At 62.2% G+C, this 57,671-nt stretch carries 48 protein-coding genes and 1 riboswitch (1 of these 49 running past the window's edge); of the genes, 26 read left to right on the top strand and 22 right to left on the bottom strand.

From position 1 onward, the window contains the following. The 3 genes from ubiB to rfaE2 form a co-directional block, all read left to right on the top strand. Positions 1-330, top strand: partial view of a ubiquinone biosynthesis regulatory protein kinase UbiB gene (gene ubiB, locus GOQ28_RS09710; protein WP_160356304.1) — the final stretch only. Its footprint begins 1,224 nt before the window's first position; only the last 330 of its 1,554 coding nucleotides appear in the window; the start codon falls outside the window, past its left edge; its stop codon occupies positions 328-330. Positions 331-493: 163 nt separating this feature from the next. Further along, positions 494-1,378 (top strand): ferritin-like domain-containing protein, encoded by an 885-nt coding sequence (locus GOQ28_RS09705; protein WP_160350870.1) that lies wholly within the window; start codon positions 494-496, stop codon positions 1,376-1,378. Between the two features lie 151 nt (positions 1,379-1,529). Beyond that, positions 1,530-2,021 (top strand): D-glycero-beta-D-manno-heptose 1-phosphate adenylyltransferase, encoded by a 492-nt coding sequence (gene rfaE2, locus GOQ28_RS09700; RefSeq protein WP_160350871.1) that lies wholly within the window; start codon positions 1,530-1,532, stop codon positions 2,019-2,021. A 28-nt stretch (positions 2,022-2,049) separates the two neighbouring features. Here rfaE2 and GOQ28_RS09695 read toward each other — a convergent pair whose 3' ends face one another. The 6 genes from GOQ28_RS09695 to GOQ28_RS09670 form a co-directional block, all read right to left on the bottom strand. After that, the gene (locus GOQ28_RS09695; protein ID WP_160350872.1) at positions 2,050-3,384 is read right to left on the bottom strand and encodes a TolC family outer membrane protein; all 1,335 of its coding nucleotides are present in this window, start codon (positions 3,382-3,384) and stop codon (positions 2,050-2,052) included. Positions 3,385-3,393: 9 nt separating this feature from the next. Then, entirely contained in the window at positions 3,394-4,074 is a 681-nt protein-coding gene (locus GOQ28_RS09690) for a protein-L-isoaspartate O-methyltransferase family protein (protein WP_160350873.1), read from the bottom strand. A gap of 102 nt (positions 4,075-4,176) precedes the next feature. After that, positions 4,177-5,022, bottom strand: coding sequence for a bifunctional hydroxymethylpyrimidine kinase/phosphomethylpyrimidine kinase (thiD, locus tag GOQ28_RS09685; RefSeq protein WP_160356303.1), 846 nt, complete (start codon positions 5,020-5,022; stop codon positions 4,177-4,179). After that, complete coding sequence (locus tag GOQ28_RS09680) at positions 5,019-5,828, bottom strand: thiazole synthase (protein WP_160350875.1); 810 nt, start codon at positions 5,826-5,828, stop codon at positions 5,019-5,021. Before GOQ28_RS09680 ends, thiD begins: the two co-directional genes overlap by 4 nt. 83 nt (positions 5,829-5,911) lie before the next feature. After that, on the bottom strand, positions 5,912-6,868 hold the full coding sequence (locus GOQ28_RS09675; protein ID WP_160350876.1) for a cobalamin-binding protein: 957 nt from the start codon (positions 6,866-6,868) through the stop codon (positions 5,912-5,914). Beyond that, positions 6,868-8,892, bottom strand: a complete 2,025-nt coding sequence (locus GOQ28_RS09670; RefSeq protein WP_160356302.1) for a TonB-dependent receptor — start codon at positions 8,890-8,892, stop codon at positions 6,868-6,870. The genes GOQ28_RS09675 and GOQ28_RS09670 overlap by 1 nt, the downstream gene beginning before the upstream one ends. A 63-nt stretch (positions 8,893-8,955) precedes the next feature. Next, positions 8,956-9,117: riboswitch (cobalamin riboswitch) on the bottom strand. Positions 9,118-9,209: 92 nt separating this feature from the next. On the opposite strand from GOQ28_RS09670, the gene metH reads away from it, so the two are divergent. Continuing rightward, positions 9,210-12,983 (top strand): methionine synthase, encoded by a 3,774-nt coding sequence (gene metH / locus GOQ28_RS09665; RefSeq protein WP_160356301.1) that lies wholly within the window; start codon positions 9,210-9,212, stop codon positions 12,981-12,983. A gap of 164 nt (positions 12,984-13,147) precedes the next feature. On the opposite strand, the gene GOQ28_RS09660 is transcribed toward metH, so the two are convergent. From GOQ28_RS09660 to GOQ28_RS09650, 3 genes are read right to left on the bottom strand one after another with little or no spacing between them, the layout of a single operon-like run. Beyond that, positions 13,148-14,674, bottom strand: a complete 1,527-nt coding sequence (locus GOQ28_RS09660; RefSeq protein ID WP_160356300.1) for a glucosyltransferase domain-containing protein — start codon at positions 14,672-14,674, stop codon at positions 13,148-13,150. Beyond that, positions 14,667-15,689 carry a glycosyltransferase family 2 protein gene (locus GOQ28_RS09655; protein ID WP_160356299.1) on the bottom strand — a complete coding sequence of 341 codons (1,023 nt, stop codon included), beginning with the start codon at positions 15,687-15,689 and terminating at the stop codon, positions 14,667-14,669. Before GOQ28_RS09655 ends, GOQ28_RS09660 begins: the two co-directional genes overlap by 8 nt. Positions 15,690-15,720: 31 nt before the next feature. Beyond that, on the bottom strand, positions 15,721-16,116 hold the full coding sequence (locus GOQ28_RS09650; RefSeq protein WP_160356298.1) for a GtrA family protein: 396 nt from the start codon (positions 16,114-16,116) through the stop codon (positions 15,721-15,723). Positions 16,117-16,294: 178 nt separating this feature from the next. On the opposite strand from GOQ28_RS09650, the gene GOQ28_RS09645 reads away from it, so the two are divergent. Continuing rightward, on the top strand, positions 16,295-17,116 hold the full coding sequence (locus GOQ28_RS09645; RefSeq protein WP_160350882.1) for a helix-turn-helix transcriptional regulator: 822 nt from the start codon (positions 16,295-16,297) through the stop codon (positions 17,114-17,116). 72 nt (positions 17,117-17,188) lie between these two features. On the opposite strand, the gene GOQ28_RS09640 is transcribed toward GOQ28_RS09645, so the two are convergent. The 4 genes from GOQ28_RS09640 to GOQ28_RS09625 form a co-directional block, all read right to left on the bottom strand. After that, complete coding sequence (locus tag GOQ28_RS09640) at positions 17,189-18,007, bottom strand: aldolase/citrate lyase family protein (protein WP_160356297.1); 819 nt, start codon at positions 18,005-18,007, stop codon at positions 17,189-17,191. Positions 18,008-18,053: 46 nt separating this feature from the next. Continuing rightward, positions 18,054-19,112: an A/G-specific adenine glycosylase gene (mutY, locus tag GOQ28_RS09635; protein WP_160356296.1), complete on the bottom strand. Its 1,059-nt coding sequence runs from the start codon at positions 19,110-19,112 to the stop codon at positions 18,054-18,056. A gap of 187 nt (positions 19,113-19,299) precedes the next feature. After that, the gene (locus tag GOQ28_RS09630) at positions 19,300-20,208 is read right to left on the bottom strand and encodes a cell division protein FtsX (protein ID WP_160356295.1); all 909 of its coding nucleotides are present in this window, start codon (positions 20,206-20,208) and stop codon (positions 19,300-19,302) included. After that, the gene (locus GOQ28_RS09625; protein WP_160350886.1) at positions 20,205-20,873 is read right to left on the bottom strand and encodes a cell division ATP-binding protein FtsE; all 669 of its coding nucleotides are present in this window, start codon (positions 20,871-20,873) and stop codon (positions 20,205-20,207) included. The genes GOQ28_RS09630 and GOQ28_RS09625 overlap by 4 nt, the downstream gene beginning before the upstream one ends. A 207-nt stretch (positions 20,874-21,080) precedes the next feature. On the opposite strand from GOQ28_RS09625, the gene GOQ28_RS09620 reads away from it, so the two are divergent. The 4 genes from GOQ28_RS09620 to GOQ28_RS09605 all read left to right on the top strand — a co-directional run bounded on the left by GOQ28_RS09620 (position 21,081) and on the right by GOQ28_RS09605 (position 25,322). Further along, positions 21,081-22,097, top strand: coding sequence for an amino acid ABC transporter substrate-binding protein (locus GOQ28_RS09620; protein WP_160356294.1), 1,017 nt, complete (start codon positions 21,081-21,083; stop codon positions 22,095-22,097). A gap of 131 nt (positions 22,098-22,228) precedes the next feature. Beyond that, positions 22,229-23,419 carry an amino acid ABC transporter permease gene (locus GOQ28_RS09615; RefSeq protein WP_160356293.1) on the top strand — a complete coding sequence of 397 codons (1,191 nt, stop codon included), beginning with the start codon at positions 22,229-22,231 and terminating at the stop codon, positions 23,417-23,419. A gap of 1 nt (position 23,420) precedes the next feature. Then, positions 23,421-24,521: an amino acid ABC transporter permease gene (locus GOQ28_RS09610; protein ID WP_160356292.1), complete on the top strand. Its 1,101-nt coding sequence runs from the start codon at positions 23,421-23,423 to the stop codon at positions 24,519-24,521. A 60-nt stretch (positions 24,522-24,581) separates the two neighbouring features. Further along, positions 24,582-25,322 carry an amino acid ABC transporter ATP-binding protein gene (locus tag GOQ28_RS09605; RefSeq protein WP_160350890.1) on the top strand — a complete coding sequence of 247 codons (741 nt, stop codon included), beginning with the start codon at positions 24,582-24,584 and terminating at the stop codon, positions 25,320-25,322. A 65-nt stretch (positions 25,323-25,387) separates the two neighbouring features. Here the strand turns inward: GOQ28_RS09605 and GOQ28_RS09600 are convergent, their stop codons facing one another. Beyond that, positions 25,388-27,445: a TonB-dependent copper receptor gene (locus GOQ28_RS09600; RefSeq protein ID WP_236844300.1), complete on the bottom strand. Its 2,058-nt coding sequence runs from the start codon at positions 27,443-27,445 to the stop codon at positions 25,388-25,390. Between the two features lie 292 nt (positions 27,446-27,737). On the opposite strand from GOQ28_RS09600, the gene GOQ28_RS09595 reads away from it, so the two are divergent. Next, complete coding sequence (locus GOQ28_RS09595; RefSeq protein ID WP_160350891.1) at positions 27,738-28,763, top strand: Bug family tripartite tricarboxylate transporter substrate binding protein; 1,026 nt, start codon at positions 27,738-27,740, stop codon at positions 28,761-28,763. A gap of 33 nt (positions 28,764-28,796) precedes the next feature. Here the strand turns inward: GOQ28_RS09595 and glpK are convergent, their stop codons facing one another. Together glpK and GOQ28_RS09585 are read right to left on the bottom strand one after the other, a co-directional pair. Then, on the bottom strand, positions 28,797-30,413 hold the full coding sequence (glpK, locus tag GOQ28_RS09590) for a glycerol kinase GlpK (RefSeq protein WP_160350892.1): 1,617 nt from the start codon (positions 30,411-30,413) through the stop codon (positions 28,797-28,799). Between the two features lie 30 nt (positions 30,414-30,443). Beyond that, a complete protein-coding gene (locus tag GOQ28_RS09585) occupies positions 30,444-31,877 on the bottom strand; it encodes a DHA2 family efflux MFS transporter permease subunit (RefSeq protein WP_160350893.1) in 1,434 nt (477 codons plus the stop codon). 95 nt (positions 31,878-31,972) lie between these two features. On the opposite strand from GOQ28_RS09585, the gene GOQ28_RS09580 reads away from it, so the two are divergent. From GOQ28_RS09580 to GOQ28_RS09565, 4 genes are all read left to right on the top strand, one after another. After that, entirely contained in the window at positions 31,973-32,161 is a 189-nt protein-coding gene (locus GOQ28_RS09580; RefSeq protein ID WP_160350894.1) for a DUF3460 family protein, read from the top strand. 32 nt (positions 32,162-32,193) lie between these two features. Continuing rightward, positions 32,194-33,078 (top strand): segregation and condensation protein A, encoded by an 885-nt coding sequence (locus tag GOQ28_RS09575; protein ID WP_160350895.1) that lies wholly within the window; start codon positions 32,194-32,196, stop codon positions 33,076-33,078. A 35-nt stretch (positions 33,079-33,113) separates the two neighbouring features. Continuing rightward, the gene (gene panC / locus GOQ28_RS09570) at positions 33,114-33,956 is read left to right on the top strand and encodes a pantoate--beta-alanine ligase (protein ID WP_160356291.1); all 843 of its coding nucleotides are present in this window, start codon (positions 33,114-33,116) and stop codon (positions 33,954-33,956) included. 177 nt (positions 33,957-34,133) lie between these two features. Further along, positions 34,134-34,376, top strand: coding sequence for a LuxR C-terminal-related transcriptional regulator (locus GOQ28_RS09565; protein WP_160350897.1), 243 nt, complete (start codon positions 34,134-34,136; stop codon positions 34,374-34,376). Between the two features lie 39 nt (positions 34,377-34,415). Here GOQ28_RS09565 and GOQ28_RS09560 read toward each other — a convergent pair whose 3' ends face one another. Together GOQ28_RS09560 and GOQ28_RS09555 are read right to left on the bottom strand one after the other, a co-directional pair. After that, positions 34,416-36,419 (bottom strand): PIG-L family deacetylase, encoded by a 2,004-nt coding sequence (locus GOQ28_RS09560; protein WP_160356462.1) that lies wholly within the window; start codon positions 36,417-36,419, stop codon positions 34,416-34,418. A 270-nt stretch (positions 36,420-36,689) separates the two neighbouring features. Further along, complete coding sequence (locus GOQ28_RS09555) at positions 36,690-37,427, bottom strand: copper resistance protein NlpE (protein ID WP_160350898.1); 738 nt, start codon at positions 37,425-37,427, stop codon at positions 36,690-36,692. A gap of 180 nt (positions 37,428-37,607) precedes the next feature. Between GOQ28_RS09555 and GOQ28_RS09550 the strand changes: the two genes are divergently transcribed. From GOQ28_RS09550 to GOQ28_RS09520, 7 genes are all read left to right on the top strand, one after another. Next, positions 37,608-38,462 (top strand): prepilin peptidase, encoded by an 855-nt coding sequence (locus GOQ28_RS09550; protein ID WP_160356461.1) that lies wholly within the window; start codon positions 37,608-37,610, stop codon positions 38,460-38,462. 133 nt (positions 38,463-38,595) lie between these two features. Continuing rightward, positions 38,596-39,240 (top strand): dephospho-CoA kinase, encoded by a 645-nt coding sequence (gene coaE, locus GOQ28_RS09545; protein WP_160356290.1) that lies wholly within the window; start codon positions 38,596-38,598, stop codon positions 39,238-39,240. A 41-nt stretch (positions 39,241-39,281) separates the two neighbouring features. Next, positions 39,282-40,034 (top strand): cell division protein ZapD, encoded by a 753-nt coding sequence (zapD, locus tag GOQ28_RS09540; protein ID WP_160350900.1) that lies wholly within the window; start codon positions 39,282-39,284, stop codon positions 40,032-40,034. 111 nt (positions 40,035-40,145) lie between these two features. Then, the gene (locus GOQ28_RS09535) at positions 40,146-41,453 is read left to right on the top strand and encodes an MdtA/MuxA family multidrug efflux RND transporter periplasmic adaptor subunit (RefSeq protein WP_160350901.1); all 1,308 of its coding nucleotides are present in this window, start codon (positions 40,146-40,148) and stop codon (positions 41,451-41,453) included. Beyond that, complete coding sequence (locus GOQ28_RS09530; protein ID WP_160356289.1) at positions 41,450-44,563, top strand: MdtB/MuxB family multidrug efflux RND transporter permease subunit; 3,114 nt, start codon at positions 41,450-41,452, stop codon at positions 44,561-44,563. The genes GOQ28_RS09535 and GOQ28_RS09530 overlap by 4 nt, the downstream gene beginning before the upstream one ends. After that, positions 44,560-47,688, top strand: coding sequence for a multidrug efflux RND transporter permease subunit (locus GOQ28_RS09525; RefSeq protein WP_160356288.1), 3,129 nt, complete (start codon positions 44,560-44,562; stop codon positions 47,686-47,688). Before GOQ28_RS09530 ends, GOQ28_RS09525 begins: the two co-directional genes overlap by 4 nt. Continuing rightward, positions 47,685-49,205 carry an efflux transporter outer membrane subunit gene (locus GOQ28_RS09520; protein ID WP_160350904.1) on the top strand — a complete coding sequence of 507 codons (1,521 nt, stop codon included), beginning with the start codon at positions 47,685-47,687 and terminating at the stop codon, positions 49,203-49,205. Before GOQ28_RS09525 ends, GOQ28_RS09520 begins: the two co-directional genes overlap by 4 nt. Positions 49,206-49,255: 50 nt before the next feature. Here the strand turns inward: GOQ28_RS09520 and GOQ28_RS09515 are convergent, their stop codons facing one another. The 4 genes from GOQ28_RS09515 to GOQ28_RS09500 all read right to left on the bottom strand — a co-directional run bounded on the left by GOQ28_RS09515 (position 49,256) and on the right by GOQ28_RS09500 (position 52,925). Further along, entirely contained in the window at positions 49,256-50,218 is a 963-nt protein-coding gene (locus GOQ28_RS09515) for a Nudix family hydrolase (protein WP_160356287.1), read from the bottom strand. Continuing rightward, positions 50,211-51,077, bottom strand: a complete 867-nt coding sequence (locus tag GOQ28_RS09510; protein ID WP_160350906.1) for a DUF815 domain-containing protein — start codon at positions 51,075-51,077, stop codon at positions 50,211-50,213. The genes GOQ28_RS09515 and GOQ28_RS09510 overlap by 8 nt, the downstream gene beginning before the upstream one ends. 50 nt (positions 51,078-51,127) lie before the next feature. After that, positions 51,128-52,354, bottom strand: coding sequence for a bifunctional glutamate N-acetyltransferase/amino-acid acetyltransferase ArgJ (gene argJ, locus GOQ28_RS09505; RefSeq protein WP_160350907.1), 1,227 nt, complete (start codon positions 52,352-52,354; stop codon positions 51,128-51,130). A 79-nt stretch (positions 52,355-52,433) separates the two neighbouring features. After that, on the bottom strand, positions 52,434-52,925 hold the full coding sequence (locus GOQ28_RS09500; protein ID WP_160350908.1) for a MarR family winged helix-turn-helix transcriptional regulator: 492 nt from the start codon (positions 52,923-52,925) through the stop codon (positions 52,434-52,436). 190 nt (positions 52,926-53,115) lie between these two features. On the opposite strand from GOQ28_RS09500, the gene GOQ28_RS09495 reads away from it, so the two are divergent. The 5 genes from GOQ28_RS09495 to GOQ28_RS09475 form a co-directional block, all read left to right on the top strand. Further along, positions 53,116-54,279, top strand: a complete 1,164-nt coding sequence (locus GOQ28_RS09495) for an ABC transporter substrate-binding protein (protein ID WP_160350909.1) — start codon at positions 53,116-53,118, stop codon at positions 54,277-54,279. Positions 54,280-54,333: 54 nt separating this feature from the next. Continuing rightward, entirely contained in the window at positions 54,334-55,248 is a 915-nt protein-coding gene (locus GOQ28_RS09490; RefSeq protein ID WP_160350910.1) for a branched-chain amino acid ABC transporter permease, read from the top strand. Positions 55,249-55,251: 3 nt separating this feature from the next. Next, positions 55,252-56,208, top strand: coding sequence for a branched-chain amino acid ABC transporter permease (locus GOQ28_RS09485; protein ID WP_160356286.1), 957 nt, complete (start codon positions 55,252-55,254; stop codon positions 56,206-56,208). Continuing rightward, positions 56,205-57,017: an ABC transporter ATP-binding protein gene (locus GOQ28_RS09480; RefSeq protein ID WP_160356285.1), complete on the top strand. Its 813-nt coding sequence runs from the start codon at positions 56,205-56,207 to the stop codon at positions 57,015-57,017. The genes GOQ28_RS09485 and GOQ28_RS09480 overlap by 4 nt, the downstream gene beginning before the upstream one ends. Continuing rightward, positions 57,011-57,671 (top strand): ABC transporter ATP-binding protein (locus GOQ28_RS09475; protein ID WP_160356284.1); only part of this gene is annotated, 661 nt, incomplete at its 3' end. The genes GOQ28_RS09480 and GOQ28_RS09475, both read left to right, overlap by 7 nt.

Here is a 57,671-nt window from a genome sequence, read left to right as displayed (position 1 = left end):
AACGTTGAAGGGCTGGGCCGGCAATTGGACCCGAACCTGGATCTCTGGAAAACGGCGAAACCTTATCTTGAAAACTGGATGCGGCGACGCATCGGTTTGGAAGGCTTGCGGCAAACCTTGACCAAGGAAGCAACCCAATGGTCACAGACGCTGCCGGCCTTGCCACGTTTGATGTACGAGCGCTTGAGTCGTCCTGACACATCGCCGTACCTGCTCGCGGAAATGACCCGGTTGCGCCAGGCGCAGGAGCAGAACAATCGCTTGTTGGTCGCCTTGACGGCGGTGCTGGCGGTTGCAGTGGGAGTGGCCCTTTGGGCGCTGACTCGCTGAGCAGTTGTTAGTGTGCGGTCATGACTCTGTCGTGCAGTGTCACGGCAGTTTCGCATGCGACAGCGATAAACACGCTTGCGTGATGTGCGCACAGCGACTGAGCCGTGATGACACGGCGTTTACCTACAGAGGCGCCCCGAGCGGGAATACATAGGGCCAAAACATGCTTTATCCTGAACTTTTCAAGACCATGGAAGCCGTGCGCTGGAACATGGCGAGCGATATCCCCTGGCACGAATTCGATCGCAGCAAGCTGTCGGACGAACAGGCGTACACCATCAAGATGAACGCCATCACCGAGTGGGCCGCGCTGCCCGCGACGGAGATGTTCTTGCGCGACAACCGCGAAGACAGCGATTTCTGCGCGTTTATGTCGGTCTGGTTTTTCGAAGAACAAAAGCACTCGTTGGTGTTGATGGAATACCTGCGCCGGTTCTGCCCGGAGCTGGTGCCCACCGAAGAGGAGCTGCACAAGATCCGTTTCGAGTTCGACCCGGCGCCCGAGCTCGATACGTTGATGCTGCATTTCTGCGGCGAGATTCGTCTGAACCACTGGTATCGTCGCGCCGCCGAATGGCACACCGAGCCTGTGATCCGCGAGATCTATCGCACGATCTCTCGCGACGAGGCGCGCCATGCTGGCGCGTATCTGCAGTACATGCGCCGCGCGCTGCATGACCGTGGCGAGCAGACCAGCGAGCAGGCGCGCTTGTCCTTCTCCAAGATCGGGGTCTTGATGGCCTCGGCGGGTCGGACATCGCAGGCCATGCACCCGACCAATCTGCACGTGAACAAGGACCTGTTCCCCAACGATACGGTGCAGTCGCGACTGCCCGAGCCGGGCTGGCTGGAAAACTGGCTGGACTCGCAGATCCGGTTCGACGATGTGTGGGAAGGCAAAGTCGCATCGCGCATTCTGCACATTCTGTCCAAGCTGCTGGGCAGGAGCTTTGACACGGTCAAGGATCTGAGCCGCTACCGTAAGGAGGTTTCGAATCTGATCTCCGCGCGCGAGCCGCGGCCGATTATCGTGCCGGTCGGGGCATAAGGAACGATTTGGTGCATCGGGGCCGGCTGGGATTGGCTATCAGGCAATCTGCGCATAGGCCGCCCCATAACGCCCGAATCGTCTACGGCGTACACGTGGGCTGCGGCAACCGGCCGTCTTGGTGAGCTGCGCCTCAGCGTACAATCGCGCCATGTCATCCGCCCGTTTCGAATCCAAAATCCTCACCCGCGAGGCCTGCGCTGCGGCCGTGGCTCGCGGCGACTTGCCACGTCCCTTAGTTTTTACCAATGGGGTCTTCGATATTCTGCATCGAGGGCATGCGACTTACCTGGATCAGGCCGCTCAGTTGGGCGCGACGCTGATCGTGGCGATCAACACGGACGAATCCGTGCGCCGCCTGGGCAAGGGCGACGATCGGCCGCTGAATCGAGAAGAAGACCGTGCGGCCTTGCTGGCTGCGTTGGGTTGCGTGTCCGTGGTCACCACGTTTCATGAAGACACGCCGGTCGAACTCATCGGCGAGCTGCGTCCCGATCTGATCGTCAAGGGCGGCGATTACGACATGGAAACGCTGCCGGAGACGGCGTTGGTGAAGACCTGGGGTGGCCGCGCAGTGGCGATTCCCTTTGAGTTTCAACGCTCCACGACGTCATTGGTAAAGAAGATCCGAGGCGTGTCGTGATTGCGACGACTGCTGGCCTCATGTCTTTTCAACGACGCGGCAGGCGTAGCAGCCGGTTGATGGTTTCCAGATCGGCTTCAGACAAAATGCCCCCGGCAGCCTTGAGTCGTAGTCCGTCTAATAACGCCGTATAGCGTGCCTGCGCGAGGTCGCGCTGGGTGGCGTAGAGCTGTTGCTGCGAGGCCAGTACGTCCAGGTTGATCCGCACCCCCAGTTCGTAGCCCGTTTCGTTCGCTTGCACTGCGGCTCGGCTGGACTTCACGCCGGCTTCGAGCGCGCGCACGCGTGCCAGACCGGACAGCACGCCGGTGTAATACTGGCGCGCGGACTGCGCGGCCTGACGGCGGGCCGCCAGGTATTCGCTGCGAGCACGCTGTTCGAGTTGCACACGCTCGGTGACCTGCGAAGACACGCCGCCACCGGAATAAATCGGCACCGACAACACGACGCCCACCGAACTGTCGGCAGCGCGACTGCCTGCCGTTTGGCGGTTGGCGTTGCTGGCGCGGCCGCTGGAGGCCTGCAGGCTCAGCGTGGGGTAGTGGCCCGCGCGCGCGATTTGAATTTCGCGTTGCGCGATTTGGGTTTGCAGCTGGGCACGCGCGACGGCAAGGCTGGCCGCTTCGGCTTGCGTGGTCCAGTCTTCCTGGCGCGCGGGCTGTGGCGCGGGTAGCGCAATATCTGCCGGCAGTTCGGCCAGTGCTTCGGGCGGTTGACCAATAATCTGCGTCAGTTCGCCGCGCAGCACGGTCAGCTGGTGCTGTAACCGGAGCTCTTCCGCCACGACCAGATCGTAGCGGGCTTGGGCCTCATATGTGTCGGTAATGGTCGCCGTGCCCAGTTCGAAATTGCGTTTCGCGGCCTCTAGTTGGGCCGCGACGGAGGCTTTTTCGCCCTCGGTCGCCGTCAGGGCGTCTTCGGCGGCCAGGATGCCGAAATACGCATCCGACACGCGCAATAGCAGGTCCTGATAGGCCTGCTGCAGCGCCAGTTCCGCATCGGCCACGCCGAGTTTGGCTTGTTCGTAACGCTGCCAGCGCGACCAGTCGTAAAGCGGTTGCGTCAGCACCAGCTGCCAGGGCGCGTAGGTGTCGTCCCGCACTCGCTGCGACAGATTGTTGGTCGCCCGCGTGTCCTGATACATCAGGCCCACCTCGGCGCTGACGGCCGGCAGCAAGCCGGCGCGCGCCTGGGGCAGCTGTTCAATCGAAGCGCGATACTGCGCGCGCGCCGCCGCATACACCGGATCGTTGGCTAGCGCAGCTTGCCATGTTTGCCAAAGATCCTGGGCCGCATGGGCCGGCAGGCTCCACCCGGCGCTTAGCGCCAGGCTCAGCGCCGTCGCAATCCGTCGGGCGCGCATGGAGGCGGGTCAGAACTTGAAGTGCGACACAGTGGTCCCGCGCAACGGCTTGACCACGGTTTCGAACAGGTTGACCGTCTCGAATGTGGCGGCGGTAGTGCGGGTGATTCGACAGGCGGTCATGATCGGGGCTTGACCCACGATCACCACCAGGCGGCCGCCCACGCGCAGCTGGTACTTCAGCGCGTCCGGGACCACGGGTACGGAACCGGTGACCAGGATGGCGTCGTATTCGGTGGTGCCCCAGCCGTTGCGGCCGTCGCCGGTTTCGACTTTAACGTTGGTGACGTTGTTCGCCTGCAGATTGCTTTGCGCGAACGCGACCAGACGGTTATCGATCTCGACCGAGGTGACTTGCTGAGCCAGATGAGCCAGGAGCGCGGCTTGATAGCCGGAGCCCGTGCCGATTTCCAGCACACAGTCCGTCGGCGTCAATTGCAGTTCCTGTGCCAGACGGGCTTCGATCTTGGGCGCCAGCATGTTCTGGCGCGTATTGGTCGAGCCGATTTCCAGCGGGATTTCCAGATCAGAAAACGCCAGCGCGCGCAGTGCCGGAGGCACGAATTGCTCGCGACGCACAACGAACAGCGCGTCGAGCACCTTGGGATCGAGCACATCCCAGGGGCGGATTTGCTGCTCCACCATGTTGAAGCGGGCTTTTTCTACATCAGGCAGGGTCGAAGCGTTCATGACAGCGAAGAAGAATTCAGGAAGAACCAGCGGGCATTGTACTGATTCGGTGTAAACGTGGGCACATCACAATGCCCGCGCGCGTGTTTGGTCACGGCCGGCTCACCACCACGCATGGAAATGGTGCGTCGGGCCGTGGCCTGAGCCGACCTGCAGCCGGTCCGCATGGCGAATCGCCTCGGCCAGATAGGCCTTGGCGCGCCGGGCGGCTTCGGGGACATCGTCGATCTGCGGCAGCAGGGCCGCCAGCGCGGCGGACAAGGTGCAGCCGGTGCCGTGGGTGTTGCGCGTCGGGATGCGCTGACCGGGCAACTCGATCATGCGATCGCCGTCGTGCAGCAAGTCCACGGTATCGTCGCCGGGCAGGTGACCGCCTTTCAGAAAGACCCAGCGCTGGCCATCATAGGCCATGATGCGGCGCAGGCGTTCGGCCACGCGGCGCATTTCCTTGATGGTTTCGACGGGCCGCTCGTCCAGCAGCACGCCGGCCTCGGGCAGATTGGGCGTGAGCATGGTCGCCTGCGGCAGCAGCGCCTCGCGCAGCGCGCCGACGGCATCGCGTTCGAGCAGATGATCGCCGCTTTTGGCCACCATGACGGGGTCCAGCACCACATGCGCCGGCTGCCATTTGGCCAGCTTTTCCGCCACGACCAGCGTGACCGGCTGTTGACCAAGCATGCCAATCTTGACCGCATCGATGCGCAGGTCCGCAAACACGGTGTCGATCTGCTGGCCGACAAACGCGGGCGAGACGGGCGAAATCGCTGTTACGCCCTGGGTGTTTTGCGCGGTGAGCGCGGCCACGACCGCACAGCCGTAGGCGCCCAGCGCGCTCATGGCCTTGACGTCGGCCAGCACGCCCGCGCCGCCAGACGGATCGACCCCGGCGATGCTCAGCGCATTGGGGATCTGACGCGTCCCCGAGGACGTTGCCTGCACGGGAATCATCGTACGTTGGCCGGGGCGGCGGTGATCAGACCTTCGGTGGGCGAGCTGGGCGCGCCGCTATACAGTTTGCGCGGCATGCGGCCGGCGCGGAAAGCGTCACGGCCGGCTTGCACGGCGTTTTTCATGGCGCGCGCCATCAGGACCGGGTCCTGGGCGGCGGCGATGGCGGTGTTCATCAACACGCCGTCGCAGCCCAATTCCATCGCGATGGCCGCATCCGAGGCGGTGCCGACACCGGCATCCACCAGCACGGGCACGTGGGCCTGATCGATGATGAGGCGCAGATTCCACGGATTCAGAATGCCCATCCCTGAGCCGATCAGCGACGCCAAGGGCATGACGGCGACCACGCCGATGTCTTCGAGCATGCGGCATTGAATGGGGTCGTCGGTGCAATACACCATCACCTTGAAGCCATCATTGACCAGCGTTTTGGCGGCGGCCAGCGTTTCCGGCATGTTGGGAAACAGGGTGTGCGAGTCGCCCAGCACTTCGAGCTTCACCAGATCGTGGCCGTCGAGCAGCTCGCGCGCTAGACGCAGCGTGCGCACGGCATCGTCGGCGGTATAGCAGCCGGCGGTGTTGGGCAGCAACGTGAATTTCGACGTGGGCACGTAGTCCAGCAGGCTGGGTTCGTCCGGATTCTGGCCAATATTGGTACGGCGGATGGCTACCGTGACGATTTCCGCGCCGCTCGCGTCGAGCGCGGCGCGCGTCTGTTCGAAATCCTTGTACTTGCCGGTGCCTACCAGAAGGCGGGACTGATAGTCGCGTCCTGCAATAGTCAGAGTGTCTTGAGTCGTCATTGTGATGCGTGCTGATTTTGAAAGGCGGGCCGCCGGGTCTACGACCCTCGGCGAAACGACCATGATAATCGCAGCGGGCTTCTTTATTCTACGGAGTGACGGATTTTATCCAGGTGTGCGCAGAGCTGCTCGGTTACATCGATCAGGCGCGGGCCGGGGCGATACAGGGCGTCGGCGTCCAGTGTGTAGACGTGGCCACGTTGCGCGGCGGGCAGGCCGCGCGCTTGCCAGGCGCGCAAGTTTTCGTGGGCCTCTTCAGGATGGATCGCGCTCGTTATCACTGCGTCGGGTCGGGCGGCAAGTACGCTTTCCAGTGAAATCTGCGGTGCTAGCAAATCGGCATCCGCGAATACATTGACGCCGCCGCAGATCCGGATGGCGTCGTTGATGATGCTTTCGCGATTCACCGTGTATAGCGGCTGCGCGCCGGCCTCAATAAATACCCGTACCGGTTTGCGTTGGGCATAGCGGGTCGTCAGAGTCGCGAGCCGTGCGCGCATGCCTTGCGCTGCGGCCGAGGCCCTCGATTCCGTTCCGAACAGCCGACCCAGGGTTTCCACCGCGTCGGGGATGGCGGCCAGTGTGCGAGGATCGCTGTAATAGACCGGTACGTTCAGGCGCAGCATCAGATCGCCCAGCCGGTCGGGAGTCAGGGGCTGCCAAGCGATGAGCAGATCCGGACGCAGCGTCATCGCGATCTCCAGATTTGGCCCCAAGGTCGTGCCGATGCCTGGCAGCGAGCGCGCCGCATCGGGGTAGTTGCTGCCTTGCGCCGTGCCGACGAGAAAGTCGCCCGCACCGGCGGCATAGACCAACTCTGTTGCGTGCGGAGCGGCAGTCAGCGCGCGCCGCGCGGGACGCGCCAGCACGACCTCGCGGCCCTGATCGTCGCGTACCGCAATGGTCGCGTCGGCGGTAGCCGGCACGGCGCCAGACGGTGCGACGATGGGCGCGGACAGGGCACCCCCGGCAAAGAGCGCGCACGTCAGTGCGAACCAGCGTGCATGCCTTCGCGGAGCTGCGTGACGCAGTCCCGACATCAGTAGCGCAGCGTCACGGACGCCAGCACGGTGCGCCCAGACGCCGGATACAGGTAGTACGACCCGCTGCCGCCCGTGCTGCCCGATCGTATGCCATAGGTCGCATATTCCCGATCAAACAGATTGTTGACGGCCAATGTGCCAGAGACATGTTTGTTGAAGGCATACCCGACCTTGCCGTTAACGAGGAAGTAATCATCCAGTTGATGATCGAACTGGTTGGCCTGATCGTTATCCATACGCGCTTTGCCCACGTATTGGCCCGCCAGACTGAGGAACAGTTTATCCGTCGGCCGCCACGTCGCACCCACATTCGCCATCCATTTCGGCACCAATGGGACGGTGTTACCCGTCAGGTTAACGCCATTGGCCGTACCGGACCGGAACGTGGCCTGCGTCCAGCTCAGGTTGCCATTCAGACTGACGGAAGGCGTCAGCTGATGCTCGCCCTCGAGTTCAATGCCCTGGCGGCGGGTCGGATCCAGGTTGACGTTCGAAAACGTCAGGGGGTTGTACTGGATCTCGTTGGTCAGGTCGTAGCGGAACCAGGTCAGACGGGCGCTGGAAGCCTCGGAGCGCCAGAGTATGCCGAGTTCCTTATCCATGGAGGTTTGCGGCTGTAGCGGCGTGCTGACATACAGCGTCTCGTCGGAATTCGCGAAGCGGAAGCTACGGCCAGCCTTGCCGTAGAAGCTGAAGCCCGCGCCCAGTTCTTGCCGCAGCGCCAGCTGCCATGCGCCCAGACGGCGGGTCACGTCGGCATTGCCGCCGTAGCCGGACAGCGTTTTCAGATCGTCATTGGCATACTGACGGCGTCCGCCCAGCGTGATTCGGGTGGTTTCGGTGGCCTGAACCTGGACTTCGGCGAACACCCCGCGCCGCCGCTGTTTCGCGCGCCAGGCGTCGGCCAGAGGCGATGAAGAATACGTATTCGATGCGTCCAGATCGCTGTCCAGCATATCGGCGCCCACAATCAACGCGTGCTTTTCGGCGATTGGCAGCAGGTAGCGCAAGCTACCGGTTCTCTCGTCCAGATCCTGATCGCGCCAGATATCGCCATAGGCGCTGCCGGTGAACCCGTGCAACGTCTTGTCGCGCTGATTCATTTCCGCGTACAGCATGCCCGCACCGATACGCTGTTCGACCTGAATGCCAAACGCGTCGGTCTGGGTATCCACATAGTCGTCGGGCGTGGACGTGCCGCGCGGGTCGTCGCGGTATTGATTGATGCCTGCTGCCGGGTCGACCAGGCGTGGGCCGGGCAGACCGAGTTTCTGGTGCATCGTGCGCGCATACAGCCGGATCTGGCCGTTGTCGTGGCGAAAGGTGATGCTGCCGCCGCCGCTGTCGCGCTGCTCGCGATTGTTGTCGCGGTAGTTGTCGGTGCGCAGGCTCTGGCCGTAGGCGTCCACGGTGATGTGTTCGTTTTGCAGGCTGAACGCCGCATCGACCTGACGCCGCTGGTGGCTGCCCACCGAGCCAGTCACGCTGGCCGCGACGGGTTCGCCGTCGGCCGAGCCGCGCTTGGTCAAGATGTTGATCACGCCGCCCGTTGTGCCGCCGCCATATTGAACCGAGCCGCTGCCGCGCACGATTTCGATGCGCTCGATGCGCGACAAGGGCACGGCGCCCAGTACCGGCGTGGAGAGGTCGTTATTGTTCTGCGGCACGCCGTCGATCAAGATCAGCGTGTTACCGCTGCCGGACAGACCAAAGCCGCGCATGTCGACCATGGCTTGATCGGCCGCGCCCGTGCTGTCTATCGTATGGATGCCGGTCTGCGTCGATAGCAGTTCCTGCACCGTGGTGGCGCTGCTGCGGCGGATTTGATCCTCGGTGAGGACGGAGACCTGCACTGGCTGATCGTCGTTGGCGACAGGCACGCGCGACGCGGTGACTGTGACACTACCCAGTTCGGGCACGGGGGAGGAGGCGGGAGTTTCGGAGGAAACAGATTGAGCGGCGGCCAGCGTGGGCATGGCCCACACGAACAAACTGGCGCGCCGGATAAGGCGGGCGTTCATGAAATAACCTCGGTATGACGCGCGACCCCGCACGTCGTTCTCGGGAATGGGGCGCGATCTCGCGTCCCGCTAGTCGAACTGGCCGGTATCGGGCTGCCATGTCGTCTGGCGACATGGGGACCGTTGCGGGGGCAGCACAGGCTGGACGCGTCGAGCGTCTTCCTGTTTCCCGTTTACCTTCGGCGCGCGTGTTGCGCCCGAAGCACCTGTTCGGGGCGCAACTGTAGCATCCAGAGACAGGAACTCAGCCGTTTTGTTACCATCAAGTGTCGGTTTTCGGGCAGTTCCTGCCTTTTTCGCCATTTCGAGATAACCCCGTGTCGTATCCCCGTCTGCCTTATCCGCCTTCGTCCTATACCCGAGGTGGCGATTTCGCCCGCCTGCTTGGTCAGCGCATCCTGATTCTGGATGGTGCTATGGGCACCATGATCCAGCGCTATAAGCTGGGCGAGGCCGATTTCCGTGGTCAACGCTTCGCCGATCATCCCAAGGACTTGAAGGGCGATAACGAACTGCTGTCGCTGGTGCGCCCGGACATCATTGACGAGATCCATCGCCAATATCTGGAAGCCGGCGCCGATGTCATCGAGACCAATACGTTTGGCGCAACCTCGATCGCGCAGGGCGACTATGACTTGCCCGGGCTGGCTTATGAGCTGAATCTGGAATCCGCCAAGCTCGCGCGCGCGGCCTGCGATGCGTACAGCACACCGGAGCGTCCGCGCTTTGTCGCGGGTGCGTTGGGCCCGCAACCGAAGACAGCGTCGATTTCGCCCGATGTGAATGATCCGGGCGCGCGCAACATTACGTTTGACGAGCTGCGTATTGCCTATGTCGAACAGCTCAACGGGCTGCTCGATGGCGGGATCGACGTTGTGCTGATCGAGACCATCTTCGACACGTTGAACGCCAAGGCCGCGATTTTCGCCGTCGAATCGGTGTTCGAAGAACGCGGTATCCGTTTGCCCGTCATGATCTCCGGCACGGTGACCGATGCGTCGGGGCGCATTTTGTCGGGCCAGACGGTCGAGGCATTCTGGAACTCCGTGCGTCATGCGCGCCCCATCACGATCGGCCTGAACTGCGCGCTGGGCGCGGCGCTGATGCGTCCGTATGTGGCGGAACTGTCCAAGATCTGCGACACCTATGTGTGCGTGTATCCCAACGCCGGCTTGCCCAACCCGATGGCCGAGACCGGCTTTGACGAGTCGCCGGCCGACACCTCGGGGTTGTTGGAAGAGTTCGCGCGCGCCGGTCTGGTGAACATGGCGGGCGGATGCTGCGGCACGACGCCCGACCATATCCGCGCGATTGCCGAAAAAGTGCAAACCTTGACGCCGCGCGTGGTGCCCGATGTGCCGGTGAAAACCCGCTTGTCTGGCCTGGAGCCACTGAACATCGACGAAGACTCCCTCTTCGTCAACGTCGGCGAGCGCACCAACGTGACGGGCAGCAAAATGTTTGCCCGCCTGATTCGCGAAGAAAAGTACGACGAGGCCCTGGCGGTCGCGCGGCAGCAGGTCGAGAACGGCGCGCAGATCATCGATGTGAACATGGACGAAGCCATGCTCGATTCGGTGGCGTGCATGCATCGGTTCCTGAATCTGATCGCATCCGAGCCCGATATCGCCCGCGTGCCCCTCATGATCGACAGCTCGAAATGGGAAGTGATCGAAGCGGGTCTGAAATGCGTGCAGGGCAAGCCCGTGGTCAACTCGATCTCCATGAAAGAGGGTGTCGAGGCCTTCCGCGAGCATGCGCGTCTGTGCCGCCGTTACGGTGCGGCCGTGGTCGTGATGGCCTTTGACGAACAAGGGCAGGCCGATACGCTCGCGCGTCGCCAGGAAATCTGCGGGCGCGCCTACAAGATTCTGGTCGAAGAAGAAAACTTCCCGCCGGAAGACATCATCTTTGATCCCAACGTGTTCGCTGTCGCCACGGGCATCGACGAGCACAATCACTACGCGATGGACTTCATCGAGGGCACGCGTTGGATTCGCCAGAACCTGCCTTACGCGCGGATCTCCGGCGGGATCTCGAACGTCAGCTTCTCGTTCCGTGGCAACGAGCCGATGCGCGAGGCCATTCACACGGTGTTCCTCTACTACGCCATCCGCGAAGGCCTGACGATGGGTATCGTCAACGCCGGTCAGCTGGGCGTGTATGCGGACCTGGATCCGACGCTGCGCGATCTGGTGGAAGACGTCATTCTCGATCGGGCCGAGCCCGTGGGTAAAACCGACCCCAGCGACGAGCGCACGCCGACCGAGCGTCTGGTGCAGTTCGCCGATTCGGTCAAAGGCTCGGGCGCGAAGAAGGAAGAAGACCTCGCCTGGCGCGCCGCGCCGGTACGCGAGCGCTTGTCGCACGCCTTGGTCCACGGCATCACGACGTTCATCGTCGAAGACACCGAGGAAGTCCGTCAGGAAATCGCCGCCGCCGGTGGCCGCCCGATCGAGGTGATCGAAGGGCCGTTGATGGACGGCATGAATATCGTGGGCGACCTGTTCGGCGCCGGCAAGATGTTCCTGCCCCAGGTCGTGAAGTCCGCGCGCGTGATGAAGCAGGCCGTGGCGCACTTGATTCCTTTCATCGAGGAAGAGAAACGCCAGATCGCGGCCGCGGGCGGCGATGTGCGCGCCAAGGGCAAGATGGTGATCGCCACTGTGAAGGGCGATGTGCACGATATCGGCAAGAACATCGTCTCGGTCGTGCTGCAATGTAATAACTTCGAAGTCGTGAACATGGGCGTGATGGTGCCGTGCGCTCAGATCCTGCAAAAGGCCAAGGAAGAAGAGGCCGATATCGTGGGTCTGTCCGGCCTGATTACGCCGAGCTTGGAAGAGATGGCCTACGTGGCCTCGGAAATGCAGCGTGACCCGTATTTCCGCGATCGCAAGATTCCGTTGATGATCGGCGGGGCGACCACCAGCCGTGTCCACACTGCCGTGAAGATCGCGCCGAACTACGACGGCCCGGTGATCTACACGCCCGACGCGAGCCGCGCCGTGGGCGTGGCGGCGAACCTCGTGTCCGATCAGGCGCAAGCCTACATCGACGAGATCGCGCAAGAATACGAGGAAGTCCGTCGCCGCCATGCCAATCGCAAGGCCACGCCGCTGATTTCGTTGGCGGATGCGCGCGCGGCACGACCGCAAATCGATTGGGCCAACTACACGCCGCCGCGCCCCAAATTCATCGGCCGGCGCGCGTTCAAGAGCTATGACTTGGCCGAGATCGCGAAGTACGTGGACTGGACGCCGTTTTTCCAGACCTGGAGTCTGTTCGGCCAATTCCCGGCCATTCTGGAAGACAAGGTCGTCGGCGAGCAGGCGAAAAAGGTCTATGCCGACGGGCAAGCCATGCTCAAACGCATCATCGAAGGCCGCTGGCTCACCGCCAATGGCGCGGTGGCGTTCTACCCGGCCAACACCGTCAATGATGACGACATCGAGATCTATACCGACGAATCGCGCACCGAGGTATTGTTCACCTATCGCAATGTGCGCCAGCAAGGCGCCAAGCGCGAGGGCGTGAGCAATAAGTGTCTCGCTGACTTCATCGCGCCTAAATCCAGCGGCGTGGCCGATTACATCGGCATGTTCGCCGTGACCGCCGGTCTGGGCATCGAGAAAAAAGAGGCCGAATTCCAGGCCGCGATGGACGACTATTCCAGCATCATGCTCAAGTCGCTCGCCGATCGTCTGGCCGAGGCCTTCGCGGAATGCTTGCACGCGCGCGTGCGTCAGGACCTGTGGGGCTATGCGCCCGACGAGGCGTTGTCCAACGATGAGATGATTGCCGAGAAGTACGTGGGTATACGCCCGGCGCCGGGTTACCCGGCATGCCCCGAACACGTGGTGAAAACCGATATGTTCGAGGTGTTGGACGGTAATGATATCGGCATGATGCTCACCGACAGCTACGCGATGTTCCCGGCTTCCAGCGTATCCGGGTTCTACTTCAGCCATCCGCAGTCGCAGTACTTCAACGTCGGTACGATAGGCGAGGACCAAATCGCCGACTACGTCGCGCGCAGCGGCCGTCGCGAAGAAGACGTGCGGCGTACCTTGGCGAGTAATCTGGGGTAGGCGCACAGGCAGGAAGCCCCTTCAGGCGCGCGCAACGAAGACGCGGGTGACGCTGAGGCGTCACCCGCGGCGGTATCGAACGTCTGAACTTTGATGTCCGTATCGCATTGCTAACTACGGTGGCACGTACGGTGTCTCGCTCAAGCGCTACGTGACATGCTTCATTAAGGCGCCTCGCACTTTGCCTCACCTAACACGACGACGGCCAGATCATCGGCCACGTAGACCCGATAGCTCCCACGCCGAACGATCGGTTGGGCATCGTCGTGGCACACGTGTTTGATGAGCTCGGGCCTCTCTGGCTCTTTGGCCATCGTGACGGTAAGGCCGAAGTGCTGAAGTTGATCGACCGGCCATCCCCATTCGTCCTTCAGATGCACCGGCACGAGCACGCCTAGCAGCGGATACTTTTTCATGTTGTTGCGCGCCACCGCCGGCCGCGCGGCGTGACCGATCATCGTGAATTGCCGGAGCTCGCGCTCGGCAGCGATGACGGCCAGATCGTCGCTGATCTGGCGGGCCAGCGAGTCCTCCAGGTCCTTTTGCAACTTTAGCGTGTTGCCATACACGTGGGAAAAAAGAACCAGACCAAGCAATGGGACGGCCGCGATCCCCGCCTGCCAGCGGGGAGGCAGGTGCGCGGGCAAGGCGAGCACGATCAGCAGACTGGCGCCGGCGGCCAAGGCGCCGAATCCAATCATGGTGCGTGGCAGCAGCACCGGATGCAGCAGGGCCAGCATCGGCCCCCAGCAAGTCATCACCAAGGCCGGGACGATGCCCAGCGCTGCCACCACCATCAATAGGCGCTGCCACGCCGGCCGACCCGCCCAATGACGCATGATGTACCGGATCGAAAACCCCAGCGCGATGATGATGGCCGCAGCGATCCAGATGAGCAGCGTACGACCCCAGATCGACGTCAAGGCCGCGGTGACATAGTCCCAGAACAGCAGGACATTGCGGCCGACCACGGCCGGCAGGTCGCTAAACGGCGCAAGCTGACTGTGACGCGCGGAATAGGCGCCCTTGATACTGGAGGCGGCCAGTGGCTTGTAGAGGATCAGCGCCGCGAGGGCCTGTGCGACCCGCATGACCAACAGGCCCGCCCAGACAGGCACGGGCGCGTCTTGCCGCTGCAGATAGACCAGCTGTATCGTCGTGAATACAAGAAAGACATTAAACGCCGGCTGATACAGGCTCAGGGACGCGACCAGGCCGAGTATGCCCAGCAGGGCGCCCGTCAGGTCGGCGCGCGTTTTCAACACCGTTACCAAGGCCAGGAAGACCGCCAGCGTCATGGTCAGCGCGTCGAATTTATAGGACAGGTTCTCCAAGAAGAACGGGCCGATCACCATGGGCGCGAAAACCAGCGCGGGCAGGATGGTTCCATTAATCCGGAAATACCGGGCCACGCTCACCGCCAGCGCGGCCAGGATGGCAATACTGACGATCTGCGGCAGTGGTGATATATCGGTCAGCGGCGTGCCGAGATTGAAGACCTCCATAAAGACGTTGGCCAATGGGCGGCCATCGCCGGACCATCCCAGATACCCAGTGAGCGCCCGCCCCATGTCGTCCACGTAATAACGATCGGCGCGCAGAATGGGCATGATCGCGATGAAGTAGAGCGCAAACGCCCATAGAAAGGCTTTCGGGCAGTCGTATCGCCGCCCGTGTCTGTGGCTACTCATGGTGATTCCCGGGATGGACATCGAGGTGTGAGGCGCTGTGGCGGGCAGTGGTTGGCGTTTCATGGGCGTACAGCGCGTGTTGATGATGGATTGCCCGTACCAGATAGATCGGCCTTTGCTTGACCTCTTCGTGGATCCTGCCCATGTACTCGCCGAGTATGCCGACGCTCACCAGCTGCACGCCGCCAAAGAACAACACCGCGATCAGGAGCGACGCATAGCCTGGCACGTCGATGCCTTGCGTCAGCACGCGCGTCACGTAATACAGGGCATATAGCGCCGTCAGCAGGCTCACGACCCCACCCAGATACGTCCAGACGCGTAAGGGCATCGTGGAAAAAGCGCTCACGCCATCCAACGCGAAATTCCATAGTTTCCAGCCGGAGAATTTCGTCGTGCCGGCGGCGCGGCCTTGTCTGACGTAGTCGATGGTGACTGTCTTGAAACCGACCCAGGCAAACAGCCCCTTCATGAATCGTTGCCGTTCGGGCAATGCCTTTAGCGCATCAAGAACGGGCCGAGTCATCAAGCGAAAGTCACCGACATTTTCAGGGATCTGTACGTTCGCGACGCGATTGTGCAGTCGATAGAACCACTTGGCCGTCAGGCGTTTAAGCGCGCCATCGCATGTCCGATCGGCTCGGCGTGCGAGCACCATATCGGCGCTCTCGCTTTTCCAGGTCGCCAGCATTTGCCCGATGAGCTCGGGCGGATCTTGCAAGTCGGCATCCAGCACAATGGCCGCGATGCCTCGGGCATGGTGAATCCCCGCCGTCATCGCGGCCTCTTTGCCGAAATTGCGCGTGAGCTCGACAACCGTAATGCGAGAGTCAGTGTGCGCATGCGCGATGAGCCGATGCAGCGTATCGTCGCGGCTGCCATCGTCGACGCACACCAGCTCGAATTCATATTGATCCAGCGCGGCCAGGACCTCGTCGATGGCCTGGAAAAAAAGATCGACGGCCCGCCCCTCGTTGTAGAAGGGGATGATCAGAGAGATGAGATCCGGTTTCATCGCAGCCGCCGCAGCGTGACCGCGGGGTGGATCATGCACGAGCTTCATCACGGAAAGCCCATAACCGGCTGATGACGAACGTAACCATCGCCATCCCTGCCAGGACTACCCCCAGCAACACGTCATACGGAATCGAGGTGGCGTGCAGCAAGCCGGCATAGGCGATCTGGTTAATCGTGATGCCGGCAGCGGAAACGAAGAAAAAGCGCCGTGCCGCCATGGCCCAAGGCACGGCGGCATGTCGAAAGGTGAAGTTGTGATGGCCGCTGAATGCGACAACAAAGGCCACCAGCCATCCGGCCAGGTTCGCCGTCAATGGCGCCATGCCGAACGCTTCCACACAGCCTACGGCGATGGCCCAATGCGTGGCCGATGCAGCGCAGCCGACAGCGACGAATAAACCAATCTGATGCAGCAGGTTACGCATATTGAAGAAAAACCTATAAATCGGTTTGCGACAATAGCGCGACCAGTTTGACAGGGCGCTTTTAAGCCTGGGGTTTATGGCAAATCGGACTTAGCGCAACATAAACATGCTGTCTTCGGCCCGATTGAGAGAGTTAAGATTTGAACCTTCATCATTTACCTCCGCTTGTTGCCAGGGTATGAATCCCCCCTCCCGGTCTGCCTTGCTCGCTTCGCCTGATAGTTCCACCCGCCGCCGACAGGCGTTGGGGGAGTTCGTGCGCGCCGCGCGTGCTCGGATTACCCCGCAGATGGCGGGGCTGCCCGATGGTATGCGGCGCCGCACGCCTGGACTGCGGCGGGAAGAGGTCGCGCAGCTGTGTGGCATCAGCGTGACTTGGTATACGTGGATCGAGCAGGGACGCGAGGTCACGGTCTCGCCGGCGGTGTGGGCGCGCATTGCGGGCGTGCTGCAGTTGGCGCGCGCCGAGCGGGCCTATCTGTTCGAGCTGGCTGAATGCGCGGACCCGCAACACCCGCGTGATGAGGATAGCGAGGCACCCGGCCTGCTGCGTGAATGCGTGGATGCCATCACGGCACCCGCCTATGTGCTCGACCGCGCATGGAACGTGCTGGTGCACAACGTGCCGATGAACGACCTGTTTGACGATTGGCCGTTGCGCGATGCCCAACCCAATTTGCTGCGTTATATCTTTCTGAATCCGGCCGCGCGCGAACTTGTCGTGGACTGGGACCAGCGCGCGCGCCGCGTGGTGGCGGAATTCCGCGCCGATGCGGGCGCGCATCTGGATGAACCGGATGTGCTGACGCTGTTAGACGAGCTCAATCGCGAAAGCGAGGTGTTCGCGCACTGGTGGACGCGCCATGCCGTGGTCGAGCGCGAAGGCGGTCTTCGAGAGTTCCAGCATCCGCGCCATGGCCGGCTGGCCTATCAGCAAACGACCTTCCGTCTGGCCACGCACCCGGATTTGAAGCTGGTGATGCTGTTGCAGAACGCTTGACGCAAGCGTGCTGAACGCAGAGCGGTGCGCGGCGCAACGAGCCGCGCGATGGCCGCTCAGTTCATGGGGCGCTTAATACGTAGTGCCTTGCTCGACCTTCTGCACCGTCTTATAACGGGCGGCCAGCGCGCTGGTGCCTTGCACCAGGATGCCCGTATCCAGCCCCACGGCGACGAACGTGCAACCGAGTTCCAGATATTTACGAGCGAGCGTTTCGTTGGAGGTCAGGATGCCGGGAGCCTTGCCGGCTTTGAGAATACGGGCAATGGCGTCTTCGATGGCGGCTTGGACTTCCGGGTGGCTGGAATTGCCGACATGCCCCATCGACGCCGACAGATCCGCCGGGCCGATGAAAATGCCGTCCACGCCTTCGGTGGCGGCAATGGCATCCAGATTCGCCAGGCCCTGGCGCGTTTCCACTTGCAGCAGCAAGCACAGCTGATTGTTCGCTTCCTGGTAGTAGTCCGTACGCCGACCCCACATCGAGGCCCGCGCGCCGGCCATGCCGCGTATGCCGCCTTTGCCATCGTTTTGCGGGTAGCGCGCGGCGCTTACGATACGGGCCGCTTGCTCGGGCGTGTCCACCATGGGCACGAGCAAGGTTTGCGCGCCAAGATCCAGATACTGTTTGATCAGCATTTCGCCGATTTCGCCATGGCCCATGGGAATGCGCGCGATGGGGTGCGTATGCGGATACGCGGCGATGGACTGTAGTTGCGACAGCAAGGTTTGCGTGTCGTTGGGTCCATGCTCGCCATCGATCAGTAGCCAGTCAAAGCCCGCGCCCGCGCAAATTTCCGCCGTATAAGGGCTGCCCAGACCTAACCACAGGCCGATTTGCGCTTGCTTGGCGGCAAGCGCGGCTTTGAATGCGTTGTGCGGGGTCTTCATTGGCAGTGTCTCCGTCTTCGATCGATCAGTCAGCGTGAAAGGGTTTCTATTCGGGCAGGCCGGCTTCGAGCAGGCCTAAAAGCAGTTTGCGAATTGGCGCCGGCAGCGCCAAGGATGATAGCTGCGCAAGGTTTACCCATTGATGCGGCGCGCCTGGTTCGCCTGGCGTGGGGGCGGCGCGTACCGGCACATACCAGGGTTTGATATGCAGGCGGTAATGCGTAAAGGTGTGGGCAAACGCAGCCAGTTCATAACGCTGTGTCGGTTCCCACCCCAGGCGGCGTGCGGCTTGCGTTGGATCACTCGCCGCATCGAATTCCGGCAAACTCCACAGGCCGCCCCAAATCCCTGGCGAGGGGCGTTGTTGCAGCAGGATGGCGCCTTCGTGTTGAAGGACCAGCATCGCCGTCTGGCGTTCGGGGATCGTCTTGCGCGCCTTGGGCGTGGGCAATTCCGCCTGCCGTCCGTCGCAATAGGCGATACAGGTTTGCATCACCGGGCAGCGTGCACAGTCCGGCTTGCCCCGCGTACAGACCGTGGCGCCCAGATCCATCAAGCCTTGTGTATAGGCGGCCATGTTCAGGTCCGGGGCGTCGGCGACTTGCGCCTCTGCCAGCGCCCACAGCCGTTGCTCGACTTCCCGGCGCGACGGGTCGCCCTCGACACCGAAATGTCGGGTGAATACGCGTTTGACGTTGCCGTCCATGATGGGCGAGCGCTCGCCATAGGCAAAGGCGGCAATCGCCGCCGCCGTGGACCGGCCGATGCCGGGCAGGGTGGCAATCTGTTCGGCGGTCGGGGGAAAACGCCCGTTCCAGTCGCTCATGATGGTTTGCGCGCAGCGATGCAGGTTGCGCGCCCGGGCGTAGTAGCCGAGTCCGGCCCAGTACGGCATGACCTCTTCTTGTGAGGCGGCGGCCAGGGCGGCGACGTCGGGGAACCGTTCAAGAAAGCGCAGGTAGTACGGGATGACCGTTGAGACCTGCGTCTGCTGCAGCATGACTTCGGAAAGCCAGATCCGATAGGGGTCTTGCGTGTGTTGCCAGGGCAGGCCATGGCGTCCATGCCGGGCTTGCCAGGCGACGATGCGGGGGGCGAAATCCATAGCCGGCGATTATCGCATTGGAAGACCGCTCGGCTTGGAGACCGGTGAGCGACAGGTCGAAATGGCGCGCGCGCCAGTCAAGCGCTTGCACATTTCGTAAGCAGCCGTTACTAATATATGTAACACGCAGATCCGAAGGAGCTCCGTATCGGGGCGCACCGCGGCGGGCGCCATTGAACCGTCCCCGTTAAAAACGCGTATTGCGCGTCACCGACCAGCGCGCCGCCAACGCGCCTAATACGCCCGTGCCCACCACTGCTACCGCCAGAACGGACAAGCTGGGAAGATGCAGCGAGAAACTGGCACCATAGCTGCGCGCAAGCCCTTGCAGGGCGTTATTCAGCGGTGACAGCGCCAGTGCGGCAGCGCCAATGGCGAGCAACGCGGCCACGGCGCCAGAGAGCGCACCCAGATAGAGAAAGGGCCTGCGCACAAACGATTCCGTGGCCCCCACCAACCGGGCCACGGCGATCTCTTCGCGCTGCAGCATCGCCTGCATGCGCACGGTATTGAACACCGCCGCCAGCACCACCGCCGCCACGCAGGCCGCCAGGAACATCAGCCCCACGCGGGCAAAACGCAGAATTGCCTCCAGCCGCTGTACCCAGGCGCTATCGAGTTGCACCATGTCAACATGTTCCCACGAACCCCAAGTTTGCGCGAGCTGATCGGCGCGTTCGGCCAGTCGCTCGCCCTCGGTCAGGGTGGCGACCACCGCGTCCGGCAAGGGGTTTCCAGGCAAAACCGCCAACGCCTGATCCCAGGTAGGATCATTACGCAAGGAGGCGAGCGCCTCGTCGCGCGGAATGACGCGCACTGACTGGACCTGCTCTGCATGCTCGGCGCGTATGCGCTGCGCAATGCCGGTGGCGGCGCCCTCTGGGGCCGTGGTGGTGAGATAAATCGTGACTTCAGGCGTCACCGATAACTCACGCGCCAGAGGCTGCGCCGAGACCAGAATCGCAGCGCCCAATAGCGGCAAGGCCAGCGCCAGCGCCATCACCACCAGGTTCGCCAAAGACGAAAACGGCTGCGCCGCCAGACGCCGCAGCGTGACCATCAGCGCATAACGATGCAGTCGCAACCAGGACTTCATGCGAGTGCTCCCGTATCGAAAAATTTGCCCGGTTCGAGCCGCAGGGTGCGCGTGGCGTACTGCGCCATGAGGGCCTGATCATGCGAGGCGATCAGGGTCGTCACGCCCACCCGGTTGAAGTCGCGAAACACATTCATGATGCGCCGTGCCGTGTCCAGGTCCAGGTTTGCGGTGGGCTCGTCCGCGATCAGAATCGCCGGGCGATTCACAATGGCTCGGGCAATGGCCAGACGCTGCTGTTCGCCGCCCGACAACTCGATCGGGTTCATGTCCTCCTTGCCCGCCAGGCCGACCTTATCGAGCGCGGCGCGCGCGCGTGCGCTGGCCTGCCCGCTTGATTGACCGGTGACAGCCAGCGGCAGCATGACGTTTTGCAGCGCGCTGCGATCGTAGAGCAAATGGGTGTCTTGCAGAATTACCCCTACCGCCCGTCGCAGATAAGGGCGGGCATGCGCGGATAGCTTATCCAGACGCTGCCCGTTGACCTGGATCGAGCCGCGACTGGCGGGCTCGAGACCGCCTATCAGCTTGAGCAGGGTGGACTTCCCCGCGCCGGATGCGCCAGACACAAAAATGAATTCGCCGGCGGTCACGCGGAAATTGATGTCGGCCAGGATATTGCGGCCGCGCCCATATGATTTGAAGACGTGCTGGAATTCGATCATGACGGCAATAGAGGATGTAAGCGCAATAGTACCGTGTGTCTCAATCCTCTTACGGGACTGTTGCATATTTTTTCTGTCCCCTATTTTGACGGAACTTGTCAAGGGATTTCCCCCATGTCCCCGAATATCGGCAGCCGCTACCATCCCGGCGATGCTTAGAGTTGCAAAATTGCAGCACTCGGGCGTTGTTCCATACAGGAGATCCAGATGAAAGCACTGAAACTAGCCGCAGTGGCCACTGCATTATTTGCCACTGCAGCAACAGCTCATGCGGGCGCTACATTCGATAGCGTCAAGAAAAAAGGGTTCGTCCAATGCGGCGTATCCACCGGGATTTCCGGGTTTTCCATGGCCGACAGCAAGGGCCAATGGCAAGGGATCGACGTCGACATGTGCCGTGCGGTTGCCGCCGCCATGTTCAACGACGCGACCAAGTTCAAAGTCACGCCGCTCAATACCCAGCAACGCTTTACCGCGCTGCAGTCTGGTGAAGTCGATGTGCTGACGCGTAACACCACGCAGACGCTGACGCGTGACACCACCTTGGGTCTGATCGGCACTGGCGTGAATTACTACGACAGCCAGGGCATCATGGTTAACAAGGATCTGGGCGTCAAGAGCGCGAAAGAACTCGACGGCGCAACCATCTGCGTGCAGCCCGGCACCACCACCGAACTCAACCTCGCCGACTGGTTCCGTGGCGAGAAGATCGAATTCAAACCGGTCGTGATCGACAAGTACGACGAAATCATCCGTGCGTTCTCGGCTGGCCGTTGCGACGCGTTCACGACCGATAAATCGCAGCTCGCCTCCAGCCGTACGACGCTGGAAAATCCGGACAACTACATCATTCTGCCGGAGGACTTCTCTAAAGAGCCGCTGGGCCCGATGGTGCGCCAAGGTGACGAGCAGTGGTTCAACGTGGTTCGCTGGGCACTGAACGCGATGATCGAGGCCGAGGAATACGGCATTACCTCGAAGAACGTCGACGAAATGACCAAGAGCCCCAATCCCAACGTGCAGCGCATCCTGGGAGTGACCCCGGGCATGGGCAAGAACCTGGGCGTGGATGACAAGTGGGGCTACAACATCATCAAGCAAGTCGGTAACTACGGTGAAAGCTTTGAGCGCACCCTGGGCAAGGACAGCCCCATGAAGCTCGAACGCGGCCTGAACGCCAGCTATAAGGATGGCGGCCTGATGTACGGCTGGCCCATCCGCTAAGCGTTGCTGCCTGACGGGACGGGTCAGCCCGTCCTGTCTTTATTCCCCCCGCGCAATGCGGGCGGCAGGAGTGAGGTGGCCTTGCGGCACTGCCCGGGCCATTCCTGTTTTGACTTCTGTAGAAGCTTTTCATGACGACAAACGATTCGAAAGCTCCAGTCGGCGCGCCTCGGCGCCGCCTGAACTGGAACGATCCCGGCGTGCGCGCCGTGGTCTATCAGGTTGTCGCGCTGGCTCTGGTTGGATGGGCGGTGTGGTTCCTGGTATCCAACACTCTGCATAACCTGCAGGTACGTAATATCTCCACGGGTTTTGGATTTCTGGACCGCGAGGCGGGGTTCGCCATTGGTGAATCGCTCATTGCCTATAGTCCGGCAGATACCTATGGCCGCGCCATCCTGGTTGGGATCACGAACACGCTGCGCGTGGCGGCGCTCGGCATCATCCTCGCTACGATTCTGGGCACGCTGATAGGCATTGGACGCTTGTCCAAGAACTGGCTGGTCGCCAAGGTCTGCTCGATCTATGTCGAGGTGATGCGCAATGTGCCGTTGCTGTTGCAGCTTTTCTTCTGGTATGCGCTGATCACCGAGAACATGCCGGGGCCGCGTCAGGCGTATCACCCGCTGCCTGGGGTGTTCATCTCCAACCGTGGCCTGAAAATACCCGGTCTGGAAGGCAATTCGATGGATTGGATTCTGGGCGGACTGGTGCTTGCCGTGATTGCCACCATCCTGGTCGCGCACTGGGGCAAGAAACGACAGGAAGCGACCGGGCAGATCTTTCCGTTAGGACGTGTCGCGGTGGGGCTCTTTATCCTGCTGCCGGTTCTGGGCTGGGTGTTTAGCGGCGCTTCGCTGGCGCTGGACGTGCCGCAGCTCAAGGGCTTTAACTTCCAGGGCGGTATCACCGTCTCGCCGGAGTTCGCTGCGTTGCTGGCCGGGCTGGTGATCTATACGGCTGCCTTTATCGCGGAAGTCGTGCGTTCGGGTATCCAGGCGGTCAATAGCGGTCAATGGGAGGCCGCGGGTTCCCTGGGATTAAGCCGCGCGCGCGTGCTGCGTCTGGTGATTTTGCCGCAAGCCTTGCGCGTCATCATCCCGCCGATGACCAGTCAGTATTTGAACCTGACCAAGAACAGTTCCTTGGCGGTGGCGATCGGCTATCCCGATATCGTCTCGGTGGTCAACACCATGATGAACCAGACCGGTCAGGCGATCGAAGGGATCTTGATCATCATGGCGGCTTACCTGACGGTCAGCTTGTCGATCTCGATTTTCATGAACTGGTACAACAAGCGCATCGCGCTGGTGGAGCGTTGATATGAGTACGACTACGCCTATCCCCAGCGAAGGACTACCGCCGCCTTCGAATCAAGTCGGCGTCTGGCACTGGTTCAAAGAGCGACTGTTCTCTTCGCCGCTAAGCATTCTGGGCACCGTGCTGACGGCCTGGATACTGTTTCTGGCGGTGCCCGCGCTCGTCGACTGGGCATTCCTGCAAGCCGACTTTACCTCGCCGACGGCGCAGGAATGCCGCAAGGCTGCGGGTGCGTGCTGGGCCTTTATCGTCGAGAAACATCGCCTGATTTTGTTCGGCACGTATCCGTATGACGAGCAATGGCGGCCCTTGATTGCCTCGATCATTTTGATCGCGGTCATTATCTGCAGCGGCATGCGCCGTTTCTGGAATGCGCGTCTGGCCCTGATCTGGGTGGTGGGGCTCACGGCCGTCGCGATTCTGATGTGGGGCGGGGTGTTTGGCCTGACCTATGTCGAGAACTCGTTGTGGGGCGGTCTGCCGCTTACGCTGATTCTGTCGACCTTTGGCATTGCCTTTGCGTTTCCGCTGGGCGTGTTGCTGGCGTTGGGACGCAAATCCAAGCTGCCTGCGATCAAAGCCCTGTGCGTCGTGTATATCGAGCTGATTCGCGGTGTGCCCTTGATCAGCTTGCTGTTCATGTCGTCGGTGATGCTGCCGCTGTTTTTGCCCGAGGGTTTTTCCATCGATAAACTGCTGCGCGCGCAGATCGCGATCATCATGTTCGCGGCGGCCTATATCGCCGAGACCGTGCGCGGGGGCTTGCAGGCGATCCCGAAGGGGCAATACGAAGGCGCCGATTCGCTGGGCCTGACCTATTGGCAGCAGATGCGCAAGATTATCTTGCCGCAGGCCCTGCGCATCGTGATTCCGCCGCTGGTCAGTATCTTCATCGCGCTGTTCAAGGACACGTCGCTGGTGGTCATCATCGGTATTTTCGATCTGACGCTGGCAGCCAAGGCGGCATTGTCGGACGCGGCCTGGCGCGGCTTTGGCATCGAGGCCTATATCTTCATTTCACTGATTTATTTCGTCTTCTGCTTCTCGATGTCGCAATACAGTCAGCGACTCGAAAAACGCCTCGCGGCCGGACAGAAACGATAGTTGCCGTGGCCCGGCATCGCTATGCGCGGCCGGGCAGGCGCACCTTTTGGGAGTAACAGCATGAGTGATGCCATCATCCGCATGCAGAATGTCAACAAGTGGTACGGGCAATTCCACGTACTGCGCAATATCAATCTGGATGTCGCGCCGGGTGAGCGCATCGTGGTGTGCGGACCGTCGGGTTCGGGTAAGTCCACCATGATCCGCTGTATCAACCGCCTGGAAGAACACCAGCAAGGCCAGATCATCGTGGACGGTACGGAGCTGACCAACGATCTGAAGCAGATCGAAGCCATCCGCCGCGATGTGGGCATGGTGTTTCAGCACTTCAACCTATTCCCGCATCTGACTGTGCTGGAGAACCTCACCCTCGGACCGACGTGGGTGCTGAAAAAGTCGCGCGCCGAGGCCGAGGCCACGGCGATGAAGTATCTCGAACGCGTCCGCATTCCGGAGCAGGCCAATAAATATCCCGGCCAACTTTCCGGTGGTCAGCAGCAGCGCGTGGCGATCGCGCGATCGCTGTGCATGAGCCCGAAAATTATGTTGTTCGATGAGCCCACGTCCGCGCTGGATCCGGAAATGGTGAAAGAAGTGTTGGACGTGATGGTTACGCTGGCTCAGGAAAGTGGGATGACCATGCTGTGCGTCACGCACGAAATGACATTTGCGCGCAAGGTCGCCGACCGTGTGATCTTTATGGATCGCGGGGAAATCATCGAGCAGAACAGTCCCGATGCGTTCTTCGATAATCCGCAGAACGAACGCACGAAACTGTTCCTGAGCCAGATCTTGCATTGACCCTGGCCGGTCATGCCGAGTACGACGTGACCGGCCAGGCGACACTCTGGTCCAGGCGACCTCGGTTAGTACATCACACCCAGCCGTGCCCATACGGTGCGGCCGGGTTCGTTGAACCCGATATCGCCGGTGTAGCCGAATGCGGGGCTGCCCGCGCGGTTCAAGGGCTCGCGATAGGTCTTGTTAAATACGTTATCGATACCCAGCGTTAGCTGCGCGTTGCGGCTGAACGCATAGCCTGCGTTCATGGACAGCACGCCAAAGCCGGGGCTCTTGCCCCAGTCTCTGCCCGCCGCATTGCCCTGGTTCACGGCGTAGCGATGTTGCGGGGCGACGAGCCGCCACAGAAAACCCGCGGTCCAGGTCCCATCATCGTATTTCGCCATCAGACGGCCTTCCAGTGGAGGGATCTGCGGCAAGGGCTTATCCGTATCGGCGTTCTGCGCCCAGGCATAGGCCAGTGTTGCCGAGGTCGTCCAGGTCCGGCTCGTGGCATGGCTCAGCCCAAGTTCGCCGCCTAGAATCCGCGCGCCTACATTGGTCGCTTGTGTGGGGCCCATCATGCCGACCTTGGGATACCGGAACAGAATGTAGTCCTGCACCCTGCCCACATAGGCGGAAAACCAGGCGTTCGTCGTTTTGGTGCGATATTGCGCGCCGAAATCCAACTGGGTGGTTTTTTCGGGTTTGACGCCCTGGAAAGCATTGATCGAACCGCCCGGGCCCCGTCCGGGGGGAAAGAGCTCCCAATAATCCGGAAAGCGCTCGACATGGCCTACGCCCACGTACCAGGTCGCGGGGATGGAGTCCGCATCGTACTCGTAGCGCAGAAACCCAGCGGGCAGGGTATCGCGGCGGCGCTGACCCGCGGTGGGATTCGTCTTTGTGGGCGAGGGCGATTTCGTCCCGCGCCAGTCGGTGACCTCCGCTCTGTCCACGCGAGCGCCGCCGATCAGACGTTGCGCCTGGGCCGGGTGCCAGGTCATTTCCCCGAACAAACCCGTATCGGTGAAGGTCGCATTGCGCTGCCAGGGTTGCTGCGCATAGGAATTTTGCGGCGTACCGCGACGTCCCCGGTGGCGGCTGCGTTGGGTATCGATGCCCGTGGTCAAACTGATATCGTTGGCGGGCGCCCAGGTGGTGGCGAAGCGGCCGCCCCAGGTGCTGCGATTGACGTTAGACGCATGGCCCATGGCCACGCCGTGGTGTTTGGGCGGCGTGCGCAAGGTGAAGTTGTCCATCACGTGGTCGGCGTCGTTGTAATAGACCTGCAATTCCATGGCGCTCAACGTCGTGCCGATATGGTGTTTTTCCAGGCGCAGCCCCACGCTCTCGCGTTTGAACCGGGTGCCGTCCATGCCACGCGAGGCGTAGCGTGCCTCGCCATTGCCGACGCCGGCCGACAATTCATAGCGCGTATCGGAATCGGGCGTGAGCCCCAGGGTCACATCGGCTGCCCATTTGTCCCAGCGCGACGGCACGGTACGGCCGCTGCCGTCCCGGTAGTCTTGCGAGTGCGAATGGTTCGCGGTGACGCGTGAGTACCAACCTGTGTTGCCCACCGTCAAGTCAGCGGCTTGATCATTGCGCCCGTACGAGCCGCCGACCACGTTGCCGTCGAAGCGAAATCCCGGCTCGGTAAAGTGTGGAGTATCCCGGTCGAACCGCACCGTGCCCGCCGAAGCGCCCGGCCCCCACAACACGGTCTGCGGACCCTTGATCACGATCAATTTATCGAAGTTGGAGGGCGAGATGTACGAGGTCGGCGGATCCATGCGACCGCCGCATGCGCCGTGCAGCGATGTGCCATTGGTCAGTATGTTCAGCCGCGAGCCGAATTGCCCGCGCAGCACGGGGTCGCTATTGGTGCCCCCGTTGCCCACCGCCGAAAACCCCGGAATGGTTTTCAGGTAGTCGGTGGCATCGCTGGCGGGCAACGGTTGCCGCGGAAGCTTTGGGTCCGTCACGAAGATCAGCGGCGCGCTGGGTGGCGTGCTCGTGACCACGATGGGGTGTTGCGTAAACACCGGGTAGTCGCCAACGGCATGCGCGGCGCCGGCGCTTGCACACACGAGCGCGCTTGCCATACCGGTGATGGGAAACAGGGTCAGGGCTTTCTGCATGGTGGACCGTGCAACGAGGAAAATGGCGACCGGTCTGGTGCGCGGACTCGCCGGAGTTAGGGTCCGCAGATAGTAGGAAGCGTTTCGCGTTAACTCGCGATATGTGCCACTTCGCCGCAAAAATAGGAATGAGTGTGAGTTTGGGGCGATTTAGAGTCTGAGTATTGGCGTTACATTGACACGTCGTTAGTCAGCTCTCTGTGCGTGGGCGACGTTGCACGGGCATACGCGCAGCGCTTGGAGTATGCTGCTGCCCGTATCCCGTTCGCACCCAAAAGAGGAGACGCACGCCATGCAACGCTTACCCAATTCCCCGCTCTCGGCAGCGCGCCGCACGTTAGTTCTGGGCGCGGCCGCTCTCGTCGTGGGCTTCGCAAGCCTGACCCCCGTGTTGGCGCAAACCACGGATTTCCCGAACAAGCCGCTGCGCTTTGTCGTGCCTTATCCGCCGGGCGGACCGCTCGATAGTTCGGCGCGCTTTCTCGCCGAAAAAGTGCGTGGGTCACTCGGGCAGCCGATCATCGTTGAAAACCGCGCGGGCGCTGGGGGCAACATCGGCGCGGATCAAGTCGCCAAGGCCGCACCCGACGGCTATACGCTCGTAATGGGCGCGGTGGCCACGCATGCCATCAATCCCTGGCTATTCGCGAACCTGCCGTATGACCCGGTCAAGGATTTCGAGCCCGTCACGTTGGTTGCGGCGGTCCCGAATGTGCTGGTGATGAACGTCGATTTTGCTAAAAACAACGGCATCGAGTCGCTCAACGACTTGATCGCCTACGCGAAGAAAAACCCGGACAAACTTAACTACGGTTCGGGCGGCAATGGCAGCGCGGGTCATTTGGCGGGCGAACTGCTCAAGGCCCGCGCGGGTATTCAGGCCGTGCATGTGCCTTATCAAGGCGCCTCTCCTGCCCAGTTGGCGCTGCTGGGCGGGCAATCGGACTTTATGTTCGATAACCTCGCCGCCGCCGCGCCGATGATCAAGGATGGCAAGGTCAAGGCGCTGGCGGTGACCACGCTGGATCGTTCCTCGCTGCTGCCCGACGTGCCGACGATGGATCAGGCGGGTGTCAAGGGCTTCGATCTCGGGACCTGGTTTGGCGTCTTCACCACCGGCGGCACGCCGCCCGAGGTAGTCGCTAAGTTGAACCAGGCCTACGCCGAAGCGCTGCGCGATCCGGAGATCCGCACCCGGTTGCTGGCGATGGGATCGGAAGCCGAGCCCATGACGGCCGAGGCCTTTGCCGAGTTCGTGAAGAAGGAAAAAGACAAGTACCAGGAGATCGTAAAGCTCTCGGGCGCGAGTCTGAACTAATCGCCAGTTCAGCGTGAACGCAGTGGTCTTGGCCTAGTCGGTGTGGCGCGCCCAGCCCTTGGCGTGCTCCACCGCTTCACGCCAACGCGCGAGCCGCGCATTGCGTTGCGCTTCGCTCCATTGCGGTTCGAAGCGATGCTGCGCTTCCCACTGGCTGGCAAACTCGTCCAGGCCGGACCAGAAGCCAACAGCCAGGCCGGCAAGACCCGCAGCGCCGCGCGCGGTCGATTCCGCCACGCGCGGCCGAACCACCGCCACGCCCAACAAGTCGGCCTGCATCTGCATCAGCAGATCGTTGTTGGACGCGCCGCCATCGACGCGCAGCTCGGATAACTCGATGCCGCTATCGGCCTTCATGCAGCTCATCAGCTCGGCGCTTTGCAGCGCGATTGCTTCGAGGGTGGCGCGCGCGATATGCGCCCGCGTCGTGCCCCGGGTCAATCCCACCAGCGTGCCGCGGGCATAGGGATCCCAGTCGGGCGCGCCCAGACCGGCGAATGCCGGCACCAGAAACACATCGTCCGTATCCGGCACACTGGCCGCCAGCGCTTCGACCTGATCGGACCGCTCGATAATGCCCAAGCCGTCGCGCAGCCACTGCACGGCCGCGCCCGCCATGAAGACGCCGCCCTCGAGCATGTAAGTGCAGCGGCCGGCAGGCAGGGAGGTCGCCCCAGATCCAGCCGCAACGGATGCAGAAGCAGGTGCGAGGGCAAGCGCAGATTGCGCCCCGGCGTGGCGCTCAAGGGCTGCTCGCCCGGTCGTGTCAGGCAACTGCCAGCCTATCGTCGAGAGCAAGTTGTTCCGTGAAGCCACTGGCTTGTCGCCCACATTCATCAACATGAAGCACCCGGTGCCGTAGGTGTTTTTCGCCATGCCAGGCTGAAAACACGCCTGCCCGAACGTCGCGGCCTGTTGATCGCCTGCTACCCCGGCTATCGGAATCTCGCCACCCAGCCATTCCGGCCGGGCATGCCCGATCACGCCGCTGCTGGGCGCCACCTGAGGAAGCACACTGCGCGGAATCCCCAATAGCGCCAGGATCTCGTCATCCCAATCATGCCGATGGATGTCGTAGAGCAGCGTGCGCGATGCATTGGTGGCATCCGTGCTGTGTACCGCACCGCCCGTCAAATGCCACACCAGCCAGGTGTCGATGGTGCCAAATGCCACCTCGCCGCGCTCAGCAGCCGCGCGCGCGCCGGGTACATGATCCAACAGCCACTTGAGCTTAGTGCCCGAAAAATAGGCGTCCAGCACGAGCCCCGTGCGCGCCTGCAGCAGCCGGTCATGCCCCTCGGCGCGCAGCTGATCGCACAACCCCGCGGTGCGCCGATCCTGCCAGACGATCGCGGGCGCGAGCGGCTGGCCGGTCGCGCGGTCCCAGATCAACGTGGTCTCACGCTGATTGGTGATCCCAATTGCCGCGATATCGGCGGCATTAGCGCCCGCGTTCTGCAAGGCGATGCGAGCCACATCCAGCTGACTTTGCCAGATCTCGCTTGCATCGTGCTCGACCCAGCCGGGCTGCGGATAATACTGACGGAATTCACGCTGGCCGATGCCACGCGCGCGGCCGTGCCGGTCGAATACGATGGCGCGCGAGCTGGTCGTGCCTTGGTCCAGGGCCAGAATGAAAGATTGGGTCATGGTGAAGCAAATCCGTTCTAGGGTGACCGACTATTTAGCGCGCAGCTGCGCGCCGGCCGAGCGAGACAGTTTCCGGAATGAGAAGGTCGAGGCCGAGCACAGCACACCGATCACCACGAAAGCGATCATCACATCGCTGACAGACACCGTATGCTGCCCCCGTGCGGCCATGCTCAGATTCAACGTGACGGCCGCAACCCCCACGCCCAGACTGATGCCCAGCTGCTGCGCCATCGCGGCAAAGCTGCTGGCGCGGCTCATGCGTTCAGGCGTCATGTCGGCATAGGTGAGCGTATTGATCGCGGTGAACTGCAACGAGCGGAAAAACCCGCCCGCCAGCAGGATACCAATCATGAGCCACACGGGCGTATTCGCCGTGAACGCCGCGCAGGCGATGATAAATAGCCCGGTAAGCACGGCATTGATGGTCAGCACCCGGCGAAAACCGAAGTGCTGCACGATCGGCGTGGCCACGAATTTCATCAACAATGCGCCCGCGGCGCTGGCGAACGTAATCAACCCGGCGGAAAAGGGCGACATATCGAAGCCCACCTGTAACTGTACCGCCAGCAAAAACGGCATCGCGCCCACCGCGAACCGGCACAGATTACCGCCCAAGACCGAAATCGCGAAGGTAGGCTCGCGCATGAGCGTGAGGTCCAAAATCGGGTGCGGCGCGCGCCTGGCGTGATAGACGTAGAGGAGTCCACATACAAAGCCCACCACAGCGAGCCCGATAACGGCGCTGGGCGGAATCAGACTATGCCCCAGCGCTTCGAAAGCGCTCACCAGCGTGGCCAGACACACCGCGCTGAGCAGGAACCCCGTCCAATCCAGTCGCGGCGTCGAGGCCTCGCGGATCTCGGGCACATACCGCCGCACTAGCCAGATTCCGATGATGCCAATCGGGATATTGATCAAAAATATCCAATGCCACGACATGTAGGTGACCATAAAGCCGCCTAACGGCGGCCCGATCACCGGCCCCAGCAAGGCAGGGATCGACAGAAATGACATGGCCTTGAGCAAATCCTGCTTTGGCACCACCCTCAACAGGATGATGCGTCCGACCGGCACCATCATGGCCCCCGCGATCCCCTGGGCCACGCGGGCGATCACCAGATAGGTCAGATTCGTCGCCGCCGCGCAGGCCACCGAGCTCAGGGTGAATAGCGCGATTGCCGCCATGAACACGCGCCGTGCTCCGTAACGGTCGGCGGCCCAGCCGCTGATCGGCACGAATACCGCGACGGCCAAAAGATAAGAGGTGATGGCGACATTCAGCCGCACGGGCGTCGAGCCCAGCGCCTGGGCCATCGCCGGCAGAGCAGTGGCGACCACGGTGCTATCGAGCATCTGCATGAACAGCGCACACCCGACGATGAACGGGATCATCCGGGCGGCTTCGCTCGTGGTGGGGGGAGGGGTATTAGGTAACGCGGATCCGGCGGGCTCTGTAGGCATGTCGACAAAAGAATGGCGGTCGAATCGATTGTAACGCTGCCTCTCAGCTGCCTGAAGTAAACTCCTGTTATCCCTAACCTGCTCACAGTTGTGTCATGGCTAAGAATTACGAATCTGAAATTACCCAGTTCCTCAAGGAATACAAGGCAGCGCATCCCGATGTCGAGCAGCGCCAGCTCGAGGGCCGCGCCCGTTTCTGGGACAAGCCCCAGGATCCCGAGCTGCTGGAATCGTTCCGCGCCGCCCGCGTGCCGCAAAAGCCTTACGTCTATCAAGGCGAATAATTCCATAGCGACGCTTGGCCTCGCGCACGCTCATGCCTACGCAGCCACCCGTCTCCGGCGATGCGCTGGCGGCTTTGGTTGAGCCGCCGGTGGACAGTACGCCCGATGTCGTCGATGCGGTGGCCTTCGCGCGCCTGTACGGCGAGCCGCTGTTTCAGCTGCCCACAGACCTCTATATCCCGCCGGACGCGCTGGAGGTCTTTCTCGAGACTTTCGAGGGGCCGCTGGACCTGCTGCTCTATCTGATCCGCAAACAGAATTTCAACGTGCTCGACATCCCCATGGCGGATGTCACGCGGCAGTATCTGTCGTATGTCGATCAGATTCGCATTACCAACCTCGAATTGGCGGCCGAGTATCTGCTGATGGCCGCCATGCTGATCGAGATCAAGTCGCGCATGCTGCTGCCGGTCAAAAAGACCGACACCGGCGAAGAGCCCGAGGACCCGCGTGCCGAGCTGGTGCGCCGCCTGCTCGAATACGAGCAGATGAAGCTGGCCGCACAAAAGCTCGACGCGATGCCGCAGCTGGGGCGCGATTTCAAAAGCGCTCAGGCGGTGGCCGACATCACCTTCGAGCGCATGCAGCCCGAGGTGGATCTCGATGATTTGCGCTCGGCTTGGGCCGACATCCTTAAACGCGCCAAGCTGAATCAGCACCATCACATCACGCGCGAACAGCTATCCGTGCGCGATCATATGACGCACATTTTGCGCCGCCTGAACGATGTGCGCTTCATGGAGTTCGGTGAACTCTTCATGGAGCGCATCCTCGAGGGCGCGCCCGTGGCGGTGGTGGTCGTGCACTTTATCGCCATGCTCGAACTCGCGCGCGAGTCGCTGCTCGAAATCACGCAGGCCGAGCCCTACGCCCCTATTTACGTACGTCTGGCCTACACCAGCGTCGCGGCCGCCTGAATATCGCGGCCTTTCCCGTTTACGGAGAGTCTCTCTTGAAAGTCGTCCACACGATCCAGGAATTACGTGATCATTTGCGCGGCCAGAACCGCGCGTCGTTCGTGCCCACCATGGGCAACCTGCACGAAGGTCACCTGGCCCTGATGAAGACGGCGCGCCAGCACGGTGATCCGGTGGTGGCAAGCATTTTTGTGAATCGCCTGCAGTTTGGCCCGAACGAAGATTTCGACCGTTATCCTCGCACGCTGCAGCAGGATATCGAAAAGCTCGAACGCGCCCGCGACGTCTACGTACTATTCGCGCCCGATGAGCGCGAGATGTACCCGGAGCCCCAGAAATTCCGCGTTCAGCCGCCTGACGATCTGGGCGATATTCTGGAGGGCGAGTTCCGCCCCGGGTTTTTCGGCGGTGTCAGCACCGTCGTGCTCAAGCTGCTGTCGTGCGTGCAGCCGCGCGTCGCGGTGTTTGGCAAAAAAGACTATCAGCAGCTGATGATCGTGCGTCAGATGTGCCGGCAGTTCCAGCTGCCGGTAGACATAGTCGCGCACGAAACGGTACGCGATGTCGATGGTCTGGCGCTATCGTCGCGCAATCGTTATCTGTCGCCCGAAGAGCGGGCCGAAGCGCCGACGCTGTACGCCTGCCTGACCGACATTAAACAACGGGTGGCCGCGGGCGAGCATGATTTGAAAGCGCTCGAGCAAGCCGCCATAGACCGATTAACCCCACGTGGCTGGCAAGTAGACTATTTGTCGGTGCGTCGTCAACGTGATCTGCTACGTCCCGAGCCCGGTGAAGTCGGCGCGGGTGAGCCTTTGGTGGTGCTCGCGGCTGCCAAGCTGGGTGCGACGCGTCTGATTGATAACCTCGAACTGTAAGCCGTTATCCCCATCTAGCAGACTCCTCAAAACGCTGCGGACCCTTGTTTTAAGGGGCTTTCAAGCGTTTTTCCCTCAGGTGTGACATTTTCGTGCCTGTCAGAACTGACAGGTGCGCGAGGGGCCCAAGTCCTGGCAGACTTGGGCGCAAAGAATGATCACAACCGAGAGGTATCCATGCCGGAGTCCACTGATCCGCCCGAAGCGCTTGCCCGTTTGCTCACTCCTCGTGAGTGCGAGGTGGCCATGCTGCTGAGCACGGGCAAGGCCAACAAAGCCGTGGCGCTAGAGTTAGGGATATCGCTGCGCACGGTCGAAGCGCACCGCGCCCGTATCTTTCGCAAGGTGGGCGTACGCAACGCCCTGGAACTGGCATGCTTTATGTGCCGCCATGACGCTTGTCCATTGAAACGGCGATGACGATTGATGCGATCAATGGAGCCGATGCGATTAATTCGATCAATGAAGTGCGTGCTCGAGAGCGCCATGGCTGCGGACATGAGGGCTCGTCACAGCCGGGTCCGCGTGCGCTATCTCGATAAAGGGGCTACCTCCCGCATCGGGCAAACCGTCGATGGCCGCGTTGCTGTGCCAACGGCCATCGCTTTGCCGCGCCAACACCGCATAGGACTGCACCGCGCCCGCACGGCGCGCCACCACATATAGCGTGCCATGCAGCAGCCGCATGGCTGGCACGGAGGCGACTTGATTCGCGAGCTCAGTCGCTTGTCCATCGTCGAGTAGCCACAGCCGACCGCCGTGCCGCTCCAGCACGGCGACGAGCATGCCGCCATCTTGGTCCAATCCCACGGCCGGGCGGCCAACGTATGGCAGGCCCAGGTCGGTCGCGGCCATCCATCGGATCGTAGCGACCGGGTCGTCTTCGCTATGGTTGGCAGCATCCTGCACGAGGCGGGTCAGATGCCGGCTAGCCCGTGCGCGCATATAAAGTTCAACGTGCCCATCGCGATTGCGAATGGCGGCCAAGCCCCCGTCGCTGCTTGGCGCGGGCAAGGGCTGCCAATCCGTCCAGGCCGAGTCATCGGCGGCGTGTCGTTGCAGCGTCATATAAGTCTGTCCCGATGCGTCGGCGGCAAACGCGATGAACCGGGTATCGGCCAACTTGGTGATCACGGCGTTGCCTCGCGCGTCGGAAAGCGCCGGCAGCGGTTGCCACGGCGACCATCCCTGATCCAGCCCCGCGAGCCTCGTCCAATAGTAATTACCATCGTTGCCCATCGCGACCATCGCCGCGTCACCGTTGGGCGCCACAGCCGGGGCGCGGGTCACGCGTATCCCCGCCATCGCCTGCCAACCGCGCCAGCCGCCATCGGCTTTCTGCTTATTGACCCACAAGCCGCCCAAGGTATCGCGCGCCACCAACCCTGCCGTGGCGTCCGGATAAGCAAAGGAAACGAGCGGGCCCGCCGTGCGGCCACCCAGCGTATTCCAGCGGCGGCTTGCGCCATCCCAAATGTTCACCGCGTCGTTGGTCTCGCCCGCCGCGAACAACAGTAGCGATCCATGAGCGTCGGAAAACAGCTCGGGCGGCGCATCCTGACGCGACACATAATAAGCGCGGCGGACCCACGCTGCCGCCGGACCCGCGGGCTCCCGACATCCTTGTGGACCGGAACAATAGTGATAGTCGTCCCAGGCATAGCGGCGAAAGATCTCCGACTTCATCAGCGCCTCCGCGTCGGCGAGGTTGGCTTCGTGTTCCTGACTCGGATAGTCGATGTAGCCGGTCTCCGCATAGTTGCCGGGCGCCGCCACCAGCGCGTCGCGCACGAGGCGGGCGCTGGCAATGTGGTCGGGATGGCCATGGCCGGCGCAGCGCCAGCACAGTTGGGTATAGGGTACGGCGATCGTATCGTCCAGATGACGTACCGTCGTGGGGTTGTAGCCGGCGATGATGCTCGCCAACGTGCGCACCAGATCCTCGCGGGTATAGACATCATGGTAGGGACCCAGCGTGTCCGCCGTCATGCCTGCGACCGATTCGGCCTGGCTCAATGGCGTCAAGCTGCCCCAGCCCTTGCCTAGCCACGGATCCTTTAACCGCATATGCCACAGCTGCACTCGCGGATTGCCTTGCAGCGTAAAACGCGCGATGTGGAAACGATCTACCTGCGCCACGTCTTCTTTCCACAGATCGGGTTGCCGCGCCATATAGGCATACGCGGCACGCACGCCGCGTTCGCGGCCTAGCATGTAACCTTCACCCTCGCCGGCATCGCTGGCGGTGAGATAGACGATCCGCACACAGCCGCCCGCCTGGATATTGGACGAAATATCCGGGTTCATGAAGAGCAGGTCGTCATCCAAGTGGGCGACAAAGGCCAGGTCTTTAATGCCCTGGCATTCTGGCAGCGCGAGGGCTAGCGGCGTAAACGCAGGCGTGGTGGTGTCCGCCCGAACCGCGATGGCAAAGCCAAAAAGCCATAGCGCCGCCAGACGCATGGCATGCACAGCACATTCCCGGAAAACACGCATAACGACCCGGCCAGCGTTAACACGATGCCAAAGGGCAGGCATCTCGCGCCGCGTCCGGGTGATCGAGTCATGACGGCATGTACCGCCCGGATGCGCGGCCGAGTGTAGCGTGCCGTGCGGGATGCAGCTATCAGGGTTCGCGCTAGTTGTATCCGTTTACGCGTGACATAGCGGATCGCGTGGGTCCCGCGCGGCGCCTCGCGTTTTAGGGGGCGCCGGACTTCGTACCGTCCTGGTTCAGGAGCACTTCGGCACGGGCGATTGCGACAGTTCGTCGATGGGGTCCAGATCCGGCTGGCGGGTGAAGTTGTAGGTCAGATTCGGCGTGACCCCTAGCACCGATGCCACACGCAGCACATTGTTTGCCGCGACCGTGAGTTCCATGAGCGGGTTGCCGTCGACATCAAAGATCAGCACGCGTGGCGGGCGTTCCGCCGTCGCGTCCCAGCAGCCTTGCTGCGTCGATGGCGCACCGGCTTCGCCCGCCTGACTCAAATAAATCGAGCGGCTGCGCCAGCGTCCGTTCGGCGCCAGCGTCAATGTCACGCGTTGGGCGGCGCACTGTTGGGACGGGGACAGGCACGGCACGGTGCCCATGTAGGTTTGCGCCTGCGGCACCAGGGCATGGGCGGCCGCAGAGGTGCTGCCAGCCGCCGCAGCCGCTGCCGCAGCTTGGTTCTCGGCGACGGCGGCCTGATGTGCGGCTTCTTCTTCAGTGGGAGCGGGCTTGCGGCTTTGACCAGGCGCTGGCGCTTTCAGCGCGATTTGCAGCTGCGAGGGCGCTTGTACCAAAGGCAGAAAGCCCGCGCCCTGGCCCTGCTGCTGCGCGTCGGTAACGGTGCTTTCGCGGGGTGGGTTGTAGTAGCCCTCGGTGCGCTGCTGCGCGCATCCAGCCATCAGGACGGCACCTGCCAGGATAGTGGTGATGAAGGGCGCAGAGGGGCGGCGAGGCAAAGAGAGCGCGGAGGTAGGCATGGCGGTCGCGGCAATGAATGAAGATGAGTATGGGCGGAATTCTACGCATTTATACGCACGACCGATACGGTTCACTGCGGCGCGTCGGGTCTTGTTTGTCCGGCTCCGTTTGAACTATTGAGTCCTTGCCGGAATAATGCGGGCTTCTGATTCGCCCAGTGGGGCGCGGCTTTGATGATTATGTGGCATGTCTTTGCGATCGATCCTGTCTGGGCTGTCATGCTTGCCGCCGTGCTGGGTCTCGCGGTCGGCAGCTGGATAACCGCCGCGGGTCACAGGTTGCCGCGCATCATGGAGCGCGACTGGGCGCAGCAGTGGCAGGCCGCGCAAAACACTGGCCAAGCAGACGGCGGGGAGCACGAGCAGGCACAAGAGCAGCCCTACACGTTGTGGCGCCCGGGTTGGCATTGCACGCACTGCCATGCGCCGGTGCGCGGTTGGCAGCGCCTGCCCATCTTGAGCTGGGTGTTCACGCGTGGCCACTGCTCGGACTGTGGCGCGTCGATCGGATGGCGCTACCCCGTCACCGAGACGTTGACCGCAATCTTGTTCGCGCTCTGTGCGTGGCAGTTCGGACCCACACCGCTCGCGCTAGCCGCCATGGGCTTTTGCGCGGCGCTTCTGCTCTTGTCATGGATCGATCTGCAAACCTGCTTGCTGCCGGACGCGGTGACCTTGCCGCTGGCATGGGCGGGGTTGCTGGTGAATCTGCATGGCGCGATCACGCCGCTGCCGCTGGCCGTCTTGGGGGCGGTGGCCGGATATCTGTTCCTCTGGTTACTTTTTCACGTATTTCGCCTCGTCACTGGACGCGAGGGCATGGGCTATGGGGACTTTAAATTGCTTGCCGCGCTGGGCGCATGGCTTGGGTTGGCGTCCCTGCCCATGCTGTTGCTGGTGGCGTCCATCAGCGGCGTGGTGGCAGCGCTGTGCTTGCGCTTGATCGGGCGCGCGCAGGCGGGGCAGGCCTTGCCGTTTGGGCCTTACCTGGCGCTCGCGGGCGTGGTCATGCTGTTCGTGACGGTTGCGGGTTGAGGCAACCACGCCTGGAGTGTGCACCTCGTTTGCCGCCGCGTGGCGCCGGGGCGTATGCTTCAGAATCACCAGACAGACATCATCGCAACCCGCGCGGCGCTTTGCCGTTCATTCGGTTTCGCAAGAGAGGAATATGTATAAGATCGGCTTGACCGGCGGCATTGGGTCCGGCAAAACACGCGTGGCCGATATGTTGGCCGAGTGGGGCGCGGCGCTTGTCGACACCGATGCGATCGCGCATGCGCTGACCGCGCCCGGCGGCGAGGCCATGCCGGCGTTGGTGCAAGCGTTCGGCCCGCAAGCCGCCCGCCCGGATGGCGCGATGGACCGCGCCTGGATGCGGGATCTGGTGTTTCGCGAGCCCGATGCGCGCGCGCGGCTCGAAGCGATCTTGCATCCGCTGATTGGCGAACATACCGAGCGCGCGGCAAGTCAGGCGCAAGGGACTTATCAGGTGTTCGTGGTGCCCTTGTTGGTGGAATCCGGGCGCTGGCGCGATCGGGTGGATCGGATCTGCGTGGTTGATTGCGACCCTGAAACCCAGGTCGCGCGGGTGCAAGCGCGTAGCGGGCTGACGGTCGAGGCTATCCAGCGTATTATGGCAGCACAGGCCGCGCGGGCAACCCGGCTGGCGGCAGCGGACGACGTCATCGTCAACGATGGCCAGACCACTGTCACGGCATTGCGCGCGCGGGCAAAAGCTCTGCACGACCGCTGGTGCCACATGGCGGCGGCATCGCGTCGACCGCTCATAGATGTGGCCGGCTTCCCTGACTAATCCGGCCCTTCGGGCCGCTCACCAACAGGCCTGTAGCAAGCGTGATCCTTTACGAATATCCCTTCAACGAGCGTATAAGATCCTATCTGCGACTCGAGTATTTATTCGACAGACTGTTTTTCTTTTCCGGCGAATCTGACGCGCATCATCATCAGATTGCGGTCGCCACCTTGTTCGACATCCTGGACGCGACCGAACGCGCCGATATCAAGACCTCCGTGCTGCAAGATCTGGAGCGCCAGCGCATGGCGCTGGTCGCCTTGCGCGACCACCCGGGCGTGGTGCAAGACGCCTTGGAGTCCATGCTGGCCGAAATGGAGCGTACGGTGGGCAATCTGGCCGGGCAGGGACGTGCGGGGCAGCCCTTGCGCGAGAACGAGTGGCTGATCAGTCTGCGCGGCCGGCTGGCGGTACCAGGTGGGGCTACCCAGGTCGATATGCCGTCCTATCATGCCTGGCAGCACAGACTGCCCCAGGAACGCGAGGCAGACCTGCAAGCCTGGATCGCCCCGTTGCGGCCCCTGCATGAGGCCGTGGCCATGGCATTGCGTCTGCTTCGTGAATCGGGCCGGCGCACCGATATGGTGGCCGATCAGGGTGGCTACCAGCAGATGCTGGCCGGGAAACTTTTTCAGCTCTTGCGCGTCTGGATAGATCCCGACGCAGGCGTTTTTCCGGAAATCAGCGCCAATAAGTATATGGTGTGGATACGTTTTTCCTCGCAAGAGGGGGATGCGAAGCCACAGCCGGTCGCGCGCGATATCGGATTCCAGATGTCATTGTGTAGCGCTTAGTACCGCGATCACAATACCTGTTGCGCTGTATTTCAGCGCGGCTTTCGCCTGTGGCAAACGTGTCGAGTTAGCGCACAATAGCGCCTCGACCTCCGTCTGACCCTAATTCCTATGCCTGAAAGCCGCCCTGACCCCACTCGCCGCACGATTACCTGGCTCGTCATCCTCTGTATGGTGGCCGCCGCCGGGGCGGCCTGGTGGGTGTTCTATAAGCCTAAATCCGAAACGGCCGTGTCCGCGCCGGCGGGGCAGTCCAGGCCTGGCGGGCGGGGCGCGGGGCCGCGTGGCGGTGCTCCCGGAATGGGCCCCGGCATGATGGCCGATACGCCTGTCCGCGTGGCGCCAGCGACCACCCGGAGCCTGGATATCATCCTGCCGGCCTTGGGAACAGTCACGGCTTACAACACCGTCACGGTGCGCAGCCGCGTCGATGGCGAGCTCATCAGCGTCAACTTCAAAGAGGGTCAACGCGTCAAGGCGGGCGATGTCCTGGCGCAGATCGATCCGCGGTCCTATGAGGTGGCTCTCGCGCAGGCAGAGGGCCAGCAGCAGCAGAATCAGGCACAGCTCGCCAACGCGCGTCGCGATCTGCAGCGCTATCAGACCTTGTTCAAACAGGATTCCATTGCGCGCCAGCAACTCGACACGCAGGCGGCGCTGGTGCGGCAGTACGAGGGCACACAGAAAATCGATCAGGCGGCCGTGGATAATGCCAAGCTGCAGCTGAGCTACACACGGGTGACCGCGCCGATCGATGGCCGTTTGGGCTTGCGTAAAGTCGACCCGGGTAACCTCGTGTCCGCGGGGGACACCGAGGGTCTGGTCGTCATCACTCAGACTCAGCCGATCTCGGTCGTGTTCTCGATCGCCGAGACGCAGCTGCCCGAGGTGCTGGCCCAGGTCCGCGCCGGACATACGCTGAAAGTCCAGGCACTCGATCGCTCGGACGAAAAAGTGATCGCCACGGGCGAACTGGAAACCATCGACAACCAGATCGACACGACCACCGGCACTGTCAAGCTCAAGGCGCGGTTCGATAACGCCGATGAAGTGTTGTTCCCGAATCAGTTCGTCAACGTGCGCCTGCTCGTGCAGACGCGCAACGATGCGACGACCATTCCTACCGCGGCCGTGCAGCAGGGCTCCGCGGGTCCTTTCGTATTCCTGTTGCGCGATGACAATACCGTCGAGGTCCGTCAGGTCGAGCTGGGTCCCATCAACGGCGACCGGGTCGGTGTAAATAAAGGCCTGGTGCCGGGCGATCGCGTGGTCATCGAGGGCACTGACCGGCTGCGCACCGGCACCAAGGTGTCGGTGGTCAACAACGACGCCACCATTCCCGCTACGCCGGGCGAGGCCTTGGGTGCCGGGTCGGCAACGCGCGGTTCTCGTAACGCCTCGGGGTCCAAGGCGCCGTGAATCTCTCCCGCATCTTTATCCTGAGGCCCGTCGCCACCACGCTGTCCATGGTGGCGATCCTGATCGCCGGGTTTATCTCGTATCGCTTGTTGCCGGTATCCGCGCTGCCGGAGGTGGATTACCCCACGATCCAGGTGGTGACGCTGTATCCCGGTGCGAGCCCGGATGTGATGACCTCGCTGGTCACTTCGCCCCTGGAACGACAGTTCGGACAGATGCCCGGCCTCAATCAAATGTCGTCGACCAGCTCGGGCGGCGCATCGGTGATCACATTGCAATTCGGGCTGGATCTGCCGCTGGATGTGGCCGAGCAGGAAGTGCAGGCCGCGATCAACGCGGCCTCGAATCTGCTGCCCAGTGATCTGCCCGTGCCGCCGGTCTACAACAAGGTCAATCCGGCAGATGCGCCGGTACTGACCTTGGCGATCAGTTCGCCCACGATGCCGCTGCCGCAGGTGCGCGATCTGGTCGACACGCGCATGGCGCAGAAGCTCTCGCAGATTCCGGGCGTCGGTCTGGTCAGCGTGGCGGGTGGCCAGCGGCCGGCGGTGCGCATTCAGGCCAATCCAGTTGCCCTGGCCTCGGCGGGGATGTCGCTCAATGACTTGCGCAATGCGATCGTGGGCGCCAACGTTAATCAGCCCAAGGGCAACCTGGACGGGCCCGAGCGATCGACCACCATCGATGCCAATGATCAGCTGAAATCGCCGACGGATTACAACGACCTCATCATTGCCTATCGCAATAACGCGCCATTGCGTCTGTCGGATGTCGCCAACGCCGTGTTGGGCGCCGAAGACGTCCGCCAGGCGGCGTGGGCTGGCGGCGAGCCCGCGATTCTGCTCAATGTGCAGCGCCAGCCCGGAGCCAACGTCATCGACGTGGTGGACCGTATCCGCGCCATGATGCCGCAGCTGCGTGCGGCCATGCCTGCCACGCTGGATGTGAACATCGTGTCGGACCGCACGGAAACGATACGCGAGTCCGTCGAAGACGTGCAGTTCGAACTCCTTCTGGCGGTGGCGTTGGTGGTGATGGTGACCTTCGTCTTTCTGCGCAGCTTGACCGCCACGGTGATCCCCAGTGTGGTGGTGCCGCTGTCGCTGGTGGGCACGTTCTGCATCATGTATCTGGCGGGCTTTAGCATCAACAACCTGACGCTGATGGCGCTGACGATCGCCACGGGTTTCGTGGTGGATGACGCCATCGTGATGATTGAGAACATCGCCCGCCATCTGGAGGAAGGCGAGACGCCCATGCAGGCGGCATTAAAGGGCGCCTCGCAAATCGGTTTTACGCTGGTGTCGCTGACGTTCTCGCTGGTGGCCGTGCTGATTCCGCTGTTGTTCATGACCGAAGTGGTGGGGCGCCTGTTCCGGGAATTCGCGATCACCTTGGCGGTCGCGATCCTGATTTCGCTGGTGGTGTCGTTGACGCTGACGCCAATGATGTGCGCGCGCCTGTTGCGGCCGGAATCGGAGCAGCGCTATGGCCGTTTTCATCGCACGACGGGCGCGTGGATCGACCGCTGCATCGCGGCCTACGACAGGGGTCTGCAGTGGGTGCTGGCGCATCAGCCGCTGACCTTGCTGGTCGCGCTGGGCACGTTTGCGTTGACGGTGTTGCTGTACATCATGGTGCCCAAAGGGTTTTTTCCGCAGCAGGATAGCGGCATGATCCAGGCGATCACCGAGGCACCCGCGTCGATCTCGTTTACGGCGATGTCCAAGCGTCAGCAAGAGGCCGCCGAAATTATTCTGCAAGACCCGGATGTGGAGTCGGTGTCCTCGTTTATCGGCGTGGATGGCACGAATGCGACGCTCAATAGCGGGCGTATCCAGATCGCCCTCAAACCGCACAAGGATCGCGATGCGGATCTGACGGCGGTCACGCAGCGTTTACAAGACGCGCTGACCGAACGGTTTGGCTCGGCACAAGATGCAGCGCCGGATCTGACGGTCTACATGCAGCCCGTGCAAGACCTCACCATCGAGGATCGCATCAGCCGCACGCAGTATCAGATGACCTTGTCCAATCCGGACATCGATGTGCTGACGGAATGGGCGCCCAAGCTGGTCGCGCGCCTGTCGGAATTGCCGCAATTGACCGATGTCACGGACGATTTGCAAAACGATGGGCTCCAGACCTGGGTCGAAATCGACCGCGATGCGGCATCGCGACTGGGCATTACGGCATCCGCGATTGACGAAGCGTTGTACAACGCATTCGGTCAGCGCCTGATCTCGACGATTTTCACGCAATCGAATCAGTATCGCGTGGTGCTGGAGGTGTTGCCGCAGTTCAGCAAATCGCCCGACTCTTTGCAGCAAATTTATCTGACCACGTCCGACGGTGCGCAGGTGCCGCTGTCGTCGGTCGCGCGTATCTCCGAAGGGCGGACCATGCTGGCTATCAGCCGGCTGGATCAGTTCCCGATGACGACCGTCTCGTTCAATCTGGCGCCGGGCGCATCGCTGTCGGATGCGGTCGAGGCAATAGATGCCGTCGAGAAAGAGATCGGCATGCCGGACAGTATCGACACGCGGTTCCAAGGCGCGGCGCTCGCGTTTCAGAACTCCTTGTCGAGCACGCTGTGGTTGATCCTGGCCGCTGTGGTCACGATGTATATCGTGCTGGGGGTGCTGTACGAGAGCTATATCCATCCGATCACCATCTTGTCCACGCTGCCCTCGGCGGCGGTGGGCGCGTTGCTGGCGTTGATGATCACCGGCACGCAGCTCGATATGATCGGCATCATCGGCATCATTTTGCTGATCGGTATCGTCAAGAAGAACGCGATCATGATGATCGACTTCGCGTTGGATGCCGAGCGTAAACGCGGCCTGACACCACGTGCCGCGATACACGAGGCGGCGTTGCTGCGGTTTCGCCCGATCTTGATGACGACGCTGGCGGCGCTGTTTGGCGCATTGCCTCTGATGTTGTCCACCGGCACGGGCGCGGAGTTGCGTCAACCGCTGGGTCTGGTGATGGTGGGTGGGTTGTTGGTGAGCCAGGTGTTGACGCTGTTCACCACGCCTGTCATCTATCTGATGTTTGACCGTCTGGCGCATCGCCGTCGCACGCGCGCGGTCGCGGAGTCGGCATGAATCTGTCGGCGCCGTTCATCGTCAGGCCGGTCGCCACGGTATTGCTATGCCTGGGACTGGTGCTGGCGGGCATTCTGTCGTTTCGCCTGCTGCCCGTGGCGGCGTTGCCGCAAGTCGATCTGCCGATTATTTCGGTAACGGCCAGCCTGCCCGGGGCCAGTCCCGAGACCATGGCCTCCAGTGTGGCCACGCCGCTGGAGCGCTCGCTGGGCAGTATCGCCGGCGTGACGGAAATGACCTCGCGCAACTCGCAAGGCTCGACCCGCATCACGCTGCAGTTCGATCTGAGTCGCGATATCAATGGCGCCGCGCGCGATGTGCAAGCCGCCATCAACGCCGCGCGTCCGCTGCTGCCTACCGGCATGCGCGGCAATCCGACCTATAACAAGGTGAACCCCTCGTCAGCGCCTATTATGGTGCTGGCTATGACCTCCAGCACCCTGAGCCAAGGCAAGCTGTATGACCTGGCCTCGACCATCGTGGCGCAGAAGCTCGCGCAGGTGAGCGGTATCGGTGAGGTCACGGTGGGCGGCAGTTCCTTGCCCGCCGTGCGCGTGACGTTAAACCCGGGGGCGTTATCGAATCGCGGTGTGTCCTTGGACGAAGTCCGCAATGCCCTGACCCAGGCCAACGCGAATCGGCCCAAGGGCATGATCGAAAACGACGAGCATCACTGGCAGATCATGGCCAGCGATCAGCTCGAACGGGCCGAACAATACCGCCCGCTTATCGTCGCATGGCGCGATGGCTCGGCGATACGGCTGTCGGACGTGGCCACGGTCGAAGATTCGGTCGAGGACTTGTTTCAGACCGGCTACTACAACAACAGCAAGGCGATATTGCTGATACTGCGCCGGCAGGCCGATGCCAACATCATCGAGACGGTCGAGGCGGTGCGCGAGCAACTGCCGCAGCTGCAGGCGCTGCTGCCGGGCGATGTCGATCTGACCGTCGCGCAAGACCGTACCCCTAGCATACGCGCCTCGTTACACGAAGCCGAGATCACGCTGATTGTGGCGGTAGGTCTGGTCATGCTGGTGGTGCTGCTGTTCCTACGTCGCTGGCGTGCGGCGCTGATTCCTAGTGTGGCGGTGCCGGTGTCTTTGATTGGCACGTTCTGCATCATGTATTGGTGCGGCTATACCCTGAACACGATTTCTTTGATGGCCTTGATTGTCGCGACCGGCTTTGTGGTGGACGATGCCATAGTCGTGCTCGAGAACATCATGCGGCATGTGGAGCGCGGCGCCTCGCCGTTGCGTGCCGCCTTGCGTGGTTCGCGCGAGGTGGGGTTTACCGTGTTGTCGATGAGTCTGTCATTGATCGCGGTGTTTATCCCGCTGTTGCTGATGGGGGATATCGTCGGGCGCTTGTTCCGCGAATTCGCCGTGACCTTGTCGGCCTCGGTGTTGGTCTCGATGGTAGTGTCGTTGACCTTGACGCCAATGATGTGCGCCAAGCTTTTGCGGCATGAGCCGCCCGAGGTTCGCGAGCCCGGTTGGCTGGCGCGCGGCTTGGAGCGTTTCTTCGATGCGTTGTTGGCGGGCTATCGGCGTAGCTTGTCCTGGGCGCTGGCGCATGGCCGTTTGATGATCCTGCTGTTGGTGGCCACCATCGGTCTGAATGTGTATCTGTATGCGGTAGTTCCGAAGGGTTTTTTCCCGCAGCAGGACACGGGCCAATTGATTGGCATGTTCCGCGTGGACCAGGGCACGTCGTTTCAGGCGACCGTCCCGAAGCTCGAACATTTCCGCAAGGTCATACTGGCCGATCCCGCCGTGGCGAGTATGACGGCCTACGCCGGCGGTCGGGGCGGCAGCAACAGCAGTTTCATGATGATCCAGCTCAAGCCGTTGGCCGAACGCAAGGTCAGCGCCAATGATGTCGTGAATCGGCTGCGTGGCAAGCTGCAGGGCGTGCCTGGCGCTCGCATGTTTCTGGTGCCGCAGCAGGATATCTTTGTGCGGGGTCAGCAGGGCAGCGGCTCGTATGACTACACCCTGCTGGCTGGCGATTTATCGCTATTGCGTACCTGGACACCGAAAGTCCGGCAGGCCATGGCCGCGTTGCCACAATTGACCGATGTGGACTCCAGCGTCGAGGACAAAGGTCGCCAGATCAATCTCGTCATCGACCGAGAAGCCGCCACGCGCCTGGGCGTGAGCATGTCCGATATTTCAGCGGTGCTGAATAATTCGTTCAGTCAACGCCAGGTATCCGTAATGTACGGGCCTTTGAATCAATACCGGGTCGTCATGGGCGTGGAACCGCGCTTTGCGCAGGATGCGGAATCGTTAAAGCAGGTTCATGTGATCGCCGCTGATGGCGCGCGCGTGCCGCTGGCCGCGTTCGCGCGCTTCGAGATGGGGAATGCCCCCTTGAGCGTGCAGCATAACGGCTTGTTTGCCGCGGACGAGATTTCCTTCAATCTTGCCCCGGGCGTGTCGCTGGATGAAGCCGTGGCAGCGATCAATGATGCCGTGGCGCGCATCGGCTTGCCATCAGATCAGATTCAGGCGGGTTTCCTGGGGACGGCCGCCGCGCAGGCTGCCATGCAACGTCAGCAACCCTGGCTAATTTTGGCAGCGTTGGTGACGATGTATATCGTGCTAGGCCTGTTATACGAGAGCTACGTGCATCCCTTGACGATCTTGTCCACGCTGCCGTCGGCCGGGATCGGCGCGTTGCTTGCGCTGATGCTGGTGGGCAGCGAGTTCACGATTATTGCGTTGATCGGTGTGTTCCTCCTGATTGGTATCGTCAAGAAAAACGCCATCATGATGGTGGACTTCGCGCTCGATGCCGAACGCAGGCTGAACCTGTCGCCGCGCGATGCGATTTTTCAGGCATGCCTGACGCGCTTCCGGCCCATCATGATGACCACGATGGCGGCGATTTTCGGCGCGCTGCCGTTGATCCTCGCGACCGGTGCCGGGGTGGAAATGCGTTACCCGCTGGGGGTGACCATCGTCGGCGGGCTGATCGTGAGCCAGATTCTTACGCTCTACACCACGCCGGTCGTTTATCTGTACCTCGACCGTTTCCGTTTATGGGCGCGCCGCCGCACCACCCGTCGCAACGCGGGCCGTACCGGCCCTCCGACTTCTGAAGTAGAACCATCATGAACCGCGCATCAATCCCGTTGACCCTCTCGTCTTTTGCGTCGTTGCCGCGTACGCGGGTGCTGCGCGGTGTCGCGACGGCGCTATGCTGCGCATTGATGAGCGCCTGCGCGGTCGGGCCGGATTATCAGCGTCCTGCTGTCGACGTGGGCGAAGACTATAAACAGCGCAGAGGGCAGAGCGTGGGGGAGATTGGCGCAGCCGTGGCGACTGCCGCCAGCACCGAGGGATGGACGCCCGCGCAACCGCAGGATCAGATCGATCGCGGCCAATGGTGGCGACTTTATCGCGACAGTACGCTCGATGAATTGATGGCGAAGTTAAACGCCGCCAACCAGACCATCGCGCAGGCGGAAGCCAATTACCGTCAGGCCCAGGCGTTGGTACAGAACGCGCGCGCCGGGTTTTTCCCGTTCATTAGTACCGATGCCAGCGCCACGCGCAGTGGCTCGGGCAGCGGGTCCAACAGCACCTCGGGCAGCCAGTACAACCTGGGTCTCGGCGTGAGCTGGGAGGCGGATTTGTGGGGCCGTATCCGCCGCGAAGTCGAATCTAGCCGCGCGCAGGCCGAGGCCAGTTTCGCCGATGCCGCTAACGCGCGCCTGAGCGCGCAATCGGCGTTGGCGCAGAACTATTTCCAGCTGCGCGTGTTGGACGAACAAAAGCGCCTGCTCGCCTCGACGGTCGCGGCGTATGAACGATCGCTGAAACTTACGCAAAACCGTTATGAGGCGGGCGTTGTCGGCAAGTCCGATGTGACCGTTGCCGAAGCTCAGCTCGAATCCACGCGGGCTCAGCTGGTCGACTTGGAATGGCAGCGCGGGCAGTTCGAGCATGCCATCGCCGTGTTGGTGGGACTGGCGCCTTCGCGCTTCACCTTGGCAGAGGCACAAACGTTCGAACCGCAAATTCCGGATATTCCCGTTGGTCTGCCATCCCAATTACTCGAGCGCCGCCCCGATGTTGCTGCCGCCGAGCGCCGCACCGCTGCCGCCAATGCCGAAATCGGCGTGGCGCAGGCCGCCTGGTTTCCCGATTTGACGCTGAGCGCCAATGGCGGTTTTCGTAGCGGGGAGTTCGCGCAATGGCTAACGGCGCCCGCGCGGTTCTGGTCCTTGGGGCCCGCGCTTGCGTTGACGCTGTTCGATGGTGGCGCACGGAATGCCCGCCTCGAACAAACGCGCGCCGCCTATGACGCGCAGGCAGCGGCCTATCGCCTGACCGTGCTGACGGCGCTACAGGAAGTCGAGGACTATTTGATCCAGATGCGCGTGCTGGGTGAGGAGCAAGTGGTGCAACGGCGCGCTCTGACGGCCGCGCGCGAGTCGCTGCGTCTGGCGAGAAACCAATATCAGGAAGGCCTGATCGATTACCTGGATGTCGCAACGCTGGAAACCGGCGCCTTGAACAGCGAGCGCAACGCGCTTAATCTCGTGGCCAGCCGGCTCGCCGCCAGCGTGCGCTTAATCGCGGCCTTGGGCGGTGGCTGGGACGGCCTGTCGGCGCAGCAGCAGAACTGAGCGCGAGACGACCGCGTCAGCGGCGTGCGCGCTCGGCGAAAAATGCGGGCTTAAATCAAGCCTCGAATACCCGCGATACCATGCGCACCGTGGCGTTGCGCCTCGCTCAAGGTATCGATGGACTGACCGCCCAATGCATAGACCGGCAAACCGGCATCGCGATTAGCGGCCACGAACCCGTCCCAGCCCAAGCCCGGTTGACCCGGGTGGCTGGGCGTTTCCAGCACCGCGCCCAATACCGCGAAATCCGCGCCCATATCGCGCGCATGCACGACCTGGTTGTTGTCGTGCGTCGAGACCGCAACGAGCGCGCCTACGGGCAATTCCGGTCGGGTGCGCAAGGCCTCGGCGTCACTCCAGCGCAGATGCACGCCATCGGCCATGCGCCACCAGGCGGCCGGGTGCACACTATTAATCAATAGCCGTGCACCGGCGGCATGGCAAAGCTTGACGACGCTTTGCATCACATCGCGCAGCGATGTCGCCCCGACGCCATCGGGCCAATCGGGTTCGCGCAGCTGCACCAGCTTCAAGCCGCGTGCCAATGCGCGCTCCAGGCGTTGCAGGAATTCAGGCACACCGGCCAGACCGCCAATCGATGAAATGCCGTAGGTTTCTGGCAGTTGCAACCAGCGCAGCGGGGGCAGGGTAGCCGGCAGCAGTTCGCCCACGCTTGCCGCGTTGCGCGGATCCACCCATTCCAGACGTTGATTCTCCAGCCCGCGCGGCTCGCCGTTCCAGGCGGTGACGCGGCAAAAAGCCAGTCGCACGGTGGTCTGCGGATAGGAATGCACATAGGTCACCCAGGGCACGGCTTGCGTGACCTCGATGCCGATTTCCTCCTGCAACTCGCGGGACAAAGCCTCTAGCACGGTTTCGCCAGGCTCCAGCTTGCCGCCGGGCAATTCCCACCAGCCCGACCAAGGTTTGCCCTCGGGCCGTTGGCCCAACAGCAGTTGCCCGTCGGGGCGCAGAATCAAGCCGGCGGCGACATCAATGATGCGCTCAGACATAGCGCGCGGCCCAGTCGCGAGCAAACTGATAGGCCACGCGTCCCGAACGCGAACCGCGTTCCAGCGCCCATTGCAGCGCCTCGGTGCGGCTGGCTTCGATCTGCTCCGCCGGGCACTTCAGCGCGCGCAGCCAGTGGTACACGATGTCCAGATAATCGTCTTGCCTGAACGGATGAAACGACAGCCACAATCCGAAGCGTTCGGACAGCGAGATTTTCTCTTCCACGGTCTCGCCGGGATGGATCTCGCCATCGGCCTGATGCTTGGCCTGCAGGTTCTCGCTCATGTATTCCGGCATCAGGTGACGCCGGTTCGAGGTCGCGTAAATCAGCACATTCTCGCCGGAGGACGATACCGACCCATCCAGCACGGATTTCAACGCTTTGTAGCCGGCTTCGCCTTCCTCGAACGACAGGTCGTCGCAGAACACGATATAGCGCTCGGGCCTTGCCGCCACCAGTTCGACGATATCGGCCAAGTCACCCAGGTCCGTTTTGTCCACTTCAATCAGACGCAGGCCTTGCTCGCCGTACGTCGCGAGCATGGCCTTGACCAGCGAGCTTTTGCCCGTGCCGCGCGCGCCTGTCATCAGGACGTTATTAGCAGGCTTGCCTTGCAGGAATTGACGCGTATTGCGGTCAATAATGGTTTTTTGACGCTCGATATGCTGCAGATCCGTCAGATCGATACGTGCCACGTGGCGCACGGCATCCAGCCAGCCGCGGGCGCCGCGTTTACGCCAGCGATAGGCATGGGCCGTCCAATCGATCTCTGGCGGGGCGGCGGGCAGCCAGGCTTCCAGCTGCGCCAACACCCGTTCGGCGCGTTCTATCAGAACCGAAAAATCTGCAGCACTCACGTCGTTGTTTCCTGCGGGTCGTTAAAAGATCGGCAAAGCCTGCGCGAGACTTACGAACGATAGTCGGCGTTGATGCTGACGTATTCGTGCGAAAAGTCGCAGGTGTAGACCGTGTCGGCCACGTCGCCGCGCGCCAGCGCGATGCGTACCGTGATCTCGGCCTGCTTCATGACGCGCTGGCCGTCAGCCTCTTGGTAATCCGGATTGCGTCCGCCATCCTTGGCGACCAGCACATCGTCCAGCCACATCCGCAGCTTGGAGACATCCAGATCGTCCACGCCGGCATAGCCGATGGCGGCCAGGATACGGCCCAGGTTGGGGTCCGAAGCAAAGAAGGCAGTCTTGACCAGCGGCGAGTGTGCGACAGCGTAGGCGACCTTGAGCGCTTCCTCGGTGGACTTGGCTTCCTCGACACGGATCGTCATGAACTTGGTCGCGCCCTCGGCGTCGCGCACGATCTTCTGCGCCAGGTCCAGGGCGGCGGTGGTCAACGCCTCGCGCACGGCTTGGTAGTGGGGATCTGACTCGCTGTTGATCTCCACGCCCGACTGACCGGTCGCGATGATGATGAACGAGTCGTTCGTCGAGGTGTCGCCATCGACGGTGATGCGGTTAAACGAACGGTTGGCGATGTCGACGGCCAGCTTGCGCAGCAGCGGTTGTGCGATGCCCGCATCGGTGGCCAGAAAGCTCAGCATCGTGGCCATGTTCGGGCGGATCATGCCCGCGCCCTTGCTGATGCCGGTGAACGTGACGGTCTTGCCGTCGATCTGCACGCGCTGCGAATGAATCTTGGGCTGCGTGTCGGTGGTCATGATGCCGTAGGCGGCGTTGAACCATTGATCCGGACCGAGCTTGTCGATCGCGCCGGGCAGGCCAGCGGTCAGCCGGTCCAGCGGCAGCGGTTCGAGAATCACGCCGGTCGAAAACGGCAGGATTTGTTGCGCCGGCACGTGCAGCAGTTTGCCCAGCGCCACGCAGGTCTCCTGAGCGTTCTTCAGACCTTCAGAGCCGGTGCCCGCGTTGGCATTGCCGGTATTAATGACCAGCGCCCGGATCGGGCCGCCGGCGGCGAGGTGGGCCTCGCAGACTTGCACGGGCGCAGCGCGGAAACGGTTACGGGTGAAAACGCCGGCCACGTTCGAGCCCGGCGCCAGGCGGAAAACAGTCAGATCGCGTCGGTTGGCCTTGCGGATGCCGGCTTCGGTGACGCCGATTTCAACACCGGCAACGGGAAATATTTCGGATTCTGAAGGAATCTGCAGATTAACGGCCATGACTTCGTCTCTGTGGCTTGGCGGAAAATGAAGGGGGTAGCCCGCGGCAACTGCGGGTTATCCCTCTATTATCCCACCATCACCGAGCGGAGTCTGGACGCCGGGCGACGATTTGCAACTTTAATTCGCCCAGCGCTTGATACATGGCGTCGCGATGGTCTTCCGGCAGATCCGCGAACATGGCTTTGACCCAGCGCTCATGCGCGCGCGCCATGCGGGAAAAGGTACGACGTCCCTGCGGAGTCAGTTTCAACACCGAGCTGCGCCGGTCGGTTTCGACTTTCAGCCGCATGACCAGGCCTTCTTTTTCGAGCTGATCCGTGATGCCGGTGATATTGCCGTTGGTCACCATCATGCGGCGCGAGAGCTCGCCCATTTTCAAACCCTTGGGCGCGCGCTGCAGCTGGGCCATCAAGTCGAAACGCGGTAGCGTCGTGTCGAATTCCGTGCGCAGGCGCGTGCGGATCTCGGATTCGATCAGGTTGCAGCAGGTCAGCATACGCAGCCACAAACGCAACGCGTGATGGTCCTCGGGAGCGGCGCGGGATTCCAGGTCGGGCAAGTCGGTCATGATATGGCGAGGGGCGAATCTCGGTAAAAACCCTAGTCTTGTCGGGCTAGATACTTTAAACCTAAACTATGCGCCATGCCAGTGGTGTTTGCGTTGCAAGGGGTCCGCATGCTCGCTGGCCTTTGCGGTAAACGCTTTCGCCTAACTGATAAAAAATGTCCGCCGCGCGGCTCGCGCAAGGAGTATATCGATGCGTTTCTTGACTTCCCTGGTGGCCGCTGCTGCGCTGCTGCCCGCTTTATCTGTCGCCGACCCGGTCAAGGTCGGAATTGCTAATGATATATCGGGCCCGTTTTCCGCGCTGGGCGCCGAGGCCCGCGATGGCTTCAATCTGGCGATCAAGCAGCTGGGCGGCAAGCTGGGCGGACAGCCCGCTGAGTTTCTGCAGACGGATATGGGCGGCAATCCCGATCAGGCCCGCCAGTTGGTTTCGCGTTATATCCAGCGCGACAAGATCGATTTCTTCACGGGCCCGATCGGCTCTAACGTGGCGCTCGCGGTAGGTCCCGCGCTCTTCGCGGCCAAGGTGCCGTACCTCTCCAATAACCCGGGCCCCAGCCAGTTCGCCGGGGAACGTTGCAATCCTTACTGGTTCGGTACCTCCTATCAGAACGATGCGTTTCACGAGGCAGCCGGCAAGGTCGCGGCCGACAAAGGCTTCAAGAAAGTCCTGATCATGGCCCCCGATTATCCGGCGGGCAAGGACGCGCTGGCCGGTTTCAAGCGCGGCTATAAAACCGACGTGGCCGAAGAGGTCTACACCAAACTCGGCCAGCTTGACTACGCCGCCGAACTCGCGCAAATCCGCGCGGCCAAGCCGGATGCGGTGTTCATCTTCCTGCCGGGCGGCATGGGCATCAATTTCGTCAAGCAGTTCGTCTCGACCGGCTTGTCGGAAAACATCAAGCTCATCGGCCCGGGGTTCTCGGCTGACGAGGACGTGATTCAGGCCGTGGGCGAGCCCATGCTCGGCATGTACAACACCGCGCAATGGGCGCACGATCTGGACGTGCCGCAAAACAAGCAGTTCGTCGAAGCCTTCCGCAAGGAATACGGTGGCCGTTACCCGTCGGTGTACGCGGCTCAGGCGTATGACGTGATCATGGCCATGGACGCCGCCGTCAAGCAAGCCGGCGGCAAGGCCAGCGACCGTGACGCCATCATTGCCGCACTGGCCAAGGCCGATTACCCCTCGGTGCGCGGCAAGTTCACCTACGGCAAGAACAACTACCCGATCCAGGCCTATTACCTGCGCGTCATCGAAAAAGACGGCGACGGACGCATTACCAACAAGCTCGTAGAAAAAGTCTTCGACGACTATCAAGACGTATACGTGGGGCAGTGCAAGCTGTAACCATGGCAACCGCCCGCGGGCCCGAACCGGCCCGCGGCACTGGGGATACGTTTCATGACGCTTGTAGTCGAGCAATTGTTAAACGGCCTGCAGTTTGGGCTGATGCTGTTTTTGATTGCCGCGGGACTGACGCTGGTGTTCGGGATCATGGACATCATGAACCTGGCGCATGGGTCCTTGTATATGGCGGGCGCCTACGTGGCGGCCGAGACCATGCAGCGCACCGGTTCGTTTGTCGCGGCCGTGGTGGTGGCCGCCGTCGCCACGGGGATCGTGGGGCTGGTGCTGGAACATCTGCTGATACGGCGGCTGGCCGTACGGGACCATTTGGCTCAGGTATTAGGCACATATGCCGTCATACTGATCGCCAATGATTTGGTAAAGATGGTGTGGGGACCCGCGCCGGTGATGTTGAACCTGCCCGCCGCGTTGTCTGGGCCCGTGCGTTTGTTGCCGGATCTGATGTATCCCGCGTATCGGCTACTGATTATCGGTTGTGGTCTGGCTGCGGCCGTGGGGCTGTACTGGTTTGTCACGCGCACCCGCGCCGGTGTGCTGGTGCGCGCCGGGGCGTCGAATCGTCAGATGGCTACGTTAATGGGCGTGCGCGTACCCTTGCTGTTTCTCGGTGTGTTCACGCTGGGGGCGATGCTGGCTGCCGTTGCGGGCGCGTTGTTGGGTCCGATCACGGCGGTGCAGATTGGCATGGGCGAGGAAATCCTGATCCTCGTGCTCGTGTGCATCGTGATAGGCGGCATCGGGTCCATACGTGGTGCCTTTGTCGGCGCATTGCTGGTCGGCATGGTCGATACGGCGGGCCGCGCGTTTCTGCCGATGTTGTTGCGCGAGGTGCTGCCACCGGCGGTGGCCTCGGGGTTGGCGGCGACGCTGGCGGCGATTTCTATTTATGTGCTCATGGCCGTGGTGCTGGTATTCCGGCCGGCCGGGCTGTTTCCGGCGCGTGGGTGAGCGATGCGTAGATCCTTGATTGTGACTTGGGTGCTGTTGGCGGCACTGGCGGTGTTTCCGTGGGTGGCCGAAGCCCTGGATATGGATTTTTATGTGTCGGTCGTTCGGCGGGTGCTGATCTATGCGCTGGCGGCGACGAGCTTGAATCTGATCCTGGGCTATGGGGGCATGGTGGCGCTGGGGCACGCGGCGTTTTTCGGCGCGGGGGCCTATGTGGTGGGCATACTCGAAGCCTCGGGAGTGCAGGCCGGGTTGATTTCGTGGCCCGCCGCGGCGGGGTTGGCCGCGGTGCTGGCGCTGCTGATCGGCGCGGTGTCGTTACGCACGCGTGGCGTGTACTTCATCATGATCACGCTGGCCTTCGCACAGATGGTGTTCTATGTGTTCATCTCGTTGCGGCAGTACGGTGGCGAGGATGGTCTGAATATGGCCGGCTATTCGACGCTGCCTGGTATCGATCTGGCCAACAGCAACAGCTTTTATTACGTGGTGCTGGTGTTGTTCGCGCTATCGATGTGGGCGTTCGGGCGCCTGGTGAATTCACGATTTGGCATGGCCTTGCAAGGGATACGCGAAAACGAATCGCGGATGGAATCGTTGGGCTATCCGGTGTATCGCATCAAGCTCGTCGCCTTTGTGATCAGTGGCGCATTCGCGGGTCTGGCAGGTGCCCTGCTGGCCAATCACAATCTCTTTATCTCGCCTAGCCTCATGCATTGGACGCAATCGGCGAATCTGCTGGTGATGGTGCTGGTGGGCGGTATCGGGCTGCGCTACGGCGGGGTGGTGGGCGCGGTGGTGATGCTGGCGCTGGAGGAAGTGCTGCGCATGTGGACGGAATATTGGCATCTGCCGTTGGGCATTCTGCTGTTGTGCGTGGTGTTTGGCGCGCCGCGCGGAATCGCTGGGTTGTTTGGGCCGTGGATGAGCGGGTCTTCTGCACGGGGAGAGCGGCCATGAGCGTTGTTGCGGAAACGGGAACGGTGCTGCAAGCCACCGGGCTGGTGCGTCGCTTTGGAGCGTTGTTGGCAACGGACCATGTGTCGTTGTCACTGCGCCCAGGTGAGATTCACGCCTTGATCGGGCCGAATGGCGCGGGGAAATCGACGCTGATTCATCTGTTGTCTGGCACCTTGCCGGCCGATGAGGGCACGCTGGTGTTGGGTGGCGTGGACGTGACGCGGATGAATGCGCATCAACGGGTCGCGGCAGGGTTGTCGCGTTCGTATCAGATCACCAACATCTTTAAGTCGTTTAGCGTGCGGGATAACTTGTTGCTGGCGGCGCAGGCGCATGCGGGCAGCAGCTTCCGGTTCTGGAAACCGCGCGCGGCGGACGCACGGCTTTATGACGTGGCGCACGAGTTGGCGCGACAGTGCGCCTTGGATGACGATGTGCTGGATCGTCCTGCAGGCACGTTGCCGCATGGCGAGCAGCGCAAGCTGGAGTTTGCGCTGGCCTTGGCGGCGCGGCCACGGGTGTTGCTATTGGATGAACCCATGGCGGGGATGGGGCCGGATGAGACCTTGCGGTTGACGGATCTGATCGAGTCGATGCGCGGGCAGGCGGCGATGTTGTTGGTGGAACATGATATGCAGGCCGTGTTTCGGTTGGCGGATCGGATTTCGGTGTTGGTGTATGGGCGCGTCATTGCGACGGGGACGCCGGATGAGATTCGCGCGAATCCGGAGGTGCGGCGAGCATATCTGGGCGATGACGACGCGGAGCATGGCGGCGTGGCGCGCGCGCGGGAGCAAGCATCATGTTGAGCATGCGCGGGGTGGAAAGCGGCTACGGTGCGAGCCAGGTGCTGTTTGGCGTGGATCTGGAGATTCAGGCGGGACAGGTGGTGACGCTCTTGGGGCGCAACGGGATGGGCAAGAGCACGCTGCTCAAGACGATGTTCGGGCAGTTGCCGTTGCGGGCGGGGTCTGTCCGCTTCGCGGGGCAGGATATTGGCGGGTGGGCGCCGGATCGGATTGCGCGCGCGGGCTTGGCGATTGTGCCGGAGGGGCGGCAGTGTTTTCCGAATCTGACGGTGCGTGAGCATCTGACGGCGTTTGTGGCGCAGCGCAATCCGGATATCGCGCAGCCTTGGACGGTGGAGCGGGTGTTCGGCTTGTTCCCTCGGTTGAAGGAACGGGCTTCGAATATGGGGAATCAGCTGTCGGGGGGCGAGCAGCAAATGCTGGCAATCGGGCGGGCGTTGGTGACGAATCCCCGGTTGTTGATTCTGGATGAGGCGACGGAAGGGCTGGCGCCATTGGTGCGGGAAGAGATCTGGCAGTGCTTGGCTACGCTGAGAGAGGCGGGGCAGACGATTCTGGTGATCGATAAGTATGTGGAACGGTTGCTGGGGTTGGCGGACTACCACGTGGTGTTGGAGCGGGGGCGCGTGGTTTGGACGGGGGATTCTGCGGCGT

Source organism: Bordetella sp. 02P26C-1 (assembly GCF_009763255.1).
Lineage (GTDB): Bacteria > Pseudomonadota > Gammaproteobacteria > Burkholderiales > Burkholderiaceae_B > Bordetella_A.
Note: the sequence above shows the minus strand (reverse complement) of the source record. Positions and strands in the feature narration are given on the sequence as shown.

Coding starts and splice junctions, on each gene's coding strand:
- GOQ28_RS09650 (WP_160356298.1), bottom strand. CDS start 16,116: ATGCGTAACCTGCTGCATCAGATTGGTTTATTCGTCGCTGTCGGCTGC.
- GOQ28_RS09660 (WP_160356300.1), bottom strand. CDS start 14,674: ATGAGTAGCCACAGACACGGGCGGCGATACGACTGCCCGAAAGCCTTT.
- GOQ28_RS09575 (WP_160350895.1), top strand. CDS start 32,194: ATGCCTACGCAGCCACCCGTCTCCGGCGATGCGCTGGCGGCTTTGGTT.
- GOQ28_RS09595 (WP_160350891.1), top strand. CDS start 27,738: ATGCAACGCTTACCCAATTCCCCGCTCTCGGCAGCGCGCCGCACGTTA.
- GOQ28_RS09480 (WP_160356285.1), top strand. CDS start 56,205: ATGAGCGTTGTTGCGGAAACGGGAACGGTGCTGCAAGCCACCGGGCTG.
- GOQ28_RS09655 (WP_160356299.1), bottom strand. CDS start 15,689: ATGAAACCGGATCTCATCTCTCTGATCATCCCCTTCTACAACGAGGGG.
- GOQ28_RS09525 (WP_160356288.1), top strand. CDS start 44,560: ATGAATCTGTCGGCGCCGTTCATCGTCAGGCCGGTCGCCACGGTATTG.
- GOQ28_RS09555 (WP_160350898.1), bottom strand. CDS start 37,427: ATGCCTACCTCCGCGCTCTCTTTGCCTCGCCGCCCCTCTGCGCCCTTC.
- GOQ28_RS09670 (WP_160356302.1), bottom strand. CDS start 8,892: ATGAACGCCCGCCTTATCCGGCGCGCCAGTTTGTTCGTGTGGGCCATG.
- GOQ28_RS09625 (WP_160350886.1), bottom strand. CDS start 20,873: ATGATCGAATTCCAGCACGTCTTCAAATCATATGGGCGCGGCCGCAAT.
- GOQ28_RS09630 (WP_160356295.1), bottom strand. CDS start 20,208: ATGAAGTCCTGGTTGCGACTGCATCGTTATGCGCTGATGGTCACGCTG.
- GOQ28_RS09515 (WP_160356287.1), bottom strand. CDS start 50,218: ATGTCTGAGCGCATCATTGATGTCGCCGCCGGCTTGATTCTGCGCCCC.
- GOQ28_RS09535 (WP_160350901.1), top strand. CDS start 40,146: ATGCCTGAAAGCCGCCCTGACCCCACTCGCCGCACGATTACCTGGCTC.
- thiD (WP_160356303.1), bottom strand. CDS start 5,022: ATGATTCCCGTGCAGGCAACGTCCTCGGGGACGCGTCAGATCCCCAAT.
- GOQ28_RS09580 (WP_160350894.1), top strand. CDS start 31,973: ATGGCTAAGAATTACGAATCTGAAATTACCCAGTTCCTCAAGGAATAC.
- rfaE2 (WP_160350871.1), top strand. CDS start 1,530: ATGTCATCCGCCCGTTTCGAATCCAAAATCCTCACCCGCGAGGCCTGC.
- GOQ28_RS09495 (WP_160350909.1), top strand. CDS start 53,116: ATGCGTTTCTTGACTTCCCTGGTGGCCGCTGCTGCGCTGCTGCCCGCT.
- GOQ28_RS09490 (WP_160350910.1), top strand. CDS start 54,334: ATGACGCTTGTAGTCGAGCAATTGTTAAACGGCCTGCAGTTTGGGCTG.
- coaE (WP_160356290.1), top strand. CDS start 38,596: ATGTATAAGATCGGCTTGACCGGCGGCATTGGGTCCGGCAAAACACGC.
- GOQ28_RS09565 (WP_160350897.1), top strand. CDS start 34,134: ATGCCGGAGTCCACTGATCCGCCCGAAGCGCTTGCCCGTTTGCTCACT.
- GOQ28_RS09640 (WP_160356297.1), bottom strand. CDS start 18,007: ATGAAGACCCCGCACAACGCATTCAAAGCCGCGCTTGCCGCCAAGCAA.
- mutY (WP_160356296.1), bottom strand. CDS start 19,112: ATGGATTTCGCCCCCCGCATCGTCGCCTGGCAAGCCCGGCATGGACGC.
- GOQ28_RS09600 (WP_236844300.1), bottom strand. CDS start 27,445: ATGCAGAAAGCCCTGACCCTGTTTCCCATCACCGGTATGGCAAGCGCG.
- GOQ28_RS09680 (WP_160350875.1), bottom strand. CDS start 5,828: ATGACGACTCAAGACACTCTGACTATTGCAGGACGCGACTATCAGTCC.
- GOQ28_RS09675 (WP_160350876.1), bottom strand. CDS start 6,868: ATGTCGGGACTGCGTCACGCAGCTCCGCGAAGGCATGCACGCTGGTTC.
- GOQ28_RS09695 (WP_160350872.1), bottom strand. CDS start 3,384: ATGCGCGCCCGACGGATTGCGACGGCGCTGAGCCTGGCGCTAAGCGCC.
- GOQ28_RS09605 (WP_160350890.1), top strand. CDS start 24,582: ATGAGTGATGCCATCATCCGCATGCAGAATGTCAACAAGTGGTACGGG.
- GOQ28_RS09520 (WP_160350904.1), top strand. CDS start 47,685: ATGAACCGCGCATCAATCCCGTTGACCCTCTCGTCTTTTGCGTCGTTG.
- glpK (WP_160350892.1), bottom strand. CDS start 30,413: ATGACCCAATCTTTCATTCTGGCCCTGGACCAAGGCACGACCAGCTCG.
- GOQ28_RS09485 (WP_160356286.1), top strand. CDS start 55,252: ATGCGTAGATCCTTGATTGTGACTTGGGTGCTGTTGGCGGCACTGGCG.
- GOQ28_RS09620 (WP_160356294.1), top strand. CDS start 21,081: ATGAAAGCACTGAAACTAGCCGCAGTGGCCACTGCATTATTTGCCACT.
- GOQ28_RS09585 (WP_160350893.1), bottom strand. CDS start 31,877: ATGCCTACAGAGCCCGCCGGATCCGCGTTACCTAATACCCCTCCCCCC.
- GOQ28_RS09610 (WP_160356292.1), top strand. CDS start 23,421: ATGAGTACGACTACGCCTATCCCCAGCGAAGGACTACCGCCGCCTTCG.
- GOQ28_RS09690 (WP_160350873.1), bottom strand. CDS start 4,074: ATGAACGCTTCGACCCTGCCTGATGTAGAAAAAGCCCGCTTCAACATG.
- GOQ28_RS09705 (WP_160350870.1), top strand. CDS start 494: ATGCTTTATCCTGAACTTTTCAAGACCATGGAAGCCGTGCGCTGGAAC.
- GOQ28_RS09500 (WP_160350908.1), bottom strand. CDS start 52,925: ATGACCGACTTGCCCGACCTGGAATCCCGCGCCGCTCCCGAGGACCAT.
- argJ (WP_160350907.1), bottom strand. CDS start 52,354: ATGGCCGTTAATCTGCAGATTCCTTCAGAATCCGAAATATTTCCCGTT.
- GOQ28_RS09645 (WP_160350882.1), top strand. CDS start 16,295: ATGAATCCCCCCTCCCGGTCTGCCTTGCTCGCTTCGCCTGATAGTTCC.
- GOQ28_RS09560 (WP_160356462.1), bottom strand. CDS start 36,419: ATGCGTCTGGCGGCGCTATGGCTTTTTGGCTTTGCCATCGCGGTTCGG.
- GOQ28_RS09550 (WP_160356461.1), top strand. CDS start 37,608: ATGTGGCATGTCTTTGCGATCGATCCTGTCTGGGCTGTCATGCTTGCC.
- GOQ28_RS09615 (WP_160356293.1), top strand. CDS start 22,229: ATGACGACAAACGATTCGAAAGCTCCAGTCGGCGCGCCTCGGCGCCGC.